This is a genomic window from Secundilactobacillus similis DSM 23365 = JCM 2765, assembly GCF_001311075.1.
Lineage (GTDB): Bacteria > Bacillota > Bacilli > Lactobacillales > Lactobacillaceae > Secundilactobacillus > Secundilactobacillus similis.
The window spans coordinates 1-57,671 of sequence record NZ_BBAD01000002.1 but is presented as its reverse complement, the minus strand read 5'-3'; the positions used below and the strand labels follow the sequence as shown (position 1 = coordinate 57,671).

42 protein-coding genes, 1 tRNA gene, 10 pseudogenes and 1 other annotated feature are annotated in these 57,671 nt (G+C 48.4%); of the genes and pseudogenes, 26 read left to right on the top strand and 27 right to left on the bottom strand.

Going from position 1 to position 57,671, the window contains the following annotated elements:
• Window positions 1–314 precede the first annotated feature (314 nt).
• Window positions 315–1,418: a glycerol dehydrogenase gene (locus JCM2765_RS00870; protein ID WP_054732637.1), complete on the top strand. Its 1,104-nt coding sequence runs from the start codon at window positions 315–317 to the stop codon at window positions 1,416–1,418.
• 159 nt (window positions 1,419–1,577) lie between these two features.
• Window positions 1,578–1,859 (top strand): putative quinol monooxygenase, encoded by a 282-nt coding sequence (locus tag JCM2765_RS00865; protein WP_054732634.1) that lies wholly within the window; start codon window positions 1,578–1,580, stop codon window positions 1,857–1,859.
• Window positions 1,860–2,153: 294 nt separating this feature from the next.
• Here JCM2765_RS00865 and JCM2765_RS00860 read toward each other — a convergent pair whose 3' ends face one another.
• The gene (locus tag JCM2765_RS00860; protein ID WP_054732631.1) at window positions 2,154–2,696 is read right to left on the bottom strand and encodes a TetR/AcrR family transcriptional regulator; all 543 of its coding nucleotides are present in this window, start codon (window positions 2,694–2,696) and stop codon (window positions 2,154–2,156) included.
• A 153-nt stretch (window positions 2,697–2,849) separates the two neighbouring features.
• Between JCM2765_RS00860 and JCM2765_RS00855 the strand changes: the two genes are divergently transcribed.
• Together JCM2765_RS00855 and pepI are read left to right on the top strand one after the other, a co-directional pair.
• Window positions 2,850–3,620 (top strand): SDR family oxidoreductase, encoded by a 771-nt coding sequence (locus tag JCM2765_RS00855; protein WP_054732628.1) that lies wholly within the window; start codon window positions 2,850–2,852, stop codon window positions 3,618–3,620.
• Window positions 3,621–3,746: 126 nt separating this feature from the next.
• On the top strand, window positions 3,747–4,625 hold the full coding sequence (gene pepI, locus JCM2765_RS00850) for a proline iminopeptidase (protein ID WP_054732626.1): 879 nt from the start codon (window positions 3,747–3,749) through the stop codon (window positions 4,623–4,625).
• 44 nt (window positions 4,626–4,669) lie between these two features.
• Here the strand turns inward: pepI and JCM2765_RS00845 are convergent.
• From JCM2765_RS00845 to JCM2765_RS00785, 13 genes and pseudogenes are all read right to left on the bottom strand, one after another.
• Window positions 4,670–5,145 (bottom strand): annotated as a pseudogene (locus tag JCM2765_RS00845) (DUF1697 domain-containing protein).
• A 79-nt stretch (window positions 5,146–5,224) separates the two neighbouring features.
• Window positions 5,225–6,622, bottom strand: coding sequence for an amino acid permease (locus JCM2765_RS00840; RefSeq protein WP_054732620.1), 1,398 nt, complete (start codon window positions 6,620–6,622; stop codon window positions 5,225–5,227).
• A 176-nt stretch (window positions 6,623–6,798) separates the two neighbouring features.
• Window positions 6,799–7,602, bottom strand: a complete 804-nt coding sequence (locus tag JCM2765_RS00835) for a hypothetical protein (protein WP_054732617.1) — start codon at window positions 7,600–7,602, stop codon at window positions 6,799–6,801.
• Between the two features lie 51 nt (window positions 7,603–7,653).
• On the bottom strand, window positions 7,654–8,061 hold the full coding sequence (locus JCM2765_RS00830; RefSeq protein ID WP_054732614.1) for a hypothetical protein: 408 nt from the start codon (window positions 8,059–8,061) through the stop codon (window positions 7,654–7,656).
• Between the two features lie 211 nt (window positions 8,062–8,272).
• Complete coding sequence (locus JCM2765_RS00825; protein WP_054732611.1) at window positions 8,273–9,520, bottom strand: RNA-guided endonuclease InsQ/TnpB family protein; 1,248 nt, start codon at window positions 9,518–9,520, stop codon at window positions 8,273–8,275.
• Window positions 9,521–9,838: 318 nt separating this feature from the next.
• On the bottom strand, window positions 9,839–10,999 hold the full coding sequence (locus JCM2765_RS00820; protein ID WP_054732608.1) for an ArgE/DapE family deacylase: 1,161 nt from the start codon (window positions 10,997–10,999) through the stop codon (window positions 9,839–9,841).
• A 130-nt stretch (window positions 11,000–11,129) separates the two neighbouring features.
• Window positions 11,130–12,932 carry a MucBP domain-containing protein gene (locus JCM2765_RS00815; RefSeq protein ID WP_054732605.1) on the bottom strand — a complete coding sequence of 601 codons (1,803 nt, stop codon included), beginning with the start codon at window positions 12,930–12,932 and terminating at the stop codon, window positions 11,130–11,132.
• Complete coding sequence (locus JCM2765_RS00810; RefSeq protein WP_054732603.1) at window positions 12,893–14,299, bottom strand: BspA family leucine-rich repeat surface protein; 1,407 nt, start codon at window positions 14,297–14,299, stop codon at window positions 12,893–12,895. The genes JCM2765_RS00815 and JCM2765_RS00810 overlap by 40 nt, the downstream gene beginning before the upstream one ends.
• A 249-nt stretch (window positions 14,300–14,548) precedes the next feature.
• Window positions 14,549–15,745: an aminotransferase-like domain-containing protein gene (locus tag JCM2765_RS00805; RefSeq protein WP_054732600.1), complete on the bottom strand. Its 1,197-nt coding sequence runs from the start codon at window positions 15,743–15,745 to the stop codon at window positions 14,549–14,551.
• Between the two features lie 276 nt (window positions 15,746–16,021).
• Entirely contained in the window at window positions 16,022–16,213 is a 192-nt protein-coding gene (locus JCM2765_RS00800) for a hypothetical protein (protein ID WP_054732597.1), read from the bottom strand.
• A 176-nt stretch (window positions 16,214–16,389) separates the two neighbouring features.
• Window positions 16,390–16,593, bottom strand: coding sequence for a hypothetical protein (locus JCM2765_RS00795; protein WP_156301628.1), 204 nt, complete (start codon window positions 16,591–16,593; stop codon window positions 16,390–16,392).
• A 236-nt stretch (window positions 16,594–16,829) separates the two neighbouring features.
• Window positions 16,830–16,901: transfer RNA gene (locus JCM2765_RS00790), tRNA-Arg, on the bottom strand.
• A gap of 44 nt (window positions 16,902–16,945) precedes the next feature.
• Window positions 16,946–17,272, bottom strand: a complete 327-nt coding sequence (locus tag JCM2765_RS00785; RefSeq protein ID WP_054732590.1) for a hypothetical protein — start codon at window positions 17,270–17,272, stop codon at window positions 16,946–16,948.
• A gap of 204 nt (window positions 17,273–17,476) precedes the next feature.
• Between JCM2765_RS00785 and thrC the strand changes: the two are divergent.
• From thrC to JCM2765_RS00765, 4 genes and pseudogenes are all read left to right on the top strand, one after another.
• Window positions 17,477–18,972, top strand: a pseudogene (thrC, locus tag JCM2765_RS00780) (threonine synthase).
• A gap of 76 nt (window positions 18,973–19,048) precedes the next feature.
• Window positions 19,049–19,318: a hypothetical protein gene (locus JCM2765_RS00775; protein WP_054732587.1), complete on the top strand. Its 270-nt coding sequence runs from the start codon at window positions 19,049–19,051 to the stop codon at window positions 19,316–19,318.
• Window positions 19,254–19,550, top strand: a complete 297-nt coding sequence (locus JCM2765_RS17375; RefSeq protein WP_162231378.1) for a winged helix DNA-binding protein — start codon at window positions 19,254–19,256, stop codon at window positions 19,548–19,550. The genes JCM2765_RS00775 and JCM2765_RS17375 overlap by 65 nt, the downstream gene beginning before the upstream one ends.
• Before the next feature lie 477 nt (window positions 19,551–20,027).
• Window positions 20,028–20,588, top strand: a complete 561-nt coding sequence (locus JCM2765_RS00765) for an NAD(P)H-hydrate epimerase (RefSeq protein WP_225351908.1) — start codon at window positions 20,028–20,030, stop codon at window positions 20,586–20,588.
• A gap of 329 nt (window positions 20,589–20,917) precedes the next feature.
• Here JCM2765_RS00765 and JCM2765_RS00760 read toward each other — a convergent pair whose 3' ends face one another.
• Both JCM2765_RS00760 and JCM2765_RS00755 read right to left on the bottom strand, forming a co-directional pair.
• Complete coding sequence (locus JCM2765_RS00760; RefSeq protein WP_054732581.1) at window positions 20,918–22,246, bottom strand: M20 family metallopeptidase; 1,329 nt, start codon at window positions 22,244–22,246, stop codon at window positions 20,918–20,920.
• Between the two features lie 98 nt (window positions 22,247–22,344).
• Window positions 22,345–23,858, bottom strand: a pseudogene (locus JCM2765_RS00755) (YfcC family protein).
• Window positions 23,859–24,257: 399 nt separating this feature from the next.
• Here JCM2765_RS00755 and JCM2765_RS00750 point away from each other — a divergent pair.
• The gene (locus tag JCM2765_RS00750) at window positions 24,258–24,815 is read left to right on the top strand and encodes a M15 family metallopeptidase (RefSeq protein ID WP_054732577.1); all 558 of its coding nucleotides are present in this window, start codon (window positions 24,258–24,260) and stop codon (window positions 24,813–24,815) included.
• 630 nt (window positions 24,816–25,445) lie between these two features.
• On the opposite strand, the gene JCM2765_RS00745 is transcribed toward JCM2765_RS00750, so the two are convergent.
• A complete protein-coding gene (locus JCM2765_RS00745; RefSeq protein ID WP_054732573.1) occupies window positions 25,446–26,090 on the bottom strand; it encodes an LVIS_2131 family protein in 645 nt (214 codons plus the stop codon).
• A 129-nt stretch (window positions 26,091–26,219) separates the two neighbouring features.
• Between JCM2765_RS00745 and JCM2765_RS00740 the strand changes: the two genes are divergently transcribed.
• From JCM2765_RS00740 to JCM2765_RS00730, 3 genes are all read left to right on the top strand, one after another.
• Window positions 26,220–27,101 (top strand): linear amide C-N hydrolase, encoded by an 882-nt coding sequence (locus JCM2765_RS00740; RefSeq protein WP_054732571.1) that lies wholly within the window; start codon window positions 26,220–26,222, stop codon window positions 27,099–27,101.
• 326 nt (window positions 27,102–27,427) lie between these two features.
• Window positions 27,428–27,904 carry a C40 family peptidase gene (locus JCM2765_RS00735; protein ID WP_054732567.1) on the top strand — a complete coding sequence of 159 codons (477 nt, stop codon included), beginning with the start codon at window positions 27,428–27,430 and terminating at the stop codon, window positions 27,902–27,904.
• 410 nt (window positions 27,905–28,314) lie between these two features.
• On the top strand, window positions 28,315–28,641 hold the full coding sequence (locus JCM2765_RS00730; RefSeq protein ID WP_054732564.1) for an ATP cone domain-containing protein: 327 nt from the start codon (window positions 28,315–28,317) through the stop codon (window positions 28,639–28,641).
• Between the two features lie 679 nt (window positions 28,642–29,320).
• Here JCM2765_RS00730 and spx read toward each other — a convergent pair.
• Window positions 29,321–29,719, bottom strand: coding sequence for a transcriptional regulator Spx (gene spx, locus JCM2765_RS00720; protein ID WP_054732558.1), 399 nt, complete (start codon window positions 29,717–29,719; stop codon window positions 29,321–29,323).
• Window positions 29,720–30,150: 431 nt separating this feature from the next.
• Here spx and JCM2765_RS00715 point away from each other — a divergent pair, with 431 nt between their 5' ends.
• The gene (locus JCM2765_RS00715) at window positions 30,151–32,349 is read left to right on the top strand and encodes a cation:proton antiporter (RefSeq protein ID WP_054732555.1); all 2,199 of its coding nucleotides are present in this window, start codon (window positions 30,151–30,153) and stop codon (window positions 32,347–32,349) included.
• 779 nt (window positions 32,350–33,128) lie between these two features.
• A pseudogene (locus tag JCM2765_RS00710) lies at window positions 33,129–34,692 on the top strand (bifunctional metallophosphatase/5'-nucleotidase).
• Window positions 34,693–35,016: 324 nt separating this feature from the next.
• Here the strand turns inward: JCM2765_RS00710 and rny are convergent.
• The 3 genes and pseudogenes from rny to JCM2765_RS00690 all read right to left on the bottom strand — a co-directional run bounded on the left by rny (window position 35,017) and on the right by JCM2765_RS00690 (window position 38,716).
• Complete coding sequence (gene rny / locus JCM2765_RS00705) at window positions 35,017–36,609, bottom strand: ribonuclease Y (RefSeq protein ID WP_054732552.1); 1,593 nt, start codon at window positions 36,607–36,609, stop codon at window positions 35,017–35,019.
• Between the two features lie 447 nt (window positions 36,610–37,056).
• Window positions 37,057–37,673 (bottom strand): annotated as a pseudogene (locus tag JCM2765_RS18890) (YoaK family protein).
• A 98-nt stretch (window positions 37,674–37,771) separates the two neighbouring features.
• Window positions 37,772–38,716: an alpha/beta hydrolase gene (locus JCM2765_RS00690; protein ID WP_054732545.1), complete on the bottom strand. Its 945-nt coding sequence runs from the start codon at window positions 38,714–38,716 to the stop codon at window positions 37,772–37,774.
• A gap of 186 nt (window positions 38,717–38,902) precedes the next feature.
• On the opposite strand from JCM2765_RS00690, the gene JCM2765_RS00685 reads away from it, so the two are divergent.
• The 3 genes and pseudogenes from JCM2765_RS00685 to JCM2765_RS00675 all read left to right on the top strand — a co-directional run bounded on the left by JCM2765_RS00685 (window position 38,903) and on the right by JCM2765_RS00675 (window position 41,187).
• Entirely contained in the window at window positions 38,903–39,334 is a 432-nt protein-coding gene (locus JCM2765_RS00685) for a helix-turn-helix domain-containing protein (protein WP_054732541.1), read from the top strand.
• Window positions 39,335–39,400: 66 nt separating this feature from the next.
• Complete coding sequence (locus JCM2765_RS00680) at window positions 39,401–40,246, top strand: hypothetical protein (protein WP_054732537.1); 846 nt, start codon at window positions 39,401–39,403, stop codon at window positions 40,244–40,246.
• Window positions 40,247–40,265: 19 nt separating this feature from the next.
• Window positions 40,266–41,187: pseudogene (locus tag JCM2765_RS00675) on the top strand (LysR family transcriptional regulator).
• Between the two features lie 421 nt (window positions 41,188–41,608).
• Here the strand turns inward: JCM2765_RS00675 and aroD are convergent.
• The 6 genes and pseudogenes from aroD to JCM2765_RS00645 form a co-directional block, all read right to left on the bottom strand.
• Window positions 41,609–42,369: pseudogene (gene aroD, locus JCM2765_RS00670) on the bottom strand (type I 3-dehydroquinate dehydratase).
• Between the two features lie 20 nt (window positions 42,370–42,389).
• Window positions 42,390–43,268: a shikimate dehydrogenase gene (locus JCM2765_RS00665; RefSeq protein WP_054732534.1), complete on the bottom strand. Its 879-nt coding sequence runs from the start codon at window positions 43,266–43,268 to the stop codon at window positions 42,390–42,392.
• A 31-nt stretch (window positions 43,269–43,299) separates the two neighbouring features.
• Window positions 43,300–44,559 (bottom strand): MFS transporter, encoded by a 1,260-nt coding sequence (locus JCM2765_RS00660; protein WP_054732533.1) that lies wholly within the window; start codon window positions 44,557–44,559, stop codon window positions 43,300–43,302.
• Window positions 44,560–44,791: 232 nt separating this feature from the next.
• Window positions 44,792–45,847 carry a 3-dehydroquinate synthase gene (gene aroB, locus JCM2765_RS00655; RefSeq protein WP_054732530.1) on the bottom strand — a complete coding sequence of 352 codons (1,056 nt, stop codon included), beginning with the start codon at window positions 45,845–45,847 and terminating at the stop codon, window positions 44,792–44,794.
• Window positions 45,848–45,851: 4 nt separating this feature from the next.
• The gene (gene aroF / locus JCM2765_RS00650; protein ID WP_054732527.1) at window positions 45,852–46,868 is read right to left on the bottom strand and encodes a 3-deoxy-7-phosphoheptulonate synthase; all 1,017 of its coding nucleotides are present in this window, start codon (window positions 46,866–46,868) and stop codon (window positions 45,852–45,854) included.
• 12 nt (window positions 46,869–46,880) lie between these two features.
• Window positions 46,881–47,762 carry a shikimate dehydrogenase gene (locus JCM2765_RS00645; RefSeq protein WP_054732523.1) on the bottom strand — a complete coding sequence of 294 codons (882 nt, stop codon included), beginning with the start codon at window positions 47,760–47,762 and terminating at the stop codon, window positions 46,881–46,883.
• A gap of 647 nt (window positions 47,763–48,409) precedes the next feature.
• Between JCM2765_RS00645 and JCM2765_RS00640 the strand changes: the two genes are divergently transcribed.
• The 9 genes and pseudogenes from JCM2765_RS00640 to trpA all read left to right on the top strand — a co-directional run bounded on the left by JCM2765_RS00640 (window position 48,410) and on the right by trpA (window position 57,605).
• Window positions 48,410–49,198: a hypothetical protein gene (locus tag JCM2765_RS00640; RefSeq protein WP_054732519.1), complete on the top strand. Its 789-nt coding sequence runs from the start codon at window positions 48,410–48,412 to the stop codon at window positions 49,196–49,198.
• A 23-nt stretch (window positions 49,199–49,221) separates the two neighbouring features.
• A complete protein-coding gene (locus JCM2765_RS00635; protein WP_054732516.1) occupies window positions 49,222–50,130 on the top strand; it encodes a hypothetical protein in 909 nt (302 codons plus the stop codon).
• 153 nt (window positions 50,131–50,283) lie between these two features.
• Window positions 50,284–50,525: a binding site (T-box leader), on the top strand.
• A 127-nt stretch (window positions 50,526–50,652) separates the two neighbouring features.
• A complete protein-coding gene (locus JCM2765_RS00630; RefSeq protein ID WP_054732513.1) occupies window positions 50,653–52,128 on the top strand; it encodes an anthranilate synthase component I family protein in 1,476 nt (491 codons plus the stop codon).
• The gene (locus JCM2765_RS00625; protein WP_054732511.1) at window positions 52,112–52,711 is read left to right on the top strand and encodes an anthranilate synthase component II; all 600 of its coding nucleotides are present in this window, start codon (window positions 52,112–52,114) and stop codon (window positions 52,709–52,711) included. The genes JCM2765_RS00630 and JCM2765_RS00625 overlap by 17 nt, the downstream gene beginning before the upstream one ends.
• 491 nt (window positions 52,712–53,202) lie before the next feature.
• Window positions 53,203–54,224: pseudogene (gene trpD, locus JCM2765_RS00620) on the top strand (anthranilate phosphoribosyltransferase).
• Window positions 54,221–54,996: pseudogene (gene trpC, locus JCM2765_RS00615) on the top strand (indole-3-glycerol phosphate synthase TrpC). The pseudogenes trpD and trpC overlap by 4 nt, the downstream one beginning before the upstream one ends.
• Before the next feature lie 12 nt (window positions 54,997–55,008).
• A complete protein-coding gene (locus JCM2765_RS00610; RefSeq protein WP_054732509.1) occupies window positions 55,009–55,590 on the top strand; it encodes a phosphoribosylanthranilate isomerase in 582 nt (193 codons plus the stop codon).
• A 29-nt stretch (window positions 55,591–55,619) separates the two neighbouring features.
• Window positions 55,620–56,834 carry a tryptophan synthase subunit beta gene (gene trpB / locus JCM2765_RS00605; RefSeq protein WP_054732506.1) on the top strand — a complete coding sequence of 405 codons (1,215 nt, stop codon included), beginning with the start codon at window positions 55,620–55,622 and terminating at the stop codon, window positions 56,832–56,834.
• A pseudogene (gene trpA, locus JCM2765_RS00600) lies at window positions 56,827–57,605 on the top strand (tryptophan synthase subunit alpha). The gene trpB and the pseudogene trpA overlap by 8 nt, the downstream one beginning before the upstream one ends.
• The last annotated feature ends 66 nt before the right edge of the window (window positions 57,606–57,671 follow it).

Here is a 57,671-nt window from a genome sequence, read left to right as displayed (position 1 = left end):
TATTCTAACATCTCTTTGTATAAAATGACTTATCCGGATTAATATTTTTTCGAACGATTGCTCATATTCGTTGTTATATCAACCTTTACCATCAGAGTAACTCCTTAAAGTTTATCACAATTGCACACTTTATTCTAAAATAGTTTAATTGCACATTTGAGCTTTTTATCATCGAAATAATCGCCCTATCACTTCATAAACGCCTTTAAATCAATAATCTAACGTTAAAGAAATAATTTAAGCTACCAAAACCATTTCAACATTGAACAATTCATCACATAATAAAGTCATTAAAGCCTTAGGAGGAATTCATCATGGATAAGATTTTTGGTAGCCCATCGACTTACATTCAAGGACCAGGTGCCCTTTACGATAGTGCGGAGCACTTGAAGAAATTTGGTACCAAAGCCGTTTTGTTAGCTGACGAGATTGTTTATAAAATCGTTGGTACTGACTTCTTGGCCTACTTGGAAAAGAACGGCATCACGGTTAAGAAGGTCGTCTTTGGTGGCGAAGCTTCCGAAGAAGAAGTTACCCGTGTTGGCGGTATCGGTAAGGAATTTGGCGCTGAAATGATTATTGGGTTAGGCGGCGGGAAAACTCTTGATAGTGCCAAGGCCATTGGCGATGACTTACACATTGCCGTTGTGATTTTGCCAACCTTAGCCTCAACCGACGCCCCATGTTCACGGTTGTCCGTTATCTACACCCCAGCCGGTGAATTCTCTAAATACCGCTTCTACAGCAAGAACCCCGACCTTGTGTTAGTTGACACCAAAGTTGTTGCTGGTGCCCCAGCTTCTCTGTTTGCTTCAGGGATTGCTGATGCATTGGCCACTAACGTTGAAGCCCAAGCTGTTGCGTTAGGCAAAGGTAAAACCATGTTAGGTGCCAACCAAACCTTAGTCGGTAATGCGATTGCCGAAAAATGCGAAGAAACCTTATTTGAATACGGGATGGAAGCCTACGTTGCTGTTAAATCTCACGTTACATCCAAAGCTTTGGACAAGGTTGTTGAAGCCAACACCTTAATGAGTGGGGTCGGTTTCGAAAGTGGTGGTTTATCAGCTGCTCATGCCATCCATAACGGGTTAACCGCCCTTCACGGTGACATTCACAAGAAGTCTCATGGCGAAAAAGTGGCCTTCGGGACCCTGTCACAACTCTTCTTGGAAGGTGCCGATCAAAAGAAAATTGATAAGTTCCTTGAACTATACTTGAAGTTAGACCTGCCAACCACTTTCGCCGACCTCAACATTCCAAACGTCAGCGATGAAGACTTACTGAAAGTTGGGACGTTATCGTGTGCCGATGGCGATACGATGCAAGAAATGCCATTTACCGTTGAACCAGAAGACGTCGTTGAAGCGATGAAGGCAGCTGATGCTTACGCTACCTATGTTAAAGCTAACTGTTAATTGACAATTAATCCTAAAATGACGCCCGTAACCTGTTTACGCGCGTCATTTTTAGTGGAAATCAGTGCTTTTCAAGCTTAAATCAACTAAAATGACCCTAATGAGAGGGGCTGAGACGTTCTCACCCTTCTCAACTCAAACAGAAAAGGATGTGTCATGATGAAAGTCATCAACGTAGAATTAGCCGTTATCCCAGGTAAGCAAGCCGCTTACGAAAGCTTCATTGCAGAATTAGTCAAGGGTTCAAGAGCCGAAGCCGGTAACGTCAGCTACGACCACTTCAAGAAGGTCGACAGCGATACCGATTACGAAATCATCGAACATTGGCGCGATGCCGATGCCGTGGAATCACACAACGGTACCGAACATTTCCAAAAATTCTTAGCCGGCGTTGGTGACTTTTTGACGCAGGATCCGGTGATTATTCGAATGGACGCCTAGAGCGCGGAGAAAAGCGGTTAAAGAGTGGAGCACAAGCCTGCCTGCCATAAGTCCTGGTTTTGGGGACTTGTGGTAGGCAGGGCTTGTGTGCAACTCTTTGCTTTTCGGAGCGCATTTCGGCGTGGTTGCCTAAAAATACCCTGCTGCCAAACTTCACAATCATCCCGATTATCCGGAAAATGATAGTCACAAAAAACGCCGAAATCAACACAACAGCAACGCTCGTCGCCCCACCCTCACAACAAACCAAAAGCGGTGCAACTCCCACTCAGAAGTTGCACCGCTTTTTCATTCTCATTCCTCGACCTCCAACGCATCAACATTAAACAACTCCTGAAAGTACGCATTCATCCGCGCCTCATCCACATCCAACTGAAAATCACGTTGCCATTCAAAGAAACTAAACCCGTTATTCACCAACGTATACGACAACAACGCTTTGGGCACGTCCGACTTAAACGTCACGTCCTGAAAGCACTCCATGTAGTAGTTATAAAAATACTGCCGAAACACCCACTGGAAACTGGCATCATCCATTTGCTTCACATTAATAGCCGATAGCGGTGCCTTCACCACCTTGGGAAATACCGAAAATGGCTGACGAATCAATTCCGCCACTGAAATCTGGTCACTGTTCGCCGTCAATTCTTTAAATACGTCGTACAACAGATCCGCCTTATCGTGGTAGTGCTTATAAAACGTTGCCCGGTTCACCAACGCCGTTTCACAAAGGGCCTTCACGGTAACCTTTGAAAAGGGCTCCTGCAATAGTGCCGCTTGAAGTGTCTGTTGCAACACCCGCTTGGTTTTTCGAACCCGTAAATCTTGATCATTCACTATAATCACCGTCCCGGAAATAATCATCATTTATTTAATCTGTATGGTTAACTAAACAGATGCTGTTCACTGATGAGCATCTATATTGTACCGTACTCCCCCGACCTTTTATAATAAAGCTAACAGCAAATTAACTTTTAGGAGGTCATCACTATGTCAACTCGTTTATTGGATAAAGTCGCTATCATCACCGGTGCTGGTTCAGGAATGGGCAAGTCAATCGCCATCGCCTACGCCAACGAAGGCGCCAAGGTCGTGCTCGCCGACGTGAACGCCACCACCCTTGACGAAGTCGTTACTGAAATTACCGCATCTGGTCATTCAGCTACCAGCGTGGTTGCTGATATGTCGAAGTCAGCTGATATTAAAGCACTTATCGAAACTGCCGTAAATACTTACGGTCAACTCGATATTCTGGTCAATAACGCTGGTATTATGGACAACTTTAAAACCGTGGGCAACGTCACCGATGACCTCTGGGATAAAGTGATTGCCATCAACTTAACTGGGCCATTCCAAGCCTGTCGGGAAGCCATCAACGTGATGAAGGATCAGAAAAATGGTGGCATCATTATCAACAATGCCTCAGTCGGTGGCCTCTATGGTGCTCGTGGTGGCGCCGCCTACGCTGCTTCGAAGCACGGTTTGGTTGGGTTAACCAAGAACATCGCTGCCACTTACGGTACCTTTGGCAACATCCGTTGCAACGCGATCGCGCCAGGTGGCGTGGCAACCAACATCGGCAACACAATCACCGACCCCGATCCACTAGGCGGTCAAGCCATTGCGGCAGCCGGCTCAATGGATGCGCCAATGGGCCAGCCGGAGCAAATCGCAGCCGTGGCGGTCTTCTTAGCCAGCGATGAATCGTCCTTCGTGAACGGCGACATTATTAAAGCCGATGGTGGCTGGACTGCCCGGTAAATTCCAATCAATAATCAAAAGCACCAAGAACGCCTTAAACGGGAATTCTTGGTGCTTTTGATTGTCCGCTAGCATCTCTCCGTCAGCGTGGTACACTGAATTTATCAAGAAAGGACCGACTGCATTTTGAAGATTCAAGAAGGTTACATGCCGTTTCACGAGTACCAGACCTACTACCGCATCGTGGGGGAACCCAACCCAGACAAGGCGCCGTTATTACTGATTCATGGTGGCCCCGGGTCATCGCACAACTACTTTGAACTGATCGACGACTACGCCAAAACTGGCCGTCAGCTGATCATGTACGACCAAGTGGGCTGTGGCAAGTCCTCGCTTCCCGAAGATGAAAGCATCTACGTCAAGGAAACTTGGGCGGAAGAGTTAATTGCGTTACGCAAATACCTCCACTTAGACCAAGTGCACATGCTGGGGCAATCCTGGGGTGGCATGCTGGAAATGTACTACCTGACACAGTTTGACCCAGAGGGCATCAAGAGTGTCATGATCGACGGCTCCCCGGCTTCCATCAAGCTCTGGACGCAAGAACAGCACCGCCTGATCTCCTACCTCAGCTACGAAGACCGCGCCGCCATTGCCGAAGCAGAACGAACCGGTAATTTCAGCGGGCCAAAATACCTGGCTGCCAACGACCGCTACATGGAGCGTTACTGCTGGGACGATCCCGATGAAAACTCACCGGAACCGCTCCGTCGGCCAACCAACGGTAAGCGTGCTAGTTTGATTGCTGAAGGCCCCAATGAATTTACCGAAAACGGGACAATCAGTGACTACGACGTGACCGATGACCTGCATAAGATCCACGTGCCCGTTTTAGTGACCAGCGGGACCGACGACCTTTGCACACCACTGGTTGCGAAGTCCGTGGTTGACCACATTCCGGGCGCTAAGTGGCACCTGTTTGCGAACAGCCGGCACCTTGCGCTGTTGGATCAACATGATGAATTTATCAGCGTTTTGGATAACTGGTTAACGCAAAACGACTAACTAAAAAACGACTTCCCGAAACACATTCGAGGAGTCGTTTTTGATTAGTCACGTTCATTTAATAAGGTCGCCAATTTCACCGTTGTGTTCCGATTACGGATCGACACCTGCTTGTAGAACGGCGTGCCCATAAGCTTCGCAAACGCCGACTGGTGGTAATGCACCTTTTGCGGCGCGCACCAGAAAATCACGTGGTCGGTGATCACCGCTTGGTCCAAGTCGGTCAAGCTACTCAAAATATCAGCGTCAAATTCAATCTGATACCCCGGTAGTTTGAATAACGCGTTGTGCCGCCGGTCGTCCGCCGCCTGCCACCAATCCGGCGCTTGCGCGATTTCAGCCAAATAAGCCGCCTTCGTCAACACTAAGTGGTCGATTGAAAAGTCGTAATGCGCGGCCAGCACATCAGCCACCAACTTAGTTGCATCGCCATCATAGCTGAAAATCAAATTACCGCTATTAATGTAACTCACCACGGTCGTCGCACCAGCGCCGCTAACTGTGCCTTTAGCTCAGCCATCACGACCCGGCGATTACCACCCACGTTAACGCCGCGAAGCAAGAGTACGTAGTCGTCCATTTTAACCTCCAAAGTTTACCTAGTCATTCGCATCAGGTTGGTCATGCCGGTGCCGGAACAGGTACCAGCCAGTTGCCACGATCAGGACCGCCGCCCCAACGCCAACTGAAACTCGGGTATCCGGGTTGATGCCCATAAAGATCACAATGACCACCAACATCACCAGCGCAAAGTAGTTCGAGGCTGGGTACAGCGGTAACTTGAACGGATGGTCTTCCATAATCAGTGCATTATGCCGGCGGAACCGTAATTCAGCAAGCAGGATCACGAACCACGGCACCATTCCGGGGAGCACGGAAGAACTGAACACCACCACGAAGAGGTCCGCGGTGGATTTGCCGGTGGCTGAGACCCAGATGTCCAAGATGAAGCCTAATAGGATGCCGCCTGAGATACCTAAAATTGCGGCATCCGGAACCACGCGTTTGGATAACCGTCCGAAAATCTTGGGAGCATCGCCCTCGTGCGCTAACTTAAACAGCATCCGGCTAGAGGAATAAATCCCCGAGTTCGCACCGGAAAGCGCCGCCGTCAGCACCACGAAGTTGATGATCGATGCGGCAGCCGTGATGCCAACCTTCGCAAAGGTCGACACAAACGGCGAGCCTACGCTACTGAGTTGGTTCCACGGATAGATCGTTACAATCACGAAAATCGCACCCACGTAGAAGATCAGAATCCGGAAGAGCACCGACTTCACGGATTTGATAATCGCCTTTTGCGGGTTGGCCACTTCACCAGCGGAGATGCCCAAGAGTTCGATCCCCTGATACGAGCCGACGATGATCGACATCGAGAAGAAGAACCCGGTCACACCACCGGTGAAGAAACCGCCGTGCTGCCAGAGGTTGCCGAAGCCCACGGGATGGCCGCCATTGCCGATACCAAAGAGGATCACCAATAGGCCGAGAATAATCATTGCAATGATCGTCACCACTTTGATCATCGCAAACCAAAACTCCAGCGACCCGTACGCCTTGGCACTCGCAAGGTTGGCCGCTACCAGAAACCCGATAATGATCAACCCCACCGCAAAATCGTTCAGGTGCGGCCACCAGTAGTGCAGGTAAGCAGTCGCTGCCACTACTTCAGACATCCCAACCACGATATACTCAAACACGTTCGCCCATTTCGCCAAATACCCGGCTAACGGATGCACGTATTCGGTCGCATAATCCGCAAACGACCCGGTTCCCGGATTCACGTAAATCATTTCCCCCAACGCCCGCATGACGATGTAGAGGATCAACCCCACAAACATGTAGGCCAACAGGACGGACGGTCCCGTCCACTTAATGGTCGAGGTGGCCCCCATAAAGAGCCCCACGCCAATCGCGCCACCCAAGGAAATCATTTCCATCTGCCCAGCCGTCATCGACCGCTGCAGCTTAGGGGCACCGTTTGGTTTTGTTTTCATTTCTCTTACGCCTCCAAATAACTTAACCAAAGTGATTCTTCACAGTCTGAAACGTTGTCTAACCATGTAAAAATCAAAATTAAGTTTACCATACCATTGTGAAAAACGGTGTCAACAGAACATGGTTGATCAATTCAAAAAACGCGCACTGATCATCTCAGTACGCGTTTTTTGAATTAGGCTGGTAACGTCATCAACGTCTCTGGTTTCGGCAACGCGACCTCCGGCTTACTCAGCACGTAGGTCACGAGCGCTTCAAACGTTAGGTCGTAGCGTTCAAGTTCTTCAAGGTTACGTTCAATCACGTTAAAGACCGTCGAATGTGGATAATCTTCGCCATACCAGCGGTCCTTGCCTTCAAATTCGCCAAGGTTGCCGGCGTCGTCAACGCAAATTTTATGAATATTAAATGTGCCAATCTTTCGGCGTTCGATGCGTTCAATGAACATATCGGCACGAAAGGCCGTCCGCACCAACCAGTCGGTCAATTGGCGGTCGACTTGGGCAACGTCATCGTATTGGCTGTGGTAGGTTCGGTTCGGCGTGGTCAGCAAGTCTTCATTCAAAATGGCGTTGCTGATTGGGCCGTATGCTTCATTGTTAACTTCATGGTGAAATTGAAAATAGGTCGTCACGTGCGCATCGTCTTTAACGACTGGCAAGTGGGCCATTAAGTGGAGATCAGACACGGTCGTCACTTCACGTTCAGCAGAGCAATAGTCTTCGTGGTAGATTAGGGCAGCAGTTTCGACTTCTTCAGCGGAAAGTCGTGGCCATAATAGTAAGCGCGCAATCGTTTCAGGACGCATGCTTAACAGCAGGCACAACAGAACGGCTCCCAGACTAGCGAGTGGAATGGCAGTTAAGACAGCGTGACCGGTTGCATCACGGACGTCATAGAAGTCTTCTTCGTAGATCATGCGACGAACTTCACTCGGTTCGTAGCGCGTCATGACGGGATGATCGCCAAGGTCGACCATCACTGTTTCGGCCGTCGGATTGGCCGCCTCGCCCGGCTCAATTCGAATGAGTTAATCATAATCAACGGTGCGTTGTTTGCTCAATGCGCGTTTCAAATGTTCCTCGTCAGTCACATCCCAAGTGGCAAGCTGTTCATGACGAGCGCCGTAAACCTTAAAACCTTGCTGGTTAACGGCTTGAACGAGTCGAATAATCACATCAGGGTTCGGCACATCGTACGACCAATGTTCGACAGCATCAAGATCAACGCCCTTCTCCAAAGCGGCTTGAAACTCAGGCAAGGCCACGCCATCGACCGTGCAAACGCCGTAGATATCATAAAGTTGATATCGATTTTGACGTCTCGTTAGTCGGCGGCGTTCTGACGATAACAACGTCACAGCTTGACCCGTTTGTAATAAATCAGGTCGGCTTTCGCTGTAGCTAATGATCGATGATTCTAAGTCGTGGTCAGCCATAAAGTTTTGGATCGCGTCTTCAGGTCAACCACCCCCGACTAAAGTCAGGGGCTTGTGAGCCAAAACCAGTTTTGACGGTTGTTACTCTGGTTTCGAACCACAATTTGCGTAGATACGGATAACGCGCTTAGTTACCGTTGGTCGCTAAGTGGAGGTCATCTAATTACCAACGCCGTTTAGGTTCCCAGGTTGCCATAGGAACCGCCTTGATTCAGGCTAATTTGATTTTTTTGAGTCCTTTATTCAGTATATTTTGTGCGGCATTCCAATCACGAATATGTTCTGTTTGACAACGAGGACATTGCCATTTCCGTTGATCTAGGGTTAACTTCTTAGTACCTTCCGTACCCATCACAAACGTACATTTAGAACAAGTCTGTGTTGTATTACGTGGATTAACGGTCATAAAAGTCGTGCCATATAAGGCTGCTTTATAAGTCAGCATCCCTAAAAAAGTTCGCCAGCCAACATCACTTATGCTCATTGCTAAAGCATGGTTTTTCAACAAGTTCTTACTCCGCAACTCTTCGGCAACCACTAGATCGTGACTTTTGATCAGTGTGGTGGAGAGTTGATGAAGGAAGTGTTGTCGTTGCGTCCGCACTTTATCATGCAACTGAGCAACTAGGCGCCGTTGTTTTTGATAGTTCTGACTGGTCTTTAATGAGCGATGTTCGCGTTTAGCCCGACGCGCTCGACGGGAGAGAGTTCGTTGTTCCTTGGCTAACCGTTTTCTACTGTTTCGATAGTGCCGTGGATTAGCGACTACCTGCCCGTTACTATCAGTTAAGAAATTTTCGATGTTTAAATCGATACCCACTGACCCCGGTTGCGATTCTTCATAGACCACGAATGGCCAGTCGGAAGCTAACTGCATGGCTAAATAGAATCGGTCCGAAGCATCTTTCATAATCGTTACCGTGCCAATTCGAGTGTCTAATAAGCGCTTCAAAAGGCGCTTGTGAGAACCACGAATCCGCAGTTTCCCCAACTTAGGAACGATTAGCTGATTCGTACTGACAAAACGAACGGTGCCATTAGTCAACTTAGCTTCTGTTTGACCAGGATACTGACAGTTTGTTTGATATTGCCAAACGGCACTTTTACGATGAAACTTCGGTACACCGGCATGATGGACCTTCAAAAACTGCTGCCAAGCTTTTTGGTAGTTCTGAATCGCATTAGCTTTGGTTAAGCTATCGATCTGTGGATCCGCTAAAAAGCTAAAATGGTTCGTAAGTTCACGGGCATTACGCCGTTTTTCAAGTTGCGCCAGTCGCATTTGAATAGTATCGATGGGCAAACTAACTCGCTTTAGTTGATGAATTTCTTGGTTGATTCCCACCATTTGATTATAAATAAAACGACTGGCATCTGAGTTAACTTTGATAATTTGTTTTTGTTCATCACTTGGATAAATACGTACTTTTAAACCGTAATGATACGCCAATTTGCTCATTGTTTCATGTTTTTTCACCCCCAATCTGGTATAAATTGAGTATATCAATAATTAGTAATAAATAATACTCTTTATCACTTTTAAGATATAATTTATTTTCAGGGTGAATGGAATGCGAAATTACTCATTTTTAGAACTATTTCAAGTGATCGATTCGATTAATAATAATGACACAATTTTTTGTTTAAAAAAACCGCAACGCGGCGACCAATCCACCTCCTGACTAAAATCACGGAATTTCCGGCATATTTTTATTAACGACACGAAAAGGGCACCTCATCCAAAAAACGATGAGATGCCCTTTCTGCATTCATACTATTAATTTTCGTTCAAATACCGACTAAACCAAGCCACATAGAGCTTCGAAAAATCAAGGTACATCTGCTTACCAACGTACTCATTAACTTGATGGACCGTCAAACTGCCCGGTCCAAAAATCGCCAACGGATAATCCAATCCTTTCCCGTAAACCATGTTGGACGCATCCGTCACCGCCGTAATCGCATTGGTTGGCACGTCCTCACCAGCGTACTGCGCACCGATTTCTTGTCCCAACGTCACTAAGGTTGACTTCCCGCTGGTCTCGATGGACGGTTGTGACATGTAGATATCCATCGCAATGTCAGCACCCTTAGCATTCTGTTCATCAACTAACGCCGTCATCTTTTCAGCGACCTCATCGTTGTTGAATTCCGGTACCGTCCGAATGTTGATTTCAGCGGTTGCCTTTTCCGGAATCGAATTAACTTGGTTGCCGCCGTTAAAGATGGTAGTGTTGAACAGCAACTTTCCCATCAGCTCACTGTGACGGTCCGTATCCCGAAAGGTGTGGTTTGCCTTGCCCAGCAGATCAATCAGCGGATCAATAGCGTTATAGCCCTGTTCTGGCATGGAACTGTGCGCGGCCTTACCAGTTGAAGTGAGTCGAATATCAATCGATCCCTTATGCGCATAACCAATCGCATAGCCGGAAGGTTCGCCAATCACTAACGCATCGACATCAGCCATATAACCGTCATCCGCGAACTTCTTGGAGCCAAGCTCGCCGACTTCTTCACCCATCGTTGCCATCAGCCGCAAAGTTCCCTGCTTCAACAGGCGATTCTGTTTAATTTCAATCATCGCAATCACCATCGCGGCCAACCCGGACTTCATATCCGCTGCACCACGGCCGTACAGCTTCCCGTCACGCTCAGTCAACGTGTAAGGGGCACTCGTCCACTGACTTTCATCGCCGGCAGACACCACGTCCATGTGACCGGAGATGCCCAGCACTGGCTGACCGCTCCCAATTTCGGCTACTAAATCCGCCCGATTGCCTTCAACGGGCAAAATCTGCGCCGAGATATCGTATTTCGCTAACAATTTTTGCAAATACTGCGCAACCGTTACTTCGTTATCGTTGACTGATTTGATTGCAATTAAATCTGCTAATAACTGAACCTTTTCTGCATCTGTGAACTGAAATTTCTGTGTCATGGCTGAGACCTCCTACGTCACTGCGCTTTGATAACTTTATTATAGGCTTGTTGTTGGCTGAGCGTAATCTTAATGACGGCAAAAAGCCCCAACCATCTGCGGTTAGGACTTTCTGTTCTGGTTGTTTCGTTTAGTTTCGCCGTTGCTTCTTAATGCCAAAGCCCAGCAAACTGGCAGCTGATAATAAGACCGCACCAATCAGTGCGCCAAGCGTACCGGTTGTTTCACTGGTTTGTGGTAGCTTAGCGGTTGCTGAAGCGGCAGTCACCTTCGTGGCAGTCGTTTTCGAACTCGTCGATACAGCCGCGGCATTTGCCGAACTCACGTTAATCGTTGCAACTGAGGCAATCGTCTTACCGTTATCGGTTGTGGTAACTGGCTTTTCACCATTATCGGTCGTTGCTTGGGCCGCATTTTTATCCGTCACGACCGCCTCTGGTTCGGCCGTTGCCGGCGTCACGTTGGCGTTAGCTTCAGACGTTGAGGTTGTTTCGGTCGTTGGTGTGGTGACGACTTGTGCTGGCGTGGTCGAGGTTGTCGTTGTCGCCGGTGCAGTGGTGTCATCGCCAGTCGTATCAGTACCGGTGGTTGCTGGAAGTGCTTTGTAGACCAGCGTCAACGCCATTGCGTTACCAGCGTAAGTGCCATCAACCGTTGCCTGATTTGGATCAACTAACGTGTAACCCGAAATCGTTGGGGCGGTCACGGTGAATGGGGTGCCGATAGTGCCATTCTGTGCAACACTTGACGACACCGGCTTGCCATTTTGATCAACATAGTGGACCGTTAATGTACTTGGCGTCTGGGATTCATCCGGCAACTTGCTGATTGCTGGAATGACGCTCACTTCAAACGGTGCCGTATTATCCGCGGCCAACGTGTACGCAATCGCCGTTGCTTGACCGGGTGCTAAGGCATAGCCCGCTGGCGCAGTCACAGTGTAGGTGCCACTCTCGTCCGTTACGCCGCTGATGGTGTCGCTTGAGACTTGAGTGTTGTCGAGTTTGTTGATGTAGTTTACGGTGCGGGTTTGCGCGGTTGGGGAGATGGTGTAGGCGATGGATTCGATGCTGTAGGCTAAATTACCACCCGCGACCATTTTATCAAATGGGACAGTTACTTGATTACCATTCACTTTCAAAAGTTGATCCAATGCCTGCTTATTATTTTGAGCTACCGTCACGCCTTCTTTGTCCAAAAGCGTTGCCCAATCCAAAACCGTTTTTTGACCATTAGCATCAATGCTAGTTGTCGTCATTGTGGCATCTTGCGTTTGATAATTATAGTACATCGCAACCACACCAGTAGGTCCTGTTAAGGATACGTGAACAGCGCTAATTTCATAGCCGTCTGGAATCGTATCCGTAATCGATGCATTTTCAGCAATTTCATTTTCATAAGTCACCGAATTGATAGCTTCAATTTGCCCACGCGTCAGCGTTTCCATTAATGAAGGCTTAACAACTACCAAATCATAAGTTGTTGTCCCAGATTGGGTCGCAACAGGTGTACCATCTGCTTTGGTTACTGAACTCTTATACGTCTGGGTATACGTTTCTTCCGTAATTGGATCAATGTTGATGTACTGGGTATAACCATCGTCAACCGTAAACCAAACATCATACGTCGTTGGATCACCGATGACTGCTGTGTACCCATCTGGAATGGCAACTTGATAGGTTAAGCTAGAACCGACCTTCCCCGTTACTGTTTCAGTTTTAATGATTGCACCCGTGGAAGTATCATTGTAGAGAAAGGTTTTCTTACCAGTTGTGTTTAGAAAGTACGTATCGGCATCCGCAGCATTGCCGCTGTAAGTTGTATTCACAAATTCACGGCCTTGAGGAGCTAATATCGTGCCCGTTCCTTGACCAATCCAATCTGCAAGTGTAATCAGTTGATCATTATCATCTCTGGTGACAATCGTGGGCATCTTAGGGTGATCGTAAAGCCACTACCCAATGTGATTTGTGTTAACTTCGACATTTCTTGAAACATGTAGTCATACGAGCGCCCACTGCTTGTATTCCAACCTGATAGATCTAGAGATTGTATCCCAGTGTAACTAAACATGTAAGAAAAATCAGTGACTTTAGAGACATCCCAGTTTTTAGCGTTTACCGAGTAAAGATTTCCATCACCGGCAAACATCCCAGACAAAGTAGTGGCCGATGAGGTATCAAAGGTACTTACATCTACACCACTAATATCATTAACACCCGCAAACATTCTTGTAAAATTCTGCGTTTTCGAAGTATCCAAATTCTTCAAGCCGTTAATATATGTGACGTGCGCTAATGATGCAAACAAATAGCTCGCATCAACTGATGCAGTTACCCCTTCTTCAATATCGATTGCTTTAATATCATCTTGAAAAATAGTCCAATTACTAGCTGACCAGGTATAATAACCATTCGAACGACTTAACGTTGCGTGGCTTGTACCCAGTTCGCCCGCACCGATATGCAAAATACCATCATCAGATACTTGCCACTGACTAGTACCAAAGGTCCCATCAGCAATATCCGTTCCAGTCGGCGTGGTATTAATAGTAAAGTCTGCACCAGTTGTCATTGTATCCCCATTTGCAAGGGTATAAACCGCACTATCCGCCATCCGCACGATTTTCTGCGCCGTTCCCAGCGTCTTATAATTTTCACTAGCAACCTTCTTGGCCGCTTCAAAAGCAGCATCACCAGCCGTCTTTAAGTTAGTGACGGTTTCGCTACCCTGAATTGACGTTGGCGTTTCAACTGAAGCGCTCGTCGCTGTTATTTGGTTATCCGTGTTGGCGGTAGTGTCAGTTGTCCCTGTTGCTGATGTCGCTTTAGCTGTCTCACTATTAGTTGATCCAGACTTTGTCGCTGTTGTCGTATCAGGCGTTGTAGCAGTTGTGGCATTATCACTCGCCGTTGCTTTAGCAACAGTTGTCGATGCACTCTCATCCGCTTCGGTTACCGTCTTAACAGCATCAGTAGTTGACGCTGCCGTCGTTGATGTTTGCTTACTTGTCGCAGCAGTCGTCGAACTAGTTGCTGCTTGCGCCGTTCCAGTCGACTCAGCCTGACTGGTGCTCCCCGTCTTTAACGCGACTTCCTGATTATCAGTCGTAGCGGTGCTGACGGCCGTTGCATCAGCGTCCGTAGTCGCCGTATCCGCCTTAGCGGTCTGGGTTCCAAACCCAACCACACTTAGACCGAAACTCGTCATGGCAACCCCTGCTACCATCCAGTTACGGCCTTTTTTATACATTTTAAAATGAGTCTTGGTTTCACCTAGACTACGCCCATGCTTATTCATAATAAAATCCCCCTCCAAAGGTGACCGCATCGATTCTAACCGTCAGCCATTCTCCAGGTGGCTGACTAAATCGATCCGTTTACAAATTAATAATATCACAACTCTAATCAATTGATTAACCGTTTTTAGAACTTTTCTATTATAGTGAAATTACTTGAATCTAGTGATCAAAAAAAGTCTCGCAAGGCCCTCAATCTGAGAACTTACGAGACCTTTTCGCATTATTCAACTAATTCTTAAAACTAACAGTTACTTCTCACCATCCGCCATAACTTCCTCAATGGCTTCAGCCAAGCGCTTTACGCCATCTTCAATCTTATCTTCCGGCGTGTTCGAGTAGTTCATTCTGAACGTCCCGGGAATCGTTTGGTTACCGAAGAATGGATCACCAGGCACGATAGCCACGTTGCGTTTGAGGGCTGCGTCAAACAACTTTTGTGAGTCCTCAACGCCGGGAACCATGACCCAGAGGAACATGCCACCTTCAGGATTACTGTGGGTGACGCCTTCTGGGAAATATTTATCAACGGCGTTCACCATGATCTGTTCACGCTTGTGGTAGAGTGCAGTGATGGCGGCGATGTGTTCGTTGATGTCGTTTTCGGCAAAATACTCCGCGGCAACGTACTGGGCGAAACTGTCCGTATGTAAGTCGGCGGACTGCTTCATCATCGTGTACTTCTTGATCAACTTGGGGTCAGCAACGACCCAGCCTAACCGTAAGCCAGGTGCGAAGATTTTCGACATCGTGCCCATGTAGATGACGTGGTTACTCTTGTCGAGGGACTTCAGGGCTGGTAAGTTTTCACCTTCCCAACGAATGGCGCCGTATGGGTTGTCTTCGAGGATCATGACGTCGTATTTTTCGGCTAATTCAACTAACTTCTTCCGCCGTGCCAAGGTCATTGTCCGGCCGGTTGGGTTTTGGAACGTTGGCACCGTGTAGATGAGGCGGGTATCTGGGTTGGCCTTGAGGGCTTCTTCCAGCGAATCCATCCGCATCCCATCTTCGTCCATGTCGACGCCAACGAACCGCGCACCGTATGAACGGAACACGTCAATCGCGGTCAGGTAGGTCGGATCTTCAACGATAACGGTACTACCCTCATCGATGAACATCTTCCCCGTTAAGTCAATCGACTGTTGTGACCCGGTTGCGACCATCACGTGGTCCGTATCGGTATCGATGCCTTCAACCTTAAGCCGCTTTAAAATCACGTCCCGTAATTCTGGCACGCCTTGTGAAGAACCGTACTGCAACGCTGATTGGCCCTTTTCATCTAAGACCTTGTCGGCCGCTTTCTTAACTTGTTCAACTGGGAACAATTCTGGTGCAGGCAAGCCACCCGCAAACGACATGACTTTTGGATCACCAGCAACTTTTAAGATATCGCCAACAGCATCAGTGTCGGATTGTGGAACGCGCTTTGAAAATTTGTAGGTCATATGAAACACCCCTTAGTTATGTAGTGAACTGCTATGAACTTTATTATGTGTGACACCCTTTGTTTATTTTACTGGGTATGTGAACAGTATAACACAATTAATGGCAATTAAATGAGAAAATTAGATTTTTCCGGTGACGGCTGTTGAGGCGCTTACTGCATCAGTTCGACTGAGGGTTAGCGCTGTTTGATACCGAGATAATCCGAAAAAGCCCGCTAACTACCAATCATAGGTTAGTGGGCTTTTCCGCTATCTGGTTAATACCGCCGTTCAGCGCTACTCTTTCATCCGTCGGTCATCGTGACGCTCAATTAGCCAAGCCAACAGCATAATTCCCCAAGTTAACATCCGAGTGACGATGATCAACCCAACCAAGATTGCATCAACTACTAACAGCACCCAAAAGCCCGCGACTAGTCCGTGGGTTAGCTGATCTACCTGCATTAATAAATCTAAATTAAATACCATGTAATGCCACCTTTATATTAATCAAATTCACATCTTGCTTTAGTTGACGATGTCATGTTCTAAATGCTAAACTACTTATGTAAGCAAGTGGTGCTGTAACACCACCCGCCGTAGTGCCGTTAATGACGGCTGGCTTGATTATTTAGTCAAAAAAGACCGCAAACTTCGCCAAAAGTTTATGTGCGGTCTTTTTGATGATTATCGCTAATATTTGCACTACAATCGTCAGTCCAATCAGTTCGATGACCCACAATCTCAAATGATGAGTTGCGCGTCTCAGACCAATCAAAAATGGAATGAGTACAAAAAACAACCAAATGATGGCTGCCACCAAGACGTTCCTTGCCATCGGGATAAAAACAAGTGCCACGATGTTTCATAAACACCAACTCCTTTGTTTGGGATCGCCAACCGTCACTAACTTTCCTACATCCTTGATTTTATCATGTATCATTATTATGGTCTATGCCATTTATGAGTTCGGGCAAAGTTTAGAAAATGTCGGTGCCACCTAATACATGTGGAAGAGAAGAACATTGTATGCTATTTTGAAATCTGCTAAGTATTCAAAAAAGCCTCCGCAGACCACCTGCAGAGGCTTTTACCACTATCTAAATGCGCCCCCTCGGAATCGAACCGAGATCGTAAGGACCGAAATCTCACGTGCTATCCATTACACTAAGGGCGCCCAACATCCCCATAATAAGCGGAATATTGTATGAAAACAAGTATTTAGCGTACGCCGGCGATCTTCATTGCTTCGTCTTGGAGGTAGAAGAACAGCGCATCGGGGCTTTGTTTGAAGTCGGCTACGAAGCTCTCCCCTTGCGGCTTAACCGTTGCAATGGGGTCGTTGGTGACGTCAAATACTGCTAAATCAGCATCTTGCCACTTTGCGCTATCGTAATGGCCCTCTTCAGAATAGTCCAGGTAGGCCTGCAACGAGTCCTTAACGGTTTGCTTGATCACGTCATCCACCGTAACGGTTTCGCCCGCGGCTTGGCGGTCGGCGACGGCTTGTTCTACTTCTGCCATGGTTGCTGGTACGTCGATTTCCAATTGAATCCCTCGTTTCGTTTCTTTCCATTTTAGCACGGTTGGTGATGAAAACGGCGGCCAAGACCTTTGCATTTCCAGATTTCGACCCAAAACTGACCAATCTCACAACAATTTCCCAGAAAAATTAGAAACTTCACTGCAAATCCTCATCAAATCAGTTAAACTAGTTACAATAACTGATGACCACCCACCAAGGAGGATAACATGACACTCTTATACCGGAGTACTCGCGGCGCTAAAGATAACGCCCTCACTGCATCTCAAGCAATCTTACAGGGGCTGAGCCCAGACGGCGGCCTGTACGTACCGACCGAAGCCCCTCAACTTGACCTTGATTTGGCGCAACTGCCAAACTTGAGCTACCAAGACGTGGCCTTCAAGGTCCTCAAAGCATTTTTAACCGACTATACAGACGACGAACTCCGCGCTTGCGTGAACGCCGCCTATGATGACAAATTCGATGATCCTCAAATTGCCCCCGTTAGCCACCACGGTGACGACTTCTACCTGGAGCTGTTCCACGGCTCAACCATCGCCTTCAAGGACTTGGCGCTTTCGATTCTGCCACACTTGATGACGACGGCAGCTAAGAAGAACAACTTCAACAAGGAAATCGTGATTCTCACTGCGACCTCTGGTGATACTGGGAAAGCGGCCATGGCGGGTTTTGCCGATGTTGAAGGCACTAAGATCATCGTCTTCTATCCTAACGACGGCGTTAGTGCCATCCAGAAGCAACAAATGATCACTCAGGTTGGTGAAAACACCTACGTGGTTGCCATCAACGGTAACTTCGACCAAGCCCAAACCAACGTGAAGGAAATTTTCAACGACAAGGCCTTCATGCAACAGCTGGCGGACCACGACTACCAGTTCTCATCCGCTAATTCGATCAACATTGGCCGTCTCGTACCACAAGTGGCTACTACTTCTACGCTTACGGTCAACTGATCAAGCAAGGTGCCATCAAGAACGGCGACACCATCAACTTCAGTGTGCCAACCGGGAACTTCGGTGATATCCTTGCCGGTTACTACTCTAAGCAACTGGGCCTCCCCGTCAACCGCTTGATCTGTGCCTCAAACCAAAACAACGTCTTAACGGACTTCTTCGCAACTGGCAAATACGACCGGCAACGGCCATTCTTCACCACCACGTCCCCATCGATGGACATTCTGGTCTCCAGCAACTTGGAACGGCTCATCTTCCACGCCACGGGCGACAACGCCGACCAAACAGCTGCTTACATGCACGACCTAGAAGCCAACGGTAGCTACCAAGTGACCCCTGAGATTTTATCGCAATTAGGCGCAACCTTCTCAGCAGGATTTGCTTCTGGTGATGATGATAAGCAGGCCATCGCCACGGTATTTGACGAGACCAAGTTCGCTATCGACCCTCACACGGCGATTGCGAAAGCCGTTGCTGACGGTTACCGGCAAAAGACCGGCGATGCCCATCCAATGGTAATTGTTTCAACCGCCAGCCCATACAAGTTCCCGAACGCCGTGTTGACGGCCATTGAAGACCACAACGAAGACGTTGACGGTCTCGACGCCGTTCAAAAACTGCAAGGCCTGATTAACGTACCATTACCAAAGGCAATCACGACGCTATTTGACGCCCCTGTTCGCCACGATATGACGGTACAGCCGGCCGAAATGCCCGCCGCCATTGCAAAAATCCTAAAAATTGACTAACTAAAGGTATTCAAACGCCCGAAAACCGATTATACTTTAATTGTCAACTATCTTAGGGCGATCGAGGTGAAGTTTTATGGAACAACCAGCAAATGACTATCTGACGTTAGCAACCTACAACGCCATCCTGCACCGGCAATTACAACGGGACATGAATCAGTTGTTATTGAAGGACGACCTTCCCGTAAACATTACCGAAATGTATCTGATGGTGTTGATCATGGAAAGCCACCCTATCAGTCAACGGCAAGCAGCAACCACGTTAGCAGTTGATGAAGCTCATGACGCGCATGGTCAAGCATCTCACCAAGCTACAATTGATCAACAAGGAGAGTTCCGCACGTGATAAGCGGGTCAAGGAACTGACGCTGACTTCCGAGGGTGAAAAGCTCTTGGACTACGGTCTCAAGCAGTTCAACGACTGGTGGCACTCCTTTGAATCAGACTTAAACGGCGTCAACATCAACCAATTGGGCGATGAACTCTTCGATATTTCGAAGGTTGTGTTGTCTGACCGGCACCAAACCCCGTTGAGAAATGATCGCATTTCGTCACAGGGTATGAAAAAAGATCTTTAATGCGTTAAGAAAGCTCTGGAGTGTATTCTCCGGGGCTTTTTTGTTTAGTGTGCGGAGCGAGACGGGTTGAGAGCAGTGTGCAAGGCAACATCGGTGAAGGCGCCGGGTCTGGCGGGTTTACCGATGTTGCCTTGCATGCAGCTCTCAGTCTCGCGCAGCACCATTCGGCGTGGTGGCCAGAAAGCGCGTGGTTGACAAGTTCCTACATCTTCAGGAACCCTGGAAATAACAGTTTAAGTGGCGCCGAATTTTGTAGTCTGAACGAGCACTTTTAAATGCGGCTTCGGCGAGCGAAGCGACGACAAACAGCCTGCACCCAAATCACACCCAACCCTTACGCTGGACACAAACGACAGCAACATCGCTAAAACACGGCATTTTCTGTCACCCATAATTTTGGCAACACTCCCTTTCTTTGACACCCACCAACTTCTGCACTACGATTCAGATAACGATTAAGATAAGGAAGTGTTCAATATGTCAAAAACCGTTACGATTGCTGAAGCTCGCGAAGCTGATCAACATACCATTCAAACGATTGGCATCCCATCAATGGTGCTCATGGAACGCGCTGCGCTTGGTGCAACTCAACGTCTCTTAGACGGCGACTTTGATTTAACCCACGTGCTCGTTGTCGCTGGTACCGGCAACAATGGTGGTGATGGCCTTGCTATCGCCCGACTATTGCACGCCCGCCACGTGCCCGTCACCGTGATGTTAACGGGTGATGCCAACCGAACCTCTACTGAAACCGGCCAGCAACTTCACGCCCTGACCTACTATCACATTCCGGTTGTGCCAGCCACTACCGCGATGGACGGCTACACAACGATTGTCGACGCCATCTTCGGGATCGGCTTAGACCGGACCGTCACCGGCAAATTCGCCGATTGGATCAACGCCATGAACGCGACTGGCACGCCAATTTTAAGCGTTGACGTCCCATCCGGCTTAACGCTGATACGGGTGAGCCTCAGGGCGCCACCGTTAAGGCAACAGCCACTAGCACCTTTGCGTATGCCAAGCAAGGGTTTGTGACGTCGAGTGGAGAACAATATACTGGGAAGTTATTTGTTGAAGATATTGGTGTTTACTTAAATGATGTGTTTCCGGATTAGAGTGAACTAAAACTCGGTTAGGTCTCAGAATATAAGTAACGCAAAAAAGGTACGGCCGTTTTTTGGTCGTACCTTTTTTACGCTGCTTATATGGACGGGACCTGCTTTTTGGACCACGACCCGGCGTAGCTGAGAGCCTATTTGGCGTTTAAGCTAGATAACAGTCTCGAAATTGAATAAGCTACTTAATTAATGTCGAGTTAAGCAGTCCGTTCAATACTTACCAATCTCAACATTTGCGAACCGTCATCACTCCACATTTCCAACAATCCTAGCCACCGCCTCCGCATAAATCGTCATCGCCTCATACATCTTCGCCAATTCCCACTGCTCATCCACCTGATGCATATAATCCGGCACCCCCGGCAACATCGCGCCAAAGGCCACACATTGGTGCATCGTCCGCGCATAAGTGGCACCCCCTGATACTTGTGGCGGTGTCTGGTCACCAGTCACATCTTGGTAGACACCCATCAAGGTTTCAACCAACGCGCTATCCCGTGGTACGTAGAGCGGTGCGAGGTAGTCGAAATCTTCGTAGCGTAGACCGTATTTGCCAACCGCCTCTTGTAATTGCGTCAACAGCGCCTTGTGGTTCACCGTTACTGGTACTCGCATATCCAGTTGGATCCGGGTCTCTTCCGGCGTAACCTTGATGCCAGAGAGGTTGATCGTCAAATGCCCCGAGGCCTCATCCGAAATGTCGCCCAACAGGTTGGCGCCCGTTGCGTCTTCCTTAACACACTGCCCAATCAAACTAAGTGGCCCATCCGGAAATACCTTGTCCAACGCCATCGCTAACCGCAACACAGCGTTAGTCCCTTCCGGCGCCAACATGGCATGAATCGCCTTTCCTGTCACCACGATACCAGTATCAGTCGTCTCGTACGCAAACCCGAAGTCATCCAGTGCTTGCGTCACTTCCGCTAACTTCGGTCCATCATACGCCGCTTTCGCAGGCACCGCGTTAAATGGCTGGTCCAGATCAAGACTGAAGTCGCTCGTCCCCGGGCCAATCAGGTAAGCTTGCTGTAGCCCTTTTTCCGCGTAAGTTACCGGAAATTCCGAATCTGGCGCGATACCATGGGTGATTTGCGCTTCCTTTTCGGTGTAAACCGCGATACCCCGCCATAGATTTTCCTCATCCGTGCCGAAAATAAACCGTACCCGTTCCTTGAACGTCACACCAGCGTCCATCAACGCCTTCACCGCAAACAGTGCCGCCACTGACGGCCCCTTATCATCTTGAACACCCCGGCCGTGGATTACACCGTCTTTAATCACCGCTTGATACGGATCAGTCGCCCAATCAGCCGCATCACCGGCGGGCACCACGTCAACGTGGCCCAGGATGCCAAAGATGTCATCACCTTCACCCACTTCCGCATAACCGTAGTTGCCATCCGGATCCGTGTAAGTCTTAAACCCCAGCTCATCACACAATGCCATCATTTCATCTAGTGCTGCTCGAACCCCAACGCCAAAGGGCGCACCGGGAGCTGCGGTAGCCAAATACGAGGGATGCTTAACCAATCGTTCCAACGCCTTCACTGCGTCTGCTTGATGTTGCTTCGTGATGTAAGTTTCATGACGAGTCCTCCTTTGTCTTTCACCAAAAGGGCCGAGGGTTTCACCAACCTTCGACCCACCGTACTCAATTCTCTTTTATACCGCAACTATAAGATCGCTAGAACTCCTAGGAAGATACAGCTTGTAATGAAGAGGTAGATCATCAGTTTGGCGATCCACTTCCACCAAGTACCAATGCCGATGTGGGCAATTGCCAAGCGCCCATTACCACGCCGGAAGTTGGGGTGATCAAGTTCACCCAGCCAGACGCTGCTTGGTAGGCCGTGATGACCACGCTACCGTCAACGCCCGCAAACTTACCCATTGGCCCAATGATACCCATCGTTGCCGAAGCTAAACCGGAAGTCGATGGAATCAAGAAGGACATTGGAATGTAGAAGATGTAAGTGATGATGATGAAGACACTTTCGGACAGGCCCTTGAGCCCCATTTCGCCCCAGTGTAACACGGTGTCGGTAATCAGCCCATCGTTCATCACTACTTGGATCCCACGAGCAACCGCTACGATAATGGCCACGCTCAGGAATTCTGCCATCCCGCCCATAAAGGCGTTGATGAATTCCGTTTCCTTCATCTTATAAACAAACATGATCACTACTGCCATCAACAGGAACAACATCGTAATTTCTGAGAAATACCAGTCGCCCAACGGTACTGCGTCGCTCCCAAACAGGTTACCCAGTACGGGAATCCCCGTCAGCCACTTGGTTGCACTTTCGAAGAAGGTCCATTTATCGTTGATCGTGCTCCAAGGAATCAGCCCAACGATCATCAGGATAAAGGTGCCACCGAAGAGCCATAACACGCCTTTTTGACGACCCGTCATGCCAGCGCTTTCCTCGTTATCCGTCACTGCGAACCGATCCAAGTCTTCTTGACGTTGTTCGTAGATAGCGGACTTACTTGGATCCTTTTCAATCTTAGAAGCGTAGCGGTAAACGTACCAAATCCCAACGGCCAACGCGATCACCAGTAACAGCAGTCGTGGTAGTAGCCCTTCGCCCATGGATAAATTCATGGTTTGCGATGCCACCCCCGTTGCGAACGGATTCACCGTTGACGCCAGACACCCAATTTGCGACCCCACCAAGATGATGGCAACGGCTGTGAGTGAGTCAAACCCCACCCCAATCATTACCGGAATTAACAGTGGGTAAAACGCGATTGTTTCTTCTGCCATCCCGTAAGTTGATCCGCCTAACGCGAAGAGGATCATCAGAATCGGAATCAGCATTTTTTCCTTACCTTTGTATTTACGAACCACGGCACCGATGCCGTCGTCCAGAGCCTTAGTCTTATTCACAACACCCAAGAAACCACCAATAACGAGAATAAATAGCGAGATAGAAATGGCGCCTTCCGTATGGTCGTTCCCAACCATGCCGTATACCGGAGCCATGAAGATGTCCCAAATACCTTGAGGATTAGACGACACTGACTTGTACGTATGGGCAATGATATTGCCAGCCTTATCGGTCGCGTACTGCCCGGCCGGAATGATCCAGGTCAACACGGCAACCAAAGCGATAATGATAAATAAAATCGTAAACGCGGACGGCATCTTAAACCGTTTTTTAGGTTGACTGTTAGGTGCTTGCATTGTTCTCATCTCCTTACTACTATTCTTTAACACTTTTAGTTTATCGGGAATTGTTAACCATTCTATGAAGATTGTTTGAACTTTTTTAGTTAAATTTGATTATTTAGATAAGTAAACATTAATAAGCGTGACAAATCATGGATTTTTAACCACGGCTAGCCGGTTTTCAAGTTAAATCAACCACCTAAATCAGGCGTCATTTCCCGGATTGTCAACGTTTTTGCCTCCGTCAAATTTCTAACGTCGCCAGTTCCAAATCCAGCTCATAAACGGTATACTGAGGTCATCAATTGGTAGTGGGTCATCACGTGTGGTAAATTGGGCCGAAAATCACGCCCCTCCTGACCGTACCGACCCCAATTTCTCAACAGGTTCCCTTTGAAAGGAGCGTCAAACTTAATGGTTGAAGCAGATGCAGGATTTTTAAACGTTCAAAGTGTCGATCCCGAGATTATTGTTGATTTAAAGTACGCCACCCCCGATAACTTTACTGGCCGGGTGATTTATGATTTTAAGACGGCGGTGGCTCGCGAAGGTACCGCTAAGAAACTGGGCGTTGCGAGCGGATTACTGAAGCAACAAGGCTACCGACTCAAAGTTTGGGACGCCTTTCGTCCCGTCACCGCTCAGGCCAAACTCTTCGAAGTGGTCTCTGACCCAACCTGGGTCGCCAAGCCCAATCCGAACTACTCTCATCAAAAAGGCGTGACCTTTGATCTGACCCTAACGGACATGGACGGTAACGACGTCGAGATGCAGTCTGGCTTTGATGATTTCACCGGTAAAGCCGTTCGTGACTATCCACGAACCCCTGAACAAGAAAAACACTACCAGATTTTGCTGCAAGCTATGACCGAAGCCGGTTTTGTCGGCTACGAAAACGAATGGTGGGACTATCGCGATACTGATATGGATGACTACGGTCCTAAACAAGTCGATCCTAACGACTACGCCTAACCGTTTTTAAGTTGGCAATCGCTCGCCTTAACATTCGTGGGTAATCTGCGTATAATAGAGGCCAGGCGGTTGCGGACCCCCAAACCATTTCAATTGAGCACTTCGCTCATTTCCTAATTAACTTCGCTTCGCAATTGACCGCAATCGCTGAACAACCCAGCTCCACAAAACGAACCGGGCTTAAGATGATGATTAACTAGAACCCGCATGCAGTAACCCTTGGTTACTACGTGCGGGTTCGTTTGTGTCCATCGACAGTGTGCGGAGCGAGATGGGTTGAGAGCGGTGTGCAAGGTAACATCGGTGAAGGCGCCCGGGCCTGGCGGATTTACCGATGTTACCTTGCATGCAGCTCTCAGTCTCGCGCAGCACCATTCGGCGCGGTGGCCAAAAAGCGCATGGTTGACAACTTCCTGCAACTTCAGGAACCCCGGAAATAACAGTTTAAGTGGCGCCGAATTTTGTCGCCTGAACGAACGCTTTTCAATGCGGCTTTGGCGAGCGAAGCGACGACAAACAGCCAACACCCCCAATCGCACTCAACCCTTACGCTAAACACAAGCATAAACAAAAAGGCACCAACACCATCGCGATAAATCACAATGGTGTTAGTGCCTTTAACTTAACCGGTTACTGTTCATCAGCATCCGCAGTTTGTTTGATAAACGAATGATCCGGAATCCGAATCAGCGTGAAGCGGTTGGCCAAGCGGCCGGCGTGTAGGCCGATGCCGTTTAGGAAGGTTTTCTTGTAGGTGGTTTCAACAACACCGACCCAAGCGCTTTGGTGTTGCGCATCCATCTGTTTAACCTTGGTTTGATCCCACTTGTAAGCGGAAGCCGCCACGTTGATTGGGTGCGTTCCAACTGAAATTGTCGCACTGTTGCTAGAAACCCGGTCCTTTTCACCCGCCGTGTAGTAGGTGTAGAACTGAACTGGTTTGCGACCGTTCCCCGTCTTAACTGACACGTACGATGAACGACTCGAAGCACTGGTGTCCAACACTAATGGCTTGTACTTGTAGGCCACCGTAACGCGATTCGTATCGAGCTTGCTGACGTCTTGGAACAACGTTGCGTAGCCCATTCCCCAAAGTGCTAGTAAGAAAATTACCAACTCGATTGTTGATTTCGTTAAATTCTGTCGTGAAAACGACCGCTTTTCTTCAACGATCAATTTAATGCGACGCACACGCATATCGTGAACCATCCAAACTAAATAGACCACTAATAGGAGCCAGAGCCCCATCCCGATTAAATTCCAAGCCGATTGCATGTTGATATCCCCTTTGCCCGCATTTGATTCACCATTAAGATTAAAGGAAGCCTCGGGTAAAAACAAGTCTTTAGGTTAAAATCTTTTCCGGACCTATAATAGAACTAATTCATAAAGGAGGCGCGCCTTATGTGCACTAGTCTCACCCTTACCGCTACTGATCACACCACCGTTTTAGCCCGGACCATGGATTTTCCAAACGTTGATCCTTGGACGCCGACTCGCTTATCTGCCGGTACCCGCTGGCAACCGTTCTTTGGTGAACCACAAACGACTCAATTTGACATCATCGGAGCTGCACGACATCTGAATCACCACCATTTATTTGGCGATGGCTTAAATGCCGCTGGGCTTAGCTGTGCGGAACTCTACTTTCCCAACCGCACCCACTATTACGATGATGTACAACCTAAGATGATTAACTTAACGCCCCAAGATTTCATTTTATGGGTGCTCAGTAACCACGAAACGATTGCGGACGTTGAACGGGACTTACCTAACGTTGCGTTGGTGAGCCACATTTGGTACGCCGAAAATAAGATTTACCCCTTTCACTGGATCCTAGCCGATGCGACCGGCCGAACTGCCGTGCTAGAACCCACTGAACTCGGGCTGCACTTTCAAAGTGACCCCGTCCACGTTTTAACGAATACGCCAGCACTCCCTGACCATCTTGCGCGCTTATCCCGTTACCTCGGCTCTGACCGGCTTACTGACGCAGCTGCAGACTGGTTACGAGACCAAAAACCACTTCCCGATGGCCCAATTCCAACCGATCGCTTCATTAGAACAGCAATCAATTGCCTGGGCCGGCCAACGCCTGAAACTGGTGAAACGACAATCACGCAGGCCCTTGATACCCTGAAACAGGTTGTGATTCCTCGCAAAGAGGTTCGACCGGGCGTTACCAACCACAACTTTACCCACTATATTAGTGTCCTCGATGTCACCCATTTGACCTATACGCATTATCCGATCGATACCGAAGATTTAACGCAATATTTCTTGTAATTAACCTCAAAAATTCTCGATTGATGACCTGAAACCGCTCTTTTTTTCAAAAAAGAGCGGTTTTTTCCGATTTATTTCATCGATTAACCCCATTTTGTTACAATTCTGAAATATTTCATTAAACCTTGATATACCAAGCTTATCACCAACTTCACAAACCAAAAACAACCTCAAAATTACAATCTAGCAAATTTCGTTAACCGAATCGACAACCCGTTGAAACACGTTTGTAACTTACAATTGATACACTTAGTCTCGTTCAATTGATTAAGCTATTAAAACGAAATTTAAAAAAACAACGAAAAATAAGGGGATTGTTGTTCGATATGAAAAATTGGTTTGTTAAATTAGCTGCTACTGCGATTGCAGTTTTAGGGTTCACTGTTACTACTAGCTTGGTTCAACCAACTACTGCAAGTGCAGATACGGATGCTTCATACTCAAGCATCTACAAAGTTGCCAAGCAACAATTAGGCAAGCGTTACGTTTACGGTGCTACTGGTCCTTCAGCATTTGATTGCTCTGGCTTTACGTCATACGTTTACAAGAAGGGCGCTTCAACCACGTTACCACGGACTGCCCAAGCTCAATACAACAAGTACGAACACGTTAGCTACAAGAACGCCCAAAAGGGTGACTTGGTTTTCTTCGGTAGCAGTGTTTGGGGTATCAGCCACGTTGGTTTGTACGTTGGTAAGGGTAAGATGATCGATGCTCAAAACCGCGGTGTGATCACCGAAAACGTTAAGGCCCCATGGTGGCACTACGTTGGCGCTGCTCACGTTACTGACTTAGACGACTAATTTAACGTTAAAATTGAACAATTCCCTGAAGCTAATGGCCTGAACTGGTCGTTGGCTTCTTTTTTATACCATGACTTCGATATTATATTTAAATGATGGTATAACCGTTAATTGGGTAGGGATTGCGCGCATCACCCAACTCACCACCAAGCTTTTCCCTTGCTAAACATCTTAAGTAACTGTACTCTAATGTAGTAAGCACCATTAACTAATAAATTTACCGCCAAGGATTCTCTAATTGAATTTTGGCAGCTGCACATCCCCTTGTTAACGCCTAACTTAGCGTTACTTCATTTCGCCCCACTACTACCACATCTTGCGTGAATTTATTAAGTCGCGCTATATCTAGTTGCTTTTTTCAAACAGATGTTCTAGGATAAACATATTGACTAAAAGGAGAAGTGCTCATCGTGAACAAACAAAAACCGCAACAATCACACATTCAAATTACGGTTCGCTTTGTGGAGAAAAAGAACGGTAAAAAAGCCGTTTTTGACGCGCGTAAGATCTTACGTAGTCTCAATCATTTAACTCACGATGACCGGCTTATTCGACGCATTAACGCCCTGGTTCTCGCCCAGATTGCCGGCTACGCACAGATTGACACGTTGACCATCCGTCAATTGATCACCTCCACCCTAATTCAGCTGGATCACCCGGAACTGGCGAAGCGCTACGAAGAATACCGGCCATCCGCGGTTAAGAAAACCGAATTTCAGCAACTGTCATTTTTCTAACTTAGAAGATAATAAGTCGTATTGACGTCAAAACGCCCCAACAGGACTATTTTAGTGACCTGTTGGGGCGTTTGTTTTGTTTGGGTGACTCATTCTGTGGGGTTGAGGTTTGGGAGCTGAGTGGCCGTTTTTTTGGCTTGTTTTGAATTTGGGGTAGGTTTTATAGAAAAAACCACCCTCTCCCAAACAAACGGTGCTCACCATAGCTCTGCTATCGAGTGATTCAGGCGACGCTCATTGCAGTTACTTTGTTTTCGGCGCCGATTTTGATTTTTCGTTTGGTTTTTTGGGCAGCATTGTGGGGTTGCTTACTTTATTGCTTGTCGGCTACTGCGCCGAAACGTGCGGAGAAAAACAAAGAGCGGAGTAACTAAAGCTACCCACAGCTCTGTTATCGAATGCTTTTGGCATCGCTCATTGCGATTACTTTGTTTTCGGCGCCGATTTTAATTTTTCGCTTTGCTTTTTTTGGGCAGCATTGCGGAATTGCCTACTTTATCGCTTTGTTGGCTACTGCGCCGAAACGTGCGGAAAACAGCAGAGAGCTACATGTAAGGGCCAACCCAACAAACCTACCAAAGACCGGTAGCTTCATTGGGTTGGCCCTTACACTACGCTCTCTAAACGCTGTTTTCCGCACTCTACAAAAAAAGAGGCTTTTTCAGCCTCTTCCACTAATTTATGAACTTAATTGAGCTTCCAAATTACGCAATTCTGCTACCCGGACGTTGCGTGGTAAGAAGCGACGAATCTCTTCTTCGTTGTAGCCGACTTCCAAACGCTTGTCATCAAAGATAATTGGGCGCTTGATCAAGTCTGGATATTCAACAACTAACTTTACCAGCTCGCTGACTGATAAATCGTCGAGTTCCACGTTCAACTTTTTAAACACGTTTGACCGAGTTGAGATAATATCTTCACTCCCGTTTTCAGTCAATCGAAGGATCTGCTTCACTTCGTCCGCGTTTAACGGGTTTGATTTAATATTACGTTCCTTAAATGGGATGTGATGGTCTTCTAACCATGCACGAGCTTTACGACTAGATGCGCTACTTGGTGCAACATATAAGTTAATCATATTTAAGCACTTCCTTCATTTCGCTTTCCCCTAGCGACAAACATAAAACTAAGTTTAAACCATCCATTACTCCGTCCCCAACACATCATAATGAACACTCTTATCATACCACATTCACAGAATTATTCAAGTTACCTTTTATATTTTTTAGCTTGTGAAAAAAGATGTAATGTGTGATATTATTTTCGCTATAAATACTATTAAACAGGAATTTATACCGGTTTTACTTTGTGTAGGTTTATAAAATTAATAACTGGATTTATCCGGATAAGCTTGTTTTACTTATCAAGTGAAAATTTAGCTACAGCTTTGTTTATTAATTACTTATTCCTTAAAGAAGCTACAAACCGCGACGTTTCACCACTGCTAGTTCATATTCACTTCAAAATGGGGTAGAATTTAACTATCTTAGCTTGGGGGAGTGATTCACCGTGTTTGTTTTCTTCATGGTCGTATTACTAGTTGTCGCAGCCATTGCTGCTAACATTGTTTATGCCATTTATCCAAAGATTCCACTCGCATTTTACCAAATCGGGGCTGGGCTGGTTTTGTCCCTGCTACCGACTTTCGGTCATTTTCAGCTTGAACCAGAAATTTTTCTGCTCGTCATCATTGCGCCACTGATGTTTAACGACGGTCAGAGCACGGATTACCACGTTTTAAAGAAAAACATTCGGTCAACATTATCGTTAGCGGTCGTTCTGGCACTCGTTACCATTATCGGCGGCGGCTTATTAAGTCATGCGATGTGGCCCGCCATTCCGCTAGCCCTGGCTTTTGGACTCGCAGCAATTGTAACACCCACCGATGCCGTTGCCGTTTCTTCCATTACAACGGGGATCGACATGCCTGAACATGTCTTGGGCGCGCTTGAAAATGAATCCCTCTTTAATGATGCTTCCGGGATCGTAGCGCTGGATCTGGCGCTAACTGCTTTTAGTACCGGCCATTTTTCACTTGGCCAAGGGATCGAGCACTTCCTCATCGTCTTTCTCGGCGGGATCTTAGTCGGCATCATTTTGGGTGGCGCCATCGTGCTCCTGCGACTCTACTTTCAACGTCGGGGGCTGGACGCCATTGCCGTCATCTTACCTTTCAACTTACTTACCCCATTCATCGTTTACCTTGCGGCTGAACACCTCGGCGTTTCTGGCATCTTAGCGGTTGTTGCTACCGGGATCATCCACGGGATTCAGCAACGGCGTTTACGGTTAACGTCGACCCAGACCCAAGTAGTGACAACAACGACTTGGGAGGTACTCACTAACCTGCTTAACGGATTCGTTTTCGTCTTATTAGGTGAAGCGATGCCAAGCGTCTGGGCTAACTTATCTCATTCTGATTCGAAACACCTCCCCTTGTTAGTGATGATTGCAGTTGGCTTGTACCTCCTAATGGGCATCCTCCGCTTCGTCTGGTGCCAGTTAAATCTGGTGGATTTAAAATCCAAGGAAACGCGCCTTAAAGATGGCCTGATTTTATCGCTTAGCGGCGTCCACGGGACGATCACCCTAGCGATGGCGTTCTCCCTCCCATTGACGTTAAACGGCCATGCATTTCCATTCCGGACGGCCCTAATCTTCGTTGCTGGAATCGTAATTTTACTAAGCCTTCTCGTGCCAACGTTGATTTTGCCGTTACTGCTACCTAAGAAACAAGAAGCGTTTACTCAAGAAGAATTCAACGATCAACTGGTTCGAATGGTAAATTTCGCCATCACGCAACTGAAACAAACCGAGGCCGATAGCACGGCGTTAAACCCCGTCATTGAAGTTCTCAGTAGCCAAAAAAATGAACTTCGAAGCACCGCCGATTCTAAACAGGTACACAAACTCCTCCAATTGGCCGAAAATGCCGAACATGCGGCCATCTTCGAATTGATTGATGCTGGTGATGTGGAGGCTCAAATTGGTTGGCAGTACGATCGGATGCAACTGATGCAGGTTCAATTTGCCTTTCTCAACCCCTTTGCCCGCCTCACACTCTGGTTCCGGTTGGTTGCCTTCCGTCTGTTCCCACATCAAGCCAAGAAGCGTTACCACAAACAACTTTCGCAAACGATTGCCGCTAAAAAGAAAGCTAAACAGCAACTGATGCAAGAATTGACCACTCGGCGTCCCGATGGTCAACTCGCATTACCTGCAACTACGCCTCAACGCCAGCAATTAATTCAAACAGATCAAGCATCAAATCGTCCTACCAATCATCGCCACAACCTAGATCACCAGCAACGACGAGAAGTTCGTCACACTTTGACTCGTCAACAGCGCCGGGAAGTGCGTCGTCAATTCCAAAGTTCAACGGTGAAATCACAGTATTGGTCTAACATCGCTAAATTGGAACAAACCGGATTCAACACGGTGACTGCCTTTCTTGATAGCATCGAAACCGATGATAACCAGCAAGAAGTTAACGTGATTCGACACTATTACACTGTCCGTCATAATCGCTTCAACCAGTCGACAACAACGGCCGAACTCGAAAACGAACTGTTCATCATGGCCTTCCAGTTTGAGTACACCTACGTTCAAACCGCCGGCAAACAAGAACAACTGTCACCGGAACTTATCGGTGAGTTGCATAAAAAAATCTCCATGGATCAATTGGTCTACATGCAGTCCACGAATTAGTTATGGGGTTAACTATTTTTTAAGTCGTTTCAGTTACTTATTTGTTATGCTATGTTCACACTTTCTTCACAATTTCGCTTTATATTGTACTCATAGCTTAATATTTATTAGATAAATATTTAAGTAAGCTTTTTCATTTTACTCCTCCAAAGTAAAATTAATATTTTCGTGAACCCCATCACGAAAATGCCTACTCCTATGTGTAAAACCTATCCTCCCCCGGATGGGTTTTTTCTTTTATAGTGCGAAAAAAAGTGGTCAGAGCGCGGTTTGTAAGGGACGCTAAGTGAAACTACCCGGTTTTTGGGTAGTTTTGCTTAGCGTCCCTTACATGCAGCGCTCTACTTTTTTCGCACGTTTCGGCGTGGTCGCCTAAAATTACCAACCACACAAACTTCACTAAATCACCGATTACCAGGAATCAACCAGCCACCTCAGCCGAAACAAACGTAATATCAATGAACGTCGCCAATACACTCGGTTCTAGCAGTCTCATACATACAGCCACACGTTTCGATCCAATTACCAAAAAACACCAACACCCTAACCATCAACAACCATCACTTCCCCAATTATCCAGCATTCACCAGTTTTAACTAACCAACCTCCACCAAATATGACAACAATGTTACAGTCCCACCTTCACCGCCACAATCCCGCACCATACCACCCTCAACTTCCCCCACCTCCCCAAAAGCAGGCTTGCCGTCCCTCCCGTTCAGGCCTATAATTCTAGTTAACTATAAGGCAAATTGAATCTTGCCGATGGAGGAAGAAGCATGCAGCTGACCATCCTTTCAACCAGTGATACTCATGGTTATATCTTTCCAACAAACTACGTCAAACCAAGAGCGCACATGCCCTTTGGTTTAATTCGGGCTGCCACTGTCATTGCTGCAGAGCAACGGGCGGCGCCGGGACCCACGATCACCATTGACGATGGTGATTTTTTGGCGGGATCGCCATTAGCTTACTACGTGGCGCAGGTTCAAACGCCACCAGATCCGTTACCCCTCACGCGCATTTATAATCAAATCCACTACGATGCGGCCGTAATGGGCAACCATGAATTTGACTATGGCACCCAGTACCTTGAACGAGCGTTAAATGCCACTGAGCGTCCCATCGTTAACGCCAATATTCTCGACAACGCCGGGCGACCACTCTTTGGACAGCGGTATCGCATCATCGAACGTGGCGGCGTTAAAATTGCGATTCTTGGCCTGACAACTCGGGCGGTGATGCAGTGGAAGAATCACGCCAACGTTGCCAATGACGTCCATTTTCGGACTGCTGTGTCAGTGGCGAAAGAACTCGTTCCCTACCTCAAAAAAATCGCTGACATCGTCATCGTCGCCTACCATGGCGGCTTTGAACGAAGCCTAAAAACGGGTAAACTAATTGAATCGCTCAGTAACGGCGAAAACGAAGCTTACCAACTCCTAGAAGAGGTTAAGGGAATCGATGCCTGATCACCGGCCACCAACACCGTAAAATCGCCACAACGCTCTTTGGTGTCCCCGTGACTCAACCTGGTTACCGCGGCGAGGCCGTGGGTAAAATCGTACTGGACCTGACCCCAGTGGACGGTGGCTACGTCGTCACCGTCCACACAGTTCACGTGATCGATACCAAATCCAGTAAGTTTGACGAAGCCATTGCCACCCATAGTCGTCAACTTGATAAAACGGTAGACTACTGGCTGGCCGAACCCTTGGCTCAGATCAATGGCGACCTCACGTTTAAGAGCGCTGCCAAGGCTAGAATGGTCGAAACCCCCTACACTGAATTTATTCAACGGGTTCAACTCGAGACCATGGGCGCTGACATTTCAGCAACGTCCATCTTTAACAATGAAGGTCACGGGTTCGAAAATCCGATTACGATGCGCAACATCATGACCAACTACGTCTATCCCGATGGACTGGCACTTGAACTGATTACGGGCAAGGACCTTAAAGCCGCTCTCGAAAAAACGGCAACTTACTTCACCATGTCCGCGGATCAACAAATCGTGGTCAATCCCGCCTTCTATTCACCGAAATTACGCCATTATAATTATGATATGTACGAAGGCATCAACTACCAGATCAACGTTGCCCAACCAATTGGTAAGCGGATCAGTAATCTCACCTACCAAGGCAACCCGTTCGCGATGAACAAGAATTCAAAATTGCCCTTAACCGTTATCGCGCTGGTGGTGGTGGCCACTATGATATGTTCCAAGCTGATAAGATCATCGCTGAGAATAAGACCCCGATGAGCCAAATCATCGCTGATTACCTCCGGCGGCATCCGGTGATTACGGCTGAAGCTGATCAGAATTTTACGGTGATGCCGTAAATGAAAACGGGTTGTCGCATTCCCCTAGTTTTAGGAGAATGCGGCAACCTGTTTTTTGATTTTGGATACATCGTTGGATGTGACCGAGTGGTAATCGGCGATGTGTTTTGCTATTACTGATTTTCGGCGCTAGCTGTGCTGTAGTTTCACGGTTTATCGACTGTATTGAGTCGTTGGTCTGCGTTACCGTTTTGTGCCTACTGCGCCGAAACGCGCGGAACAAAGCAAAGAGCTGCATGCAAGGGCATTAAGGCGAACCCCCAGACCCAGGGGCTTCACCTTAATGCCCTTACACTCCGCTCTTTAAACGCTTTGTTCCACGCTCTACGCACGCTTCCGTTTCTTCTTCTTCGTTGGCTTATCCCCAACATACTCAACAGCCCGCAATTCGCGAATCGTTGTGACCTTGATTTTACCTGGATACGTTAAATCGCGTTCGATTTGATCCTTCACATCGTTGGTCAACTTGGCGCTTGCTTCATCATCCAGCACCTTCGGCTGAACCACGATTCGAATCTCACGACCCGCTTGGATGGCATAGCTATCCTGCACACCGGTGTGGTCGTTAGCAATTTTTTCCAAACTGTGTAGCCGGTTAATGTATTCCTCGACCGACTCACTCCGGGCACCAGGCCGTGAACCAGACACTGCATCAGCCGTTGCGACCAACGTGGCAATTGGCGACGTTGCTTCCACGTCACCATGGTGCGCCGCAATGGCGTTGATAATCACGGGATCTTCGTCAAATGCCGTGGCTAAAGCGACCCCAATTTCAACGTGAGTTCCCTCAATTTCGTGGTCAACCGCTTTCCCGATATCATGCAACAAGCCGGCGCGAACCGCTAAACGGACGTTTTCGCCAAGTTCTGCCGCCAATACCCCGCTCATTTGAGCTACTTCAATCGAGTGATTCAGCACATTTTGACCGTAGGAAGTCCGGTATTTAAGCCGACCAATAATCTTCATGAAATCTGGGTGCATGAAGCCAATCTTCAAGAGGCTGACAACCCGTTCACCAGTTTGGCGAAGGTCCTTTAAAACGTCACTTTCAGCTGCGACAACCTGTTTTTCAATCGAAGCCGTGGTGATCTTACGTGACGCCAACAAGCCCTCAATCGCAATCCGGGCCGTTTCGCGTCGAACTGGATCATGCGTGCTGATCAGCAACACATTGGCTTGTTCCGGATCAAAAATCAAATCCGTCCCAGTCAACGACTCCAGCAAGCGAATATGCTGCCCATCGCGACCAATCAATTTACTCTTGGTATCGTTAGTTGGTACCAACACACTGTGTTCGGCATGTTCACGTGGCCAATCAACCGGTCCCCGTTGAATCGACTCAATAATGAGATTTCGAGCCATTTTATCGGCTGAAGCTTCCGCATTATCGGTCAATTCTCGCACCGTAACATCCGCTTCTCGGGACAAATGCTGTTCCGTTTCCGTTCGAATCATTTGCTTGGCATCGTTGATCGACAACTCCGCCCGTGTCGCAATTTCAGTTTGGCGCTGCGTATGCAACTGCCGTGCTTGATCTCGCGTTGTATTCAACGTAGTTTGGTCATTATCCAACGCCGCTTGCGTCTCATCGATGCCGCCTTGGCGTTGATCCAAACGATTCGCCATCTGATTCAACATCGTTTGTCGTTGCTCTAATCGATCGTTTCGCGTCTTAATATCTGCTTGTTGGCTAGCCAACTCTGCTTCAGTCGTTACCCGTTCCTTTTGAACAGTCGCTTTAGCTTTCGTTTGATAATCAGTTGCCTGCTGAGCAGCCGTCTGTTGCGCAGCCGCCCGAAGTGCCGCTGCTTTTTGGGTCGCGACCGCTAACTCGTGACGATACTGACGACGCCGGCTAACACCACCAATCACCAGACCCACGATCAACGCGACCACAACGGTTAATACAATCATCATTTACTCGGCACTCCCTTCCATTTTTAAATGTTTACAGACATTGTTCATTATACGCTATCTTGTTTAAATACTAAAGAGTTGCTGTCGTTTGTGTCCAGCGATAGTGTGCGGAGCGAGACGGGTTGAGAGCGGTGTGTAGGGGCACTTCGGTGAAAGCGCCCGGGCCTGGCGGTTTTATCGAAGTGCCCCTACATGCAGCTCTCAGTCTCGCGCAGCACCATTCGGCGTGGTGGCCAGAAAGCGCGTGGTTGACAAGCTTCCACAACTTCAGGAACCCTAGAAATGACAGTTTAAGTGACGCCGAATTTTGTAGCCTGAGAGCGCTGATTTTTATGCGGCTTTGGCGAGCGAAGCGATGACAAACAGCCTTCACCCAAAATCCACCCAATGCTTACACTGGACACAAGCGTAAACAAAAAGACCCAACCATTCGTTGAGTCCCCATTATCATTCCATACGTTCTTTCGATAACCAGATACCAATCAATCCCAGCGCATTAATCGCTAGACACAGCCAAAGAATCAGTTTCGTGCTGACCCAGGTACAGATCATTGCGGAAATGTACGCGCCGAAGATGAACATCAGCATGATCAACCCAGTCCAGACAAACTGATGCTTTGCTTTTTGGTCGTGGCCATAAAGCCATAAATACAGCGCCGTCATGAGATTTTTCGTATTCCCCGTCATGATGCCATTATTAATGGCTGAGCCTTAACTTGCCGGAAAGTGGTCAGTTCATACCCGGATAGCCAACCTAAGATTACAATTAGCACATAGGGATTAAACCAGTTTTGCCCGACCGCAACGACCAGCAGAATTGCCACAACCAGTAACATCAACCGGCCGTACCGTTCGCGCATGGTCGGCCGTTCGTTCAACGCTGTCAGCATACTTTGTGCCATAAGACAGCCCAACGCAAATCCCAACCACACGGGAATATTGACCCAAGCACGGGAAATGCCGCCATCAAACAGCTTCACCGCAAACACGATCATGTTCCCCGTTTGGGCGCTCGCAAACACCGCGTCATGCGCGATGTAGGTGTAGGCATCGATGGCCCCCATGGTAAACGTAGCTAAAAACGTGATCCAACCGTATTCATACTTTGATTTAGAAATCGGACTCCCCTCCGTTTCACATCAAGCTGACTTTATTTTATCACTTATTTGAAATACCGAGCTAGGAACGCCGTCACCGTCTGCCGGTACAACTTCGGGTTATGCGCAAAGGATTTGGCATGGGCCGCACCCTTCACCAGCACTAACTGCTTGGGACCAGCATCCGCTCGGTACAGTGGGTAGACCATCCGCGTTGGCACAAACGTATCGGCAGTTCCGTGAATGAACAGCATCGGCTTATGGTTCTTCGCCACCTGTTTGAGCGCACTGGCCTGCTTAAACGAATAGCCGTTTTTCAGTTTATTGATCTCACTCACAACCGGTACCAACGGATATTCCGGTAAATTATACATGGATTTCGCTTGGTACTTAATTTCATCATACACACTCGTATAACCGCAATCTTCAATGAAGGCTTTCACCTGCGATGGTGTCTTCTCACCGCTGATCATCATTGTCGTGGCACCACCCATGCTGACACCGAAGACGACGATTTGGGAGTCCTGTCCGTTTCGACGAATCACTTGGTGGATCCACTTGAGGTAGTCGAGGCGGTCCGGCCAGCCGTAGCCCGTATAATTCCCCTGACTCTTACCATTTCCCCGATCATCCGGCAACAGCACGTTATAACCAAGTTCATGAAATAACCCCGCATACTCTGCCATGTGAGCGCTACTCCCACCAAAACCGTGCGCGATAACAATCGTTTTTTTCGTGGTCTTCGCTGCGGGTACGTAATTCGCCACCAGTTTCAAATGATCGGTCGCCGAGGTTTCATGCCATACCAGCTTCTTCGTGCCGGCGTACCAGGTCTTTTCCTTATAAAGCGGGTCACTCTTCTTGACTGCCGTTGTGTTATGGATAAACGACTTCTTGCCTCTCGCAACCGCCATATTATAGAAATAATAGCCCGCTGCACCGATGCCGATCATGGCCACCAAGATGACGATGATGACCCCCGTTAACCAATGTTTTGTTCGTTTTGTCACGCTGTTTTCGCTCCTCTTCTTATGCCGTTATTTGCAATAGTAGAAATTATGGCGGTCATCACGAAATCTGTCAACTCAACTCATCTAAAACAACTTAGCGATACTTTCCCATCGTTAACACCCCACAACCGTCGCCGAACGCGCTATAATAGTAGTAATATCTAGCTATTATAAGGAGCGATGTGCATGTTTTCCGAACGACTTCGGGCGCTGCGCCGTGGTCAGGATTTAACGCTGGACCAACTGGCAACCGCCTTAAACCAACAATTTAAACCTGATGAGGACCACCTGAACACGCCGGCACAGATTGGTAACTGGGAACGTGGCATCCGAGTGCCTTCCTTTATGGAGGTCCGTAAACTCGCTGAATTTTTCGACGTCACCATGGATTACTTAGCCGGCAAAGCCGAACGAGACGATTACGATCTCAGCCGCCTCTTCCTATCTGGCAAGCAATTGACGTTTAACCACCAACCACTCACCTCAGAAGATAGTTACGAGTTATTCCAACTTCTCGATGGCTACATGCATGGCAAAGAACGCCGGCACAGTGACCAACCTCACAGCCAACAAGAATCATTGGAACTCGATCTTGGAAACCCATCACAAAACAATTAACCTAGCACGTGGCGTTTAAACCGGTTGAGCCGGTCGAAATGACACGTGTTTTTTGGAGGCCGTAATATGAATCCGAAACAGAAACGTAAACTACTCAAACGAGCGAAGCAACAACCCGCTAAACCCACCAGTTACATCGCAGCATTGCAACGCTACGCCCAACAGTTCAACGACTATCCGCAGGTCAAGCTTCTCATCAATAACGCCTTGACTGCCGACCACGCACTCGCCGCTGGTCGCCTACCACAGACGTTGCCGGAGTTGCTATTACCGGACAACATTCAGGATACGATTTTCAAAACGTTGAACCAAACCTACCCAGCCGGTGATCCTCAAGGTGACAAGCTATGGAACCAACTCACCCAAGCGCTCCCCGACCTCGATGCGAAACTGCGAGGCTTCCGGGACTATTTGGAAGACACCTATGGCATGTGGGCCTACATCTCCGCTCCGGTTGCTAAGGACCTGGCCGCGTTCATTAACGGCCGGCCAACACTAGAAGTCATGGCGGGTAACGGTTACGTCTCTAAAGGCTTGCGCGATAACCACCAAACCGTCATCGCCACCGACAGCAAGGACTGGACCAAGGAAAACGAAACCGGCCGCCACCCAGTAACTGAAATCGAACCCCTACCAGCCAGCGAGGCCTTTGCCAAATACCGCGACCAAGTTGACGTCATCGTCATGGCTTGGTCTCCCGATGGCCTGCCAATTGACTGGGAATTGCTCCAACAAATTCGCGCCGCTGATAAGGACTACGACTTCATCGTGATCGGCGAAAAGTACGGCGCAACGAACTCAAAGGTGTTCTGGGACAACGCAACGTTGCTGGACAATGCAGACGTGACCGCCCTTAATAAACACTACTTACCGTTTGATTTAATTCACGATCGCGTCTACCTCGTGGAATAATCCGCAAAGGAGGATCGTCATGAACCTACACCATCTCCAATTTTTTCAAGAACTCGCGCGAACGCAACACATGTCCAAAGCGGCCGAAAATCTCGGTATTTCTCAGCCATCGCTGAGTTACGCTATCAATAAGCTTGAGCAGGAACTCGGGGTACCTTTAGTAGAGCCCGATGGTCGCAATATTAAACTGACGGCATTTGGTAAAACTTACCTGAACTACATTAATGACGGTTGAATAGCCTTGATCAAGCAACGTTGCCATTCAGCAACTTAACGATCCCAAAAGCGGCCACGTTCGACTGGGGTTCACCTATACGATGGGCCAACGGTTAGTGCCGGAACTGATGCAGCAGTTCACTCAGCAGCCCGATAACGAACGCATCAGCTTTCAACTTGGTCAGGACACCACGGAGCACCTACTGGAAAAACTAGTCGATGATCAATTTGACCTAGTTTTGGCCTCCTATGCCGACCGGGTTCACGGCCAAGCCACTAAGGAACGTTTCCAATTCACTCCCATCGTCAAACAGGCCATCAAACTCGCCGTCCCAGTCAATCATCCGCTAGCGACTAAACCAACCATTAAATTACGCGACATCGCGCCATACGATCTCATCATGTTTTCGCAAAAAAGTGGCTTACGGCCCTTGATCGACCGCATCCTAAAGCAAGCTGAGTTGACCCCGAAAATCAAATACGAGATTGAAGAAGATCACACCATCATCGGCCTAGTGCAGTACGGCATGGGTATCGCGCTAGTACCTAACCTACCGCAACTCGACCAAAGCCAAGTCATCCTCCGTGAAATCACGGATAACCCGCTTAGCCATGAGCTCTTCCTCATCACGCGCAAACAACACTTCTTAACACCGGCTGTCCAGCGCTTTGACACTTTTATCCGACAATACTGTAAACAACACTTTGCGCATCAGAAATTATGATTTGTAGCGGCCTTAACGACTATCGTTCAGGCTGCTTTGATAAGCTAACGTTGCCGTTCAACGCGTCTTGAGATGTTCTGCGATAGTGCTGAATTGCGCCAACGTGAGATGTAGGTAAGCGACTAGGTGTATGTGTGTCGCGATGATTGGTGGTTGTTGGTGACCTTCCGACAACCGCCAATCATCGGGGACAAATGTAAGACTCGCACGGGGTTTAGCGAGGCTTACATTTGAGGTCTGAGACCGCTCTTTGGCTCAGACCGGCCCCACAGCAGGAACCTAGTCGCTTACCGGAATCGACAATCCAAGCAAATCACCGCACTTCACAAAGTAAACCGCAATATGCTTACGCTGGACACAAGCAATAGAAAAAGCGCAGCTACCCGACCGAAACGGTCAGGTAGCTGCGCTTTTCGTCATGCTAACTTAATTTCAAATCGTCTAATTCGCCCTTCAGATGCGTTAACGCAATCTGTCCCGGTGCTGAAGCAGCGCCGACCGTGGCGAAACTGACAACGGAGCCGACGAGTTCGCCGGCCATGCGGGTCACCTTACCAAGGTCGCCCATGGACATGGTGATGATGGGCTGTGCTAACGCCTGGTTGGCATGGTGCGTTGCTGCCAACAACGTCAGCACATCGTCAACCGACTGTGGCATTACGGCAACTTTGAGGACGTCCGCCTTCAAATCAGCCATATCACCTAACCGCCGAATGAGTTCGGCCTCGGTTGGGGTTTGGTCAAAGTCGTGGTTACTCATCACGATAGCAACTTGCTTGGCGTGGGCCTGAGTCACTAATGCTCGATTCGGCCCTCATCATGGTAGCGTTCCAAATCCAACGCATCCGTGAAGTTCCCGTTGATCACCGTGGCGCAGATTTGGAAGTAATCCTCATCTGGCAACGCCAATTCGCCGCCCTCCTGCTTCGTCCGGAAGGTTGTCAGCAACGCCACGTCCCCTAAAACGTCACGCAACTGTGCCCCAACGCGTTGCAGCGCCAGCGCATCTTGAACGTCATCGAAGAAGTCGATCCGCCATTCCACTAAGTCCGGCTTGGCTGCAACCGCATCCGCTGCCTGGCTTAAAATCGCCTTTGCCGTTCGACCCGTTACCGGTACCGCCAACTTTGGCCGGCCACTACCGAGAACCGTTTGTCGTAATGTTACCGTCTGTTTAACCACCACGTTTGTCGCCCCTTACCTTATTTGTCTTCGCTAAATAAAATGTCATGGATGTAGTCGACTGGCATATCTTCACCAGTCCACAACTTGAAGGCCGCAGCTCCCTGTTCAAGCATCATGCCCAAACCGTTGAAGACGTGGTCCACGTGACCGGCTTCAGCGACTTCCATCAGCTTCGTTGTCCGTGGCGCGTAAACCGTATCGTACACGATCAGGTCTTTACGGAACCAACTTGGGTCGCTGATCAGTGTTTGCCCTTCCAATGGGTTCATGCCGACGCTGGTTGAATCACAGTAGATGAAGGCGTCCGCCAATTGCGCCTTGAAGTCGTCTTGGTCTTCCAAATGGTGTAACGTGGCCTTACAATCGGTCTTTTCGTTAATGATATCAACGTTGCGTTGCGCATTTTCCAAGAACTCATCGTCCCGGTTGAAGATCGCCATTTCCTTAACACCGTCAAATGCCGCTTGGATGGCAATCGCCGTCCCCGCACCACCGGCACCGCTTAAGACCATCTTTTGGCCGCGAATGTTGAGGTTTTCATCATCTAAGGACTGCATGAAGCCAACCCCGTCAGTGGTGTAGCCAGTCAAAACGCCGTTGTCGTTCACAATGGTGTTAACTGCCCCAATCATTTCAGCCGTTGGGTCCAACTTATCCAAAAGTGGAATAACGGTTTGCTTGTTTGGCATCGAAATGTTAGAACCGCGCATGTCTAGCGCCCGGATCGAGTCGATTGCTTTAGGCAAGGTCTTATCGTCGACTTCGAAAGCTAAGTAGGCGTAGTTCAAGCCTAACTTTTCAAATGAATGGTTGTGCATGGTTGGTGACATGGAATGGCGAATGGGGTAAGCCATCAAGCCGATTAAAATGGTGTGTCCGTCTAATTGATTTAACATAAGTTTGCGCTCCTTGATGAATGTATTTGATTTAAGCAACTTCTTCTGTGACTGAGACGTGACTCTTCTTGAAGATCAGGATCACGCATAAACTGCAGACGATGCCGATGGCGGCGATAAACACGTCGAAACACATGATACTGTGAACACTGGTTTTAGAAAGTACCCCGGTCACGATTGGAATTGTGAAGGAGGATAAGGCACCGGCCATGTTGTAGATCCCAGTGATCCGGCCCTTGGCCTTTGGAAAGGCGATCCCCATGATGGTCATTCCCATCTGCATGACGCCACTTGCAGCGGAGGCGCCGATGACAAATGACCCAACTAACATGACGGGAAGAACCGGTGTGCTGGCCATTAATAATAGCGTGATGAATGAAATGGTGGTATCCAGCAACATGAACCAGGCTGGTTTAAGGACCCGTTCTACTAGGATGACCGTTAACAACACGCCGCTGATCGACCCGATACTGTAGATACTAACGAGTAACCGCGCGTGTGTCATGTCCAAGTTCACAACGTCTTTGCCGTACTGGGTCAACCATTGACTAATGAGGTAGAAGGTCGACATTGAAACGTAGCCGAAGATGGTGAGCACGATGCCCAACGCCCACTGACTACCGGTTAATGGTTGCTTAGGTTCAGCTGGGTTAGCCGCAGCCGCTTCGACCGGCGTTTGACCAGCTTGCTTAGCGGCTAATTTAGCGGCCCGTTTTGCTTTGTGGGCGGCCATATCAGGAAATTCGCGATTCCATAGGAAGATAAAGTTAGCTGCTAACAGGACGGCACAAACTGAGAATGACCAACCGTACCACAGGTCAAAGTGTTCCAAACTAGCAACGAAGATCGGTAAAATCAGTTCGCCAACTGACACGAAGGCCTTGATCAAAATGTTGGCAGATGCTTGCTTGCGGGGGAACAATTCCATCAATGCGGGATAAGTCCCGGTATCTAAGAATGAGTTGGCCATGCCAGCTAAGATGCCGAAGAAGTATGCTTCATACATATTCTTCGAAATTAAGATCCCCACGAAAAACAGGGCGTATGTAACGACGCCGATTTTAACCATAAAGCGCCGACCCATGCGGTCTGAAATTTCACCGCCGAGATATAACACAATTAACCGACCAATTCCTAATGACGAGATGACGTAAGCAACGCCAGCGTCGCCAACGTGCCATTCTTTACCTAATACGATCATGTTCTGCGCCAGAATCACAATGGCCATTCCGTGAACCAAGTAGTTCAGGTACAGACAAATCGCTGTTTTCATTCGTTCCGCATGGGACATTTTGATCACCTACACTTTTCTAATTGGTTTGCCGTAACGCACAAAAATTCTGAGCGTCCTTTATCTCAGAATCTTCGTGCTTTGAACTCATCTGACCAACCGTCATTCCCGTAACGGTCGGTCGTTAACGCTACATTCCCGGGCAGCGTTAACGGGTGTTGCCATGACTGACAGTTGTCAGCCCTCATTTTTGATTAACACTTAACTTACTCGGCATCACGAGTTGGTAACTTTAAAAACGATGCAATCTCTCACTTGGCACCGACGTAATTTCAGGTTCGCCAATGGCCTTAAGTGACACAAGGTTCAAATGCCCGTGGCGGTTCTTCTTATCGTTCTTAACCTTGTCCAATACTTTAGTAGAGGTTAACAACGGTGAGGTGGTTGGTAAGCCAACCGCCTCGGAACGCGCCTTGATTTGGGCGGTAATGCCCGCTTCGGCTCGACCAGCATCTTCAAAGATTTGCATCAACGCAATCATCCCGATGCTGACGGCTTCACCATGTCGTAACCCGCCATCAGCTAACGCTTCAACCGCGTGACCAATGGTATGGCCGAAGTTTAGCAGTTGACGTTGACCGCTTTCGGTTTCATCTGCCATGACCACGTTGGCCTTGTACTGGATCGACCGAGCACTGAGCTCAGGCGAATGCGCCATGATGTCGGCAGGTGAATTGATCGTTTCGATCAGTTGCCAGAATTCACCACCTTTCAAAGCTGCCGTCTTCACGATTTCACCGTACCCTTCAACGAGATCCCGTTGGGTCAACGTTTTCAGGGTATCTGGATCGACGATAACGAGGTCTGGTTCGTAAAATACCCCGATGATGTTCTTGATGGTATCTAGATCAACGGCCGTTTTGCCGCCCACCGAACTGTCAACTTGTGCCAGTAATGATGTGGGGATCTGAATGAGGCTGATACCACGCATGTAACTTGCTGCTAGGAAGCCAGCTAAGTCACCAGTTACGCCACCACCTAAGGCAATCACGCCATCATCGCGGTTAAAGGCATCCTTGGCCATCTCACGCGCCAAATCAGCTAACACCGTCAGTGATTTGGACGCTTCACCAGCCGGAAAGTCGTAACAGTGAACGGTGAAGCCAGCCTCAGTCAACGAGGTGGCTACCCGCTCTTGATACAACGGTGCGACGTTGTCGTCACTCACTAACGCGATTTTACGTGGTGACCACTGTTCAGCTACTAGCGTTCCGACTTGAGCTAACAAGCCGCGGTCGATTTTAACTTGGTACTGTTTTTCGGGTAACGTCACCGAAATTTCTGTCATGTGATTAACGCCCCGCTTCCGCTTGTTCAGTCTTCATGCCCGTCAACAATTCCCGAATGGCCAAGGCCTTTTCTGCCATATCGGCGTATTCGTTAGGCTTCAAGGCTTGAGGACCATCTGAGAAGGCGTGTTTTGGATCATCGTGAATTTCAACCACTAAGCCTGATGCACCAGCAGCGGTTCCGGCTAAGGCCAATGGGGTAACGAATTCCGTGTGACCAGCGGCGTGACTTGGGTCGATGATCACTGGGTAGTGGGTCAACTTTTGCATCACTGGCACGATGCTAACATCCATAGTGTTACGCGTGTACTTGTTATCAAACGTCCGGATACCCCGTTCGGCAATCATGATGTTGTGGTTGCCACCAGCGGCGATGTATTCCGTTGCGTTCAACACGTCATCGATCGTAGCGGACATCCCACGCTTCAACATCACTGGAATGTTGGTCTTGCCAACGGCTTTCAACAGTGAGAAGTTTTGCATGTTACGCGCGCCAATTTGGAAGATGTCGGTGTACTTAGCGACCATCTTGACGTGTTCGTCGTCCATGACTTCGGTGAGGACGTCCATGCCGTATTTGTCAGCGGCTTGACGGAGGTATTTCAACCCATCTTCACCCAATCCTTGGAAGGAGTATGGTGAGGTCCGTGGCTTGAAGGCGCCACCCCGGAGGATCGTGGCACCGCTGGCTTTAGCCACAGCGGCCATCTTGGTGACGTGTTCCAATGATTCAACGGAACATGGCCCCGCCATCAAGGTGAAGTGGTCCCCACCGATCACGCTGTGTGCCGTCCGGATCACCGTGTCTTCTGGGTGGAATTGACGACTGCCTTGAACAGCGGCTGGCACGTCTTCAATGATTTCGTCAGCGGCGGCTAATTCAACGTCGTTTAAGTCGTCACGCGTGATGCCTTGAACAGCAACCCGGTTATGGTGAACAAAGATATCATGGGTGCCTTCGAAGTGGTTCTTCAGTTCTGCAATGGTGGTGTTATCAGTTGGTTTAAGTACAATAATCATATTTCTCATCCTCTATTCTTTAATTTGGGTTTTGGTTTCATTTTCTAAATACTGGTGAACAACTTGCTTCACTTGACTAACTGGCATCCGTTGGCCGGTCCAGCGGGTCAACGCCCCCGCTGCTTGATGGACCAACATGCCGATACCATTGGTGGTTTGACACCCTTGCGCTTGTGCTTGCCTTAAAAACGGGGTTTCAAGTGGGGCATAAATCACATCCGCAACAACTTGGCCGTGGTGGAGTTGCCGCATGGCCGATGAACTCAGTGGTAATCGTTCATCAGCACCCATGCCGACGTTGGTCGTGTTCACAACCACATCCGCTTGGGCGATTCGCCGATTCATCTCGGTCTCGTTTTCATAGGACTGAACCGTGATACGAGATGACCAACTCGTTAACCGATGTTGGATGGCATCGAACGTTGCGTTAGACCGTTTAAACACGGTAACCGTTGCGCCCGCAGTCGCACAGGCTTCAATGATGGCTCTGCCGGCACCGCCAGCACCGAGCACCACGACTTGCTGATTGGTAACCGTCACCCCTTCATCTCGTAACGCGTTCAGGAACCCTTCGCCATCCGTACTGTCACCAACGAGGTGGCCGTCCCGGTTGATCACCGTATTTACGGCTTTTAACTGTTTCGCAACCGGCGTGAGTTCATCGAGATACGGGATAATACTTTCCTTGTAGGGCATCGAGACGTTGATCCCCGTAATGATGTTCGCCCGCATCGCTCGAATCACATCTTCTAAGTGATCTGGTTCAATTTCGGCCGCCAGGTAAACGCTATTGATGTGAAGCGCTTGGAAGCTAGTGTTGTGAATCAGCGGTGATAAACTGTGCTTCGCTGGATTCGCAATGAATTCGTATAAACTTGTGTGTCCGTCAAACAATCCGTAGCCTCCTTAGTCGCTCAAAATCTATCGTCGTGATACTGGCCATAAAAAATCCCGCAGTGTGATTAACACTGCGGGAAGTTAAAAGTTCAACTCATTAACAACGGTCCAAATATTTTGGCCGTGCCACACAGTGTTTTTGAAACTTAGCTGTGTGACCGGCATTTATCATGCTGAAAAACTATTGGCCGCACAGATTGTGGATGGGTGTCCGCAACCTGTGAGGGTGTGAACACTACTTTAGCCAATAGTAACTAAATCGATTTAATTGTCGGTTTAATGCTTTCAAATTCAGATTCATGATAAGGACTCCTAAAACTTTATTAGATTTTGATTGTCTCTGACTTTAAACTATTAGAATTCATCTGTCAACCACTAATCAAATTTTAATTTTACAAAAGTGCGCTTAATCCCTTGTGCGCCAAGGGATTCAAAATCATAGAATTTTTTTAATTTTTTATAGAGATTGTCTATCTAAGCGACTCTCATCATCGTTTTATCAGTTTCACATTATTCAATCGCGGCTTCACGTTACCCTTGGTACTCATCACTCAAAGTTACCGCTACCATTCCGCACTAGCGTTGCCTCTGAAACTTTTGTACTATTAGGTTAATTGAATCATAACGAAAGCTAGGTGACTCTTATGGATCTGGATCGAGTTTCATCCCTTCAACGCGTGCCGATGCCCCAAACGATGCACCGGACCTTCGAATCAACTGCCGTCATCGGGGAATACATTACCAATATGAAAGACGTTCAGCGTCATCAAGAATACGAAGACAATGATGCCCTTTTAAAGCATGCTCAAAAGCTGGCAGCTTCTACCCACCACTTTGGGACTCGTACAATCGTGTTAACCAATACGGATCAAGTCATTGAACGGCCCGGGTTAACCGTCACTAAAGTCCCGCTATTCACCGGTTACAACCAGCTAACCCTCTATTTTTATCGTTGGGAAATGGCGTTCACTTTTCTCAAACAACATCCAGAAATCGAAAAGGTCTTCTTCGTTGACTTAACTGATGTTCAAATGCGCAACTATCCGTTTGATCACCTTCAACCTGGTAAACTCTACTTTGGGGATGAACTTTCCGACCTATCCGCTGATATCATTCAAGCCCACGCCACCCTAGCCACCACCAAAACCTTCTTCGCCGAAAATAAAACCCTTCAGGTTCTTAATCCAGGCGTCGTTGGTGGTTATCGGGACGTTGTGATGGCCTTTTTAGGTAGTTTAACCGTCCACATTGCTAATGCCGAAGCAACTGACCAACTGGCTCACCAGCCTAACACCATCGGTAACTTAGAAATGGCACTGGTTAATTACGTTGCCTATCACGATTTCAGCGATTGTCTCGTTCACGGTCGGCTGGTCGCATCCCGACTGGCCTTTCACGAACCATCAACAACCGCTTGGTTTCAACATAAATAGCGTCAGATTGGAGGTTATTTGATTTGAAAACTAATGATTTTAAACAACTCATCATTCATAAACGTTGGCGATTAGAGGCCAAAACCAATTTCTGGAAGAGTATCGCAATGGGTCACGATGGCGGGGAATTGATCTTAATTTTTCGTTCCGATGGCGGCTTTGATTTTCCAACGAATATGAAATTCAACCCTCAGTTTACCCAGTGGGCGTTTGACGAACAACGTCAGGTACTTGAGCTCAGCGATGACGCCGGGAAAGTTTACATGACGTTTACGCCACCCGAAATCGTGGACCGCGACCAGTATCTTTACATTACCGACCGTTCCCAACGGCTGGTTAATTTCACCTATATTGATCCCATTTTTGACTTACCGCTTGCCCCCGCACCACTATATGATCGACCACGCCACACCTACTCCGGCACCAGTCCGTTCATCCTTCAACTAGGCAGCCAACCAGAACTAGCTACCAATGCTGCCGATTGGGGACTCACCGTCAAACAACTCACCCCAAGCAACGATTCCCTCACTACTTGGCAACACGTTTACCAATTCCTGCTCGACCAATTCAACCTCCAACAAGTCGCCATCATCAGTGGCAATCATCAACTCCAAGCGTATCCATTTGAAGACTGTCAGCCAAACACGCTGTATCTCCTGGATAAGCCTGAACTAACGCCGATTATTCTAACCGATGGTCAATCAACTGAGGTTCAAGTGCTTGATCCTAGCGTCTTGATTGGCTCTCGATTCCTACTGCTTGAACTCCTCAGCAACGTTATCGTTCGCGCGGATCACCAGCGAATCACTTTGGATCGCGAACTGACGGAGGCTGAGCTGTTAACCTGCTTTAACCAAGCAATTTATCAAGATTTTAGTAGTCGGACTTGGCATGGTCAGCTTATTCGAGACTGGGTCAACTCAACTAACTAGCGTTCTAGCGATTTGCTTTAAGCATGAATTTCACTAATTTTTAAAATTTTTTTCTTCTACAAGACGTCCCAAAACTGGTCGCTGTCTCTGTAACAACCTGCTTGACAAGTTTTCCCCATCCGGGTATTCTAAGCACCAATTAAATACCGTCCATAAAAACCGATGATGTGGAGATCAAGATTGTTGTGCACGTAAAGAGAGTCGTCGTTGCTGAGAGTACGACCGAACGCAGGCAGTTAAATGGACCACAGAGGGTTTCCCTGAAACAAGTAGGGGAAAACGTGTTGGCATACGTCAGTTGCCGGAAGTGTGAACACGCACTTCGCTAAGGGTGACGGGAATCTTCCCGTCAAAGTAAGGTGGCACCGCGGAATAAAAAACTATCCGTCCTTATAACAAAGCAGTCATTGCGTTGTTATGGGCGGATAGTTTTTTAGTTCAAGGGGGAAATTCACATGTTTAACCGATGGTAACGCAATCACTAAATCGCATTTGACCCACAAACTATACGAGGTGATTGATATGACAATTGAAACATTAACACAACAAAGTAAAGGCTACCCAGCCGTTCCCGTAACCCTTCAGTTCGAGATGACTGATTTTGATCCCGTCACCATTTTTAACGCGTTGAAAGCTGCTAACGAACCCGGCTTTCTCCTAACCGGTAAACCCAAGGAAACTGAAGATGGCTACACCTTCATCGGCCTGGCACCAAAACAAACCTACACCTACCGCGACCACGTGTTGACCCAAACCGATCAAAACGGTAATGAAACGGTAACAGACGCTGAACTCAAACCCATCTTGGAGGACATTCTCGCTAAGCACCGGACGCCCCGACTGCCCGAACTCCCGCCATTTACCGGTGGCTTGATTGGTTACTTCAGTTACGACTACGCCAAATACGCTACAACAGCGCTCAAGCAAGCCGTTACCGACCCAATGGGCCTCGATGACGCTGACTTACTACTCGTTGACCGGGTAATTGCCTACAACCACAAGCGCCACGAAGTTACCCTCAGCCAAATTGTGGCAACCGAAGACCTCGCTAACGTTTACGATGACACCATGGCCGCCCTCAAACGGCTTCAAACGCTCATCACAACGTTGACCCCAAAGTCGTTGCCACATTTCGCACTAACTGCCCCATTCCACTTTCAATTTAGCCTGAGTGAATTTTCCGAAAAAGTCGCTAAGGCCCAACAACACATTGTGGACGGTGACATTTTCCAACTGATTTTCTCCAATCCGCAACAAGCAACCATGAGCGGATCATTGCTGGGTGCGGCGCCAACGCTGTTCCATGACAGTCCATCGCCTTACCAGTTCTACTTCCACCACCGTGACTTTGAAACCCTAGGTGCTTCACCCGAAACGCTGATCACGAAGCGCGGCGAAACCCTCTTCACTTACCCACTAGCCGGGACTCGACGTCGGGGCAAGACACCCGAAGAAGACGCTAAGTTTGCGCACGAACTGCAGACCAGCGAAAAGGAAAAGTCGGAACACAACATGTTGATCGACCTTGGCCGTAATGACCTCGGGATGGTCAGCAAGTTCGGTTCCGTGAACGTCACGAAGACCCGCAACTTACTCAAATTCGTCAACGTCATGCACCTCGGTTCCACCGTTGAAAGTACAGCCAATCCGAAAGCCTCCGCAATCGACGTTGTAAACGCCGTTTTACCAGCCGGCACGCTCTCAGGCGCACCCAAGATTTCCGCCATGCAGATCATTAGCCAACTGGAAAACCGCAAACGTGGCGTCTACGGTGGCTGCCTCGGGTACCTCGACTTCAGTGGTGATCTGGACCTCTGCATCGGCATCCGTCTCACCTACCGCAAGGGCGACCACATCGTCGTCCACTCCGGTGCCGGTATCGTTGCCGACAGTGTTGCCAAATACGAATATCAAGAATTCAACAACAAAGCGCGCGCCGTGGTAAACGCCATTAACACCGCTGATCAAGGAGGAGTCGCCCATGCTTTATCTAATTGATAATTACGATAGTTTCACTTACAACCTGTACCAACTGATCGGTAACTTGAGTGAGGAACCCATCACCGTCGTCAAAAACGATGAACTGACTGCTGACGAACTACTGGCTAAGCACCCGAGTGGCATCATCCTCTCCCCTGGTCCTGGTCGTCCAGAAAATGCAGGTAATATGCCAGCGATTTTAGATGCCTTCTTAGGCAAAGTCCCAATTTTAGGCGTCTGCCTTGGCCACCAAGCTATCGGCGAAGCTTATGGCGCAAAGGTGATCCACGCGCCACAACTGATGCACGGCAAGCCATCCCTGATGACGCGTCAAACACCAACCACCCTGTTTGCGAACTGCCCTAATCAGTTTGAAGCTGCCCGTTATCACTCATTGGTAATCGATCCAGAAACCATGCCTGCCAACTTAGCCATCACCGCCACTGCGGACGATGGCACGATTCAGGGAATCGCCGATGAAGCCAATCAAGTCTACGGCGTCCAATTCCATCCCGAATCCATCATGACTGATGGTGCAGTTGGTGCCCAGATCATTAAAAATTATTTGGCTAAAATCCGCGCAACATCAACGATTAACTAACTAGACCATTAAAAAGTTTGAGGAAAAGTGTTGACAATACTCTCATAAAGCTTTAATCTAGTGCCAATCAAATAAATTCGTCCATATAAACCTATGATGTGGAGATCAAGATTGTTGTGCACGTAAAGAGAGTCGTCGTTGCTGAGAGTACGACCGAACGCAGGCAGTTAAATGGACCACAGAGGGTTCCCCTGAAAGACCGATTGAGTACGGGGAAACGTACAGACATACGTCAGTTGTCGGAGATGTGAATACGCATCTCGCTAAGGGTGATGCGAGGGAGCAGTCCCTGCATCAAATTAAGGTGGCACCGCGGAATTAATATCCGTCCTTAACAAAGCGCATATTGCGTGATTGTTATGGGCGGATTTTTCTATTCCAAGGGAGATCTTAAATTATGACAAACAACATTCGATGGCAAAACCAGTTAGCAGCATCTCAATTACCGACACCCACATACAACCAACTAACTGGAGGAATTACCCATGACTATGACTATTGAAACTGCAATCGCTAAAGTAGCAGACCGGACCGACTTAACTTTCGCTGAAATGAACGACGTGATGAACGCCATCATGGAAGGCAAAGCCACTGACATTCAAATCTCAAGTTTACTCACTGCCTTGACCGTGAAGCACGAAACGGTTGCCGAAATTGCCGGCGCCGCTGACGCCATGCGCGACCATGCTTTAACCTTTAAGGCCGGCGAACCGGTGCTTGAAATCGTTGGGACTGGTGGTGACCATGCCAACTCATTCAACATTTCAACCACGTCTTCATTGGTCGTTGCCGCTGCTGGCACCCCAGTTGCAAAGCACGGTAACCGGGCCGCTTCTTCAAAGAGTGGTGCCGCTGATGTTCTTGAAGCCTTAGGTGTTAACATCAACGTTACCCCAGAAACCAGCGAAGCCATTCTTAACCAAATCGGTATCTGCTTCTTATTCGCGCAAGAGTATCACCAAGCCATGCGCTTCGTTGCCCCAGTTCGTAAGACCTTGGGTATCCGGACGATTTTCAACGTCTTAGGCCCTTTGGCCAATCCAGCCCACGCCGGCATGCAACTCTTGGGCGTTTACGATGACGCCCTACTTGAACCAATGGCGCACGTGTTACACGAATTAGGCGTTAAAAATGCCTTGGTCATTCACGGTACCGACGGCTTAGATGAAGCTTCCATCTCAGCGCCAACCAAAGTCGTTGAAGTTCGCGGCGATGACTTCAAGAGTTACGAAATCACGCCAGAACAATTTGGTTTAACCCGGGCTGCTAAAGCCGACATCGTTGGTGGCACCCCTGCTGACAATGCTCAAATCACCCGCGATATCTTAGCTGGTAAGAAGGGCCCTAAGCGCGACATCGTGCTCTTAAACGCCGGCTTAGCCTCTACACCGCTCATCCAGAACTCTCCATTGAAGCCGCCGTTCAACAAGCTGCTGACATGATCGATAGTGGTAAGGCGCAAACGAAATTAAACGAATTAATTGCTTTAACGAAGGGAGACCAAGTTGCATGATTTTAGATGATCTCGTGGCAGCGACCCAGCGCCGCTTAACAACTGAACAAGCAGCCGTCCCATTGGCTGAAATGGTAAAGCGGGCTGATAACGTCCCTACCAAGATCCGCAACAGGTCTACGACCGCTTCACCGCTCCTGGCATTCACCTGATTGGCGAAGTTAAAAAGGCGTCTCCGTCTAAAGGATTGATTGCCGCTGACTTTCCCTACTTGGATATCGCGAAGGATTACGATCAAAACGGCGTTAGTGCCATTTCAGTTTTGACCGAACCCGACTACTTTAAGGGCGACATTCACTATTTGCAAGAAATCGCGAGTGAAGTCAGCGTGCCGGTCCTCCGCAAGGATTTCGTCATCGATCCTTACATGCTGTACCAAGCTAAAGCTGCCGGTGCCAGCATCGTGTTACTGATCGTGGCGATTCTAAGCGAGCAACAATTGAACGATTACTTGAAACTCGCTCACCAACTTGGATTAGCCGCCATCGTGGAAGCCCACGATGAGGATGAAATCAAAACGGCCATCGCTGTCGGTGCCAAGATGATCGGCGTCAACAACCGCAACCTCAAGAACTTTACCGTTGCCTTAGACAACAGTGAACGGTTACGCCAACTGGTTCCTGAAAACATCGCCTTCATCGCTGAAAGCGGCATTCACACCCGGGCAGACGTTCAGGTCTTAGAAGCCAACCACGTCAACGGTATCCTGATTGGTGAAGCCTTAATGACGGCCCCTGATAAAGCCGCCAAAATCAAAGAATTACTCGGATAGGAGCGTGATGAGATGACGCAAATCAAAATCTGCGGGTTGATGCGTGAGCAAGATACCCAAGTTATTAATGAAGCGAAACCGGATTTTGCAGGCTTCGTATTTGCCAAAAGTCGGCGTCAACTCTCACTTGCGACCGCCTTACACTTTCGCGAATTAATTGATCCAACGATCCCAACCGCGGGGGTGTTCGTGGATGAGCCACTAGAGAATATGTTGCACATCTTCAACAGCGGTGCCATCTCGATCGTGCAACTGCACGGCCACGAATCCGAAGCAACGGTTCAAACGTTAAAGGACGCTGGCGCAACGGTGTTTCAAGTCTTTAAACCAAACGCACCGATCACGCCAACCGCTGCCGACTACGTGATGTTAGACAGCGGCAACGGTTCCGGGATCACCCTCGACTGGTCCCGGGTACCACAAGCGTCCCACCCCTTTATCTTGGCCGGTGGCTTAACGCCAGCTAACGTGGCCGAGGCCATCAACGTTGTTCACCCCGATGTCGTCGACGTGTCCAGCGGCGTTGAAACCGATGGGCAAAAGGACCCCGCCAAGATTCGGGCGATCGTTAAAACCGCCCATGCAACCCACTAATTTGTATTTATATTGAAAGGAAGTTTCTCATGACCGAAACCAATTTGAACCTTAACGAAAACACCTCTGGCCGCTACGGCGAATACGGGGGCCAATACATTCCTGAAACTTTGATGAACGAACTTGACCGGATGGCCAAAGCTTACGACCACTACAAGAACGACCCTGAGTTCAAAACTGAACTCCACGACCTTTTGGTGGACTATGCTAACCGCCCATCATTACTGTACTACGCTGAACGGATGACCAAGGACCTTGGCGGCGCTCAAATCTACCTCAAACGAGAAGACTTGAACCACACCGGGGCCCACAAGATCAACAACGTTATCGGCCAAGCTTTATTGGCTAAGCACATGGGTAAAACCCGTTTGATCGCCGAAACTGGCGCTGGCCAACACGGGGTCGCAACTGCCACCATCGCCGCTTACTTTGGTATGGAATGTGAAGTCTTCATGGGTAAGGAAGACACCGACCGTCAAAAGTTGAACGTTTACCGGATGGAACTATTGGGCGCTAAGGTGCACCCCGTTACCAGCGGTTCAATGGTGTTGAAGGATGCCATCAACGCGGCACTCCAAGACTGGACTAAACGCGTGGACGACACGTTCTACTGCATGGGTTCCGCAACTGGTCCTCACCCATACCCATTGATGGTTCGCGATTTCCAAAGCATCATCAGCCAAGAATCAAAAGCTCAATTGCAGGAAAAAACCGGTCAATTGCCTGACATGGTCGTTGCCTGTGTCGGTGGTGGGTCAAACGCCATCGGTTCCTTCGCCAACTACATCGACGACCCAAGTGTTCAACTTGTTGGCGCCGAAGCTGCTGGGAAGGGTGTTGAAACCAACTTGACCGCTGCCACCGTTGAACGTGGTTCTGACGGTATTTTCCACGGTATGAAGTCGATGTTCCTGCAAAACAAGACCGGTCAAATCAACCCCGTTTACTCCATTTCAGCCGGGTTGGACTACCCAGGTGTTGGTCCAGAACACGCCTACTTAGCTAAGACTGGCCGCGCCCAATATGTCGGCATCACCGATGATGAAGCCGTCGCTGCATTTGAATACATCGCTAAAACCGAAGGGATCGTCGCCGCAATCGAAAGTTGTCACGCCGTTGCCTACGTTCAAAAGATTGCACCAAAGATGCGTAAGGATCAAATCATTGTCTGCACCCTCTCCGGCCGTGGGGACAAGGACGTTGCCTCAATCGCCAAATACAAGGGAGTCGATATTGATGAGTAATTTAAAAGCCGTTTTCGCAAACCAAAAAGCCTTCATTCCATTCGTTGTCGCTAACGATCCTGACTTCGACAGCACGGTCAACAACGTGGTCGCCCTCGCCAAGGGTGGCGCCGACATCGTTGAACTAGGTCTGCCATTCTCAGATCCAGTCGCCGATGGTCCAGTTATCCAAGCTGCTGACATCCGTGCGTTAAAGGCTGATCCAGACTTACCAATGGATACCTTGTTTGATATCGTAGTCAAAATCCGGAAACAAACCGACGTGCCATTGGCCTTCTTGACCTACTTAAACGTCGTCTTCCAATACGGCTACGAAGCCTTCACTGCTCGCTGTGACGAACTCGACATCCGCGGTTTGGTCATTCCTGACATGCCATACGAAGAACGTGGTGAAATCGTGCCATTCGCTGAAAAGCACAACATCGATTTGATTCCCCTGATCACCCCAACTTCAGCTGACCGAATCGAAAAAATCGCCAAGGCCGCTACCGGCTTTATCTACGTGGTTTCTTCCCTCGGCGTTACCGGCGAACGGAGTGAATTCGCCAAGGACTTGGGTTCCCTAATTGACCGCATCAAGCCGTCACCGACGTCCCAACCGCGATTGGCTTCGGGATCCACACCCCAGAACAAGCTGCCGAAATGACCAGCATCGCTGACGGTGCCATCGTCGGTTCTGCCTGCGTCAACATCGTGGCGGAAAATGGTGCGGATGCACCCGCTAAGTTAACTGAATATGCACAACAGATGAAAGCTGCGATTACGAAGTAGCTGATTGTTGAAACCGCCATTCGCTTTCCGTTAAGGAAGCGAATGGCGGTTTTTTTACTGTCGTTT

What these genes read in the sequence shown, in the direction of transcription:
- JCM2765_RS00870 (WP_054732637.1), top strand. Translation starts at nt 315, where the DNA reads ATGGATAAGATTTTTGGTAGCCCATCGACTTACATTCAAGGACCAGGT.
- JCM2765_RS00865 (WP_054732634.1), top strand. Translation starts at nt 1,578, where the DNA reads ATGAAAGTCATCAACGTAGAATTAGCCGTTATCCCAGGTAAGCAAGCC.
- JCM2765_RS00855 (WP_054732628.1), top strand. Translation starts at nt 2,850, where the DNA reads ATGTCAACTCGTTTATTGGATAAAGTCGCTATCATCACCGGTGCTGGT.
- JCM2765_RS00840 (WP_054732620.1), bottom strand. Translation starts at nt 6,622, where the DNA reads ATGAAAACAAAACCAAACGGTGCCCCTAAGCTGCAGCGGTCGATGACG.
- JCM2765_RS00835 (WP_054732617.1), bottom strand. Translation starts at nt 7,602, where the DNA reads ATGGTCGACCTTGGCGATCATCCCGTCATGACGCGCTACGAACCGAGT.
- JCM2765_RS00830 (WP_054732614.1), bottom strand. Translation starts at nt 8,061, where the DNA reads ATGGCTGACCACGACTTAGAATCATCGATCATTAGCTACAGCGAAAGC.
- JCM2765_RS00825 (WP_054732611.1), bottom strand. Translation starts at nt 9,520, where the DNA reads ATGAGCAAATTGGCGTATCATTACGGTTTAAAAGTACGTATTTATCCA.
- JCM2765_RS00820 (WP_054732608.1), bottom strand. Translation starts at nt 10,999, where the DNA reads ATGACACAGAAATTTCAGTTCACAGATGCAGAAAAGGTTCAGTTATTA.
- JCM2765_RS00815 (WP_054732605.1), bottom strand. Translation starts at nt 12,932, where the DNA reads ATGCCCACGATTGTCACCAGAGATGATAATGATCAACTGATTACACTT.
- JCM2765_RS00810 (WP_054732603.1), bottom strand. Translation starts at nt 14,299, where the DNA reads ATGAATAAGCATGGGCGTAGTCTAGGTGAAACCAAGACTCATTTTAAA.
- JCM2765_RS00805 (WP_054732600.1), bottom strand. Translation starts at nt 15,745, where the DNA reads ATGACCTACAAATTTTCAAAGCGCGTTCCACAATCCGACACTGATGCT.
- JCM2765_RS00800 (WP_054732597.1), bottom strand. Translation starts at nt 16,213, where the DNA reads ATGGTATTTAATTTAGATTTATTAATGCAGGTAGATCAGCTAACCCAC.
- JCM2765_RS00795 (WP_156301628.1), bottom strand. Translation starts at nt 16,593, where the DNA reads ATGAAACATCGTGGCACTTGTTTTTATCCCGATGGCAAGGAACGTCTT.
- JCM2765_RS00775 (WP_054732587.1), top strand. Translation starts at nt 19,049, where the DNA reads ATGGAACAACCAGCAAATGACTATCTGACGTTAGCAACCTACAACGCC.
- JCM2765_RS17375 (WP_162231378.1), top strand. Translation starts at nt 19,254, where the DNA reads ATGACGCGCATGGTCAAGCATCTCACCAAGCTACAATTGATCAACAAG.
- JCM2765_RS00765 (WP_225351908.1), top strand. Translation starts at nt 20,028, where the DNA reads ATGTCAAAAACCGTTACGATTGCTGAAGCTCGCGAAGCTGATCAACAT.
- JCM2765_RS00750 (WP_054732577.1), top strand. Translation starts at nt 24,258, where the DNA reads ATGGTTGAAGCAGATGCAGGATTTTTAAACGTTCAAAGTGTCGATCCC.
- JCM2765_RS00745 (WP_054732573.1), bottom strand. Translation starts at nt 26,090, where the DNA reads ATGCAATCGGCTTGGAATTTAATCGGGATGGGGCTCTGGCTCCTATTA.
- JCM2765_RS00740 (WP_054732571.1), top strand. Translation starts at nt 26,220, where the DNA reads ATGTGCACTAGTCTCACCCTTACCGCTACTGATCACACCACCGTTTTA.
- JCM2765_RS00735 (WP_054732567.1), top strand. Translation starts at nt 27,428, where the DNA reads ATGAAAAATTGGTTTGTTAAATTAGCTGCTACTGCGATTGCAGTTTTA.
- spx (WP_054732558.1), bottom strand. Translation starts at nt 29,719, where the DNA reads ATGATTAACTTATATGTTGCACCAAGTAGCGCATCTAGTCGTAAAGCT.
- rny (WP_054732552.1), bottom strand. Translation starts at nt 36,609, where the DNA reads ATGATGATTGTATTAACCGTTGTGGTCGCGTTGATCGTGGGTCTGGTG.
- JCM2765_RS00685 (WP_054732541.1), top strand. Translation starts at nt 38,903, where the DNA reads ATGTTTTCCGAACGACTTCGGGCGCTGCGCCGTGGTCAGGATTTAACG.
- JCM2765_RS00680 (WP_054732537.1), top strand. Translation starts at nt 39,401, where the DNA reads ATGAATCCGAAACAGAAACGTAAACTACTCAAACGAGCGAAGCAACAA.
- JCM2765_RS00665 (WP_054732534.1), bottom strand. Translation starts at nt 43,268, where the DNA reads ATGTTAAATCAATTAGACGGACACACCATTTTAATCGGCTTGATGGCT.
- JCM2765_RS00660 (WP_054732533.1), bottom strand. Translation starts at nt 44,559, where the DNA reads ATGTCCCATGCGGAACGAATGAAAACAGCGATTTGTCTGTACCTGAAC.
- aroB (WP_054732530.1), bottom strand. Translation starts at nt 45,847, where the DNA reads ATGACAGAAATTTCGGTGACGTTACCCGAAAAACAGTACCAAGTTAAA.
- aroF (WP_054732527.1), bottom strand. Translation starts at nt 46,868, where the DNA reads ATGATTATTGTACTTAAACCAACTGATAACACCACCATTGCAGAACTG.
- JCM2765_RS00640 (WP_054732519.1), top strand. Translation starts at nt 48,410, where the DNA reads ATGGATCTGGATCGAGTTTCATCCCTTCAACGCGTGCCGATGCCCCAA.
- JCM2765_RS00630 (WP_054732513.1), top strand. Translation starts at nt 50,653, where the DNA reads ATGACAATTGAAACATTAACACAACAAAGTAAAGGCTACCCAGCCGTT.
- JCM2765_RS00625 (WP_054732511.1), top strand. Translation starts at nt 52,112, where the DNA reads ATGCTTTATCTAATTGATAATTACGATAGTTTCACTTACAACCTGTAC.
- JCM2765_RS00610 (WP_054732509.1), top strand. Translation starts at nt 55,009, where the DNA reads ATGACGCAAATCAAAATCTGCGGGTTGATGCGTGAGCAAGATACCCAA.
- trpB (WP_054732506.1), top strand. Translation starts at nt 55,620, where the DNA reads ATGACCGAAACCAATTTGAACCTTAACGAAAACACCTCTGGCCGCTAC.